This window comes from Actinomycetospora corticicola (assembly GCF_013409505.1).
Taxonomy (GTDB): Bacteria; Actinomycetota; Actinomycetes; order Mycobacteriales; family Pseudonocardiaceae; genus Actinomycetospora; species Actinomycetospora corticicola.
The window spans coordinates 4,133,889-4,188,926 of sequence record NZ_JACCBN010000001.1; the positions used below are offsets into that span (position 1 = coordinate 4,133,889).

A 55,038-nucleotide genomic window follows, 5' to 3' on the forward strand; every position below is an offset into this window, starting at 1 on the left:
ACTACAACCAGACGACCGGCGCGGTCATCAGCAAGTACACCCACCAGGGCTACAGCAACGACTCCACCTGGTCGCGCGGCGAGGCCTGGGCCGTGCACGGCTTCACCATGGCCTACCGGTTCACCAAGGACGCCCAGTTCCTGACGACGGCCCGCTCGTCCGCCGACTACTTCCTCTCGCGCCTGCCCGCCGACAAGGTGCCCTACTGGGACTTCAACCTGCCCTCGACGTCGGGCCAGCCGCGGGACTCGTCGGCCGCCGCGATCGCCGCGTCCGGCCTCGTCGAGCTCTCCACCCTCGAGCCGGACGCCACCCGCAAGCAGCGCTACCTCGAGGGTGCGCGGGACATCATCGCGTCGCTGTCCACGGCGGCCTACCTCGCGGACGGCACGACCAACCAGGCGGTGCTGCTGCACGGCACGCAGAACAAGCCGTCGGGCAGCTACGACACGGGCATCATGTTCGGTGACTACTACTTCATGGAGGCCCTGCGCCGGTACGCGGGCGCGACGGGGATCGACCTGGGCACCACTCCGCCGGCCACGACGACCACCGCTCCTCCGGCCACGACCACGGCGCCACCGACGACCACGACGAAGCCGCCGGCGACCACGACCACCGCTCCAGCCACCGATCCGGTGACCGCGTACTACCAGAAGCTGGGTGGAGCGTCGTCGTACCTCGGCGCGCCGAAGGCGGCGGTCTACACCGTGGCCGGCGGGCGCGCGCAGGACTACGCGGGCGGGTCGATCTACTGGTCCACCGCGACCGGAGCGCACGCGGTTCGGGGCGCGATCCTCACGCGGTACAAGGCGCTCGGTGGCCCCTCCAGCGCCCTGGGCTTCCCCACGACCGACCAGTACGCCATCTCCGGCGGCCAACGCAGCGACTTCGCGAAGGGCACGATCGTCTGGTACCAGTCGAACGGCCAGACGTACGTCTTCACCCGCTGAGTCCGCCCGCCGCGAGGTGTACGTGAGGCAGGGTTCCGGAGCTCCGGGCCTGCCTGATGTGCACCTCGCGGCGCGGGTGGCCGGCCCCGGACGCACGAAAGCCCACCGAGCGTCTCCGCTGGGTGGGCTGAGGTGGCCAGGGGCGGGGTCGAACCGCCGACCTATCGCTTTTCAGGCGATCGCTCGTACCGACTGAGCTACCTGGCCGTGTCGGCCGGGCCGTCGTACGGCACCAGCACGACTGTGCGACCCAGACGGGACTCGAACCCGCGACCTTCGCCGTGACAGGGCGACGCGCTAACCAACTGCGCCACTGGGCCTTGCTTGTAGAACTGTACTGCGTACCCCCAACGGGATTCGAACCCGCGTTGCCGCCTTGAAAGGGCGGAGTCCTAGGCCACTGAACGATGGGGGCTCGGTGCGAAGACCTTACCCCCTCCGGTGGTGACCGGTCCGCTCCGTTGGGTGCGAGGGGAACCTTACGGGACGGGGTCCGGGCCCCTCTCAACCACCCCCGGCAACGGGTTCCCGAGCGGCAGCGAGGCCATCCCGCCGGCCGCCTCCCAGCGCTCCAACCAGGCCGCGTCGGCGACGCAGCCGAGCAGGAGCTCCCACGACCGGACCGCCCGGTCGCGCAGGTCGGCCTGACCCGTCGTCGCGGTGGACACCACGCGGTGACCGTTCCCGAGCGCGACCACGGTCCGGGCGAGGTCCCCGGCGTCGACGCCCGCGCGGATGAGCCCGGCGTCCCGGGCGCGGCCGAACAGGTCGAGGAAGACGTCGTCCCAGTACTGGTAGGCCCACCGGAAGCGCTCCGGCCCGAGGACGCCCTCCCCGACCGCCCGCATCCCCCCACGGACGTGGACATCGGCCGCGAACACGTCGGCGATGCCGATGGCGATGGCGACCGCGGTGGTCATCGGGTCGTACCCCAGGCCCTCGAAGGCCTCGGTGATCTCCGGGAAGCGCCGCTCCATCACGGCGACGACGGCGTCGGCCATCGCCTCCTTGGAGGTGAAGTGGAAGTAGAGCGCGCCCTTGGTGACGCCGCTGCGGTCGAGGATCTTCGACAGCGAGGCGGCGTGGTAGCCCTCGGCGGCGAACTCGTGCGCGGCCGCGGCCAGGATGGCCTCGCGGGTCGCCACCGCGCGGGCCTGGCGCGGGGCGGGCCGCTGGGGCTCACCGGGACCCTGCGTACGGGTGGGCGAGGCTGGGACGTCAACCATGACGGCACCACGCTAATCGGCTGCGGGCCGGACCCGCCCGGGCGACGCGCCGGACGGGACGGACCCTCAGCGGCGGACGGGCGGGGGCTCGCCCGACTCCCCGATCAACCCGAGCATGTCGAGCAGGTCGCGGCAGTCGTCGGAGTCCAGCGCGTTGCGGGCCACCGCCATCCGCGCGCGGTGCACCTGCTCCTCGCTCACCCGGTAGACGTCGGCGGCGGTCCGCTGGGCGGGCACCCCGGCGAGAGCGCCCGGCTCCGATCCGCGTGGGGCGGGAACGGCCGTCGCCTCCGGATGCGGTCCGGCTGGCCGTCGTCGTGGACCCGGCGTCACGTTCATCCGTCTCCTGAACACCCGTTCCCTCGTCCACCGCGAGGCAGGGCTGGACGCTACAGAGCGGGCGGGCCCCGTGCAGCCCTCTCTCAGGGTGACCCAGGGACTCCTCAGGTTCGACACAGCGTGGCGTCGTTGGTCACGAGGAGTCAGTCCACGAGCGCCTGGTAGACCAGCGAGCGCATCTGGCTACGGATCGGATGGGCGCTCGACGGCAGCAGCTGGGTGAGGAACAGTGCCGTGACCTCCTCGACCGGATCGACCCAGAACGCCGTGCTCGCCGCGCCACCCCAGGCCATCTCGCCGACCGAGGAGAGGGTGCGGTAGGCGCTCGGGTCGAGCACCACGGACACCCCGAGGCCGAAGCCGACGCCGTGGAACGGCATCTCCGCGAAGAGCGGGCGGCCGACCTGCTCGAGGTCCTGTCCCCCGGGCAGGTGGTTGCGGCCCATGTAGGCCACGGTGCGCGACCCGAGGAGCCGGACCCCGTCGAGCTCCCCGCCGCGGGCGAGCATCTGGACGAAGCGGTGGTAGTCCGCGGCCGTCGAGACCATGCCGCCGCCGCCCGAGAGCCACGTCGGGGGCCGCAGGAACGGCTCGCCCATCGCGTCGGCCCGCACGCGCTTCCGGCCGGGTCCGAGGGCGTAGAGGGCGGCCGTGCGCGACGGGTCGTCGGAGACGAAGCCGGTCGAGGTCATGCCCAGCGGGTCGAGGATCTCGGTCTGCAGGAACGTGTCGAGCGACTGCCCGGAGACCACCTCGACGAGGCGGCCCAGCACGTCGGTGGCGTGGCTGTAGTTCCACTCGGTGCCGGGGGTGTGCACCAGCGGCATCTCCGCCCACGCGTCCACGCACGCCGCGAGGTCGAAGCCCGCGGGCACGCCCCACTCGAACCCGCGCGCCCGGTAGAGCTCGTCGACGGGGTGGGCGTGGTGGAACCCGTAGGTGAGGCCCGCCGTGTGCGTGAGCAGGTGCCACACCCGGATCGGCTCCGGGCTGGGCATCGTCAGCGGCGCCGTGGAGCTGCCCTTGAGGTAGACCCGGGGCTCGGCGAAGGCCGGCAGCCAGCGGGAGATCGGGTCGGTCAGCTCGAGCGCGCCGCGCTCCCAGAGCATCAGGGCGGCGACCGAGGTGATCGGCTTGGTCATCGAGTAGATCCGCCAGCGCGTGTCCGCCTCCACCGGGAGACCGGCCTCCTCGTCGGCCATCCCGTACTCGGAGGCGTGCACGATCTGCCCGCGCCGGGCGACCACGGTCTGCCACCCGGCGAGCCGCCCGTCGTCGACGTACCGGCGGAAGTGCTCGTCCACCCGGGCCAGCCGGGTGGGATCGAAGCCGAGGGCGGCGGGGTCGGCCTCGACCGAGATCGGGCGACCGGGGGCGTTCGCTGCGGTGCTCACGCGGCCATCCTGCGCCAGCGGACTACAGCTCGCCCACGATCTCGGCGACCTCGTCGACGGCCTCGCGGGCCCACAGCCGGTCGCGCAGCCGCCGGGTGAGTCCCTCCGCGTGCGCGAGGGCGGCGAACTCCGCGACCTTCGCCGCGCATGCCGCCCGGGCGGTCGCGCGCAGCGCCTCGTAGCCCTCCAGGCCGGGCAGGATCCGGCCGTCCGACCGGTCGAAGGCGGCACCCAGCGCGTGCGCGTCGAGCAGCGCCTGGTTCTCCTCCTCGCCGGCGTGCGGCAGGAGCGGTTGGGCCGCCGCCCCGACGACGGTGAGCCGGTGCCGCGTCCAGCGCGGCAGCGGGCGCTGGTGGGCGACGACCTGGTCGGGCTCGCGGGTGGCGACCCCGGAGACGGTCCTCCGGACGTCCGGGTCGAGCCGGGACACGATCCACTCGCGCTCCGCGGGCGGCAGGTCCGCACGCGTCACGAACATGACGTCCGCGCCGCCGACCGGGGACGGTGTCCGCACGACCTGCAGGGCCGGTGCCGACCACACCCGCAGCTCCGGGTGGGCCGACTCGCCCGCCGTGGCGGCCACGGAGCCACGGCGCACGACGAAGGTCGGCGACAGGGCCCCGGCCCCGCCGTCGAGCAGGGCCCGGACGCGGCTGGACGCGCCGTCGGCGCCGACCAGCGCCTCCGCCCGCCACTCCTCGCCGCCCTCGAGCGTGACGAGCGCGGCGTCGCCGATGTCCTCGACACCGGTGAGGCGGCTGTCGTACCGCACCGAGATCATCTCGTCGCGGGCGCACGCGCCGGCCAGCGCCCGGCGCAGCTCCTCGCGGGCGACGATGAGCACGGGGTAGCCGAACCGGGCGCGGACCTGCTCCCCCAGCTCGACCTTGCGCAGCGGCTGCCCGGTCCCGGCGTCGAGATGGGTGAACCGCTGCAGCTCGAGGGTGCGGGCCAGCAGCGGGTCGAGCAGACCGAGCCCGTGCAGCACCCGCGTCGCCGCGGGGCGCAGGAGCGTCGAGCCCGTGACCACCGGGTCGTCCTCCACCGCCGGGTCGGGACCCCGGTCGAGCACCTGGACGGGGAAGCCCTGGTGCGCGAGACAGAGCGCTGCCGCCAGGCCGTCCACGCCGGTCCCGAGCACCAGGAGCGGCACCTGCTCCATGGTGGGACCCCCGATCGGAAATGCCACGGAACGCGCAGGCAGCACGTGCCGGAAAGGCTATTCGGCGCATTCGAGTGACGCCATGCGTCGTCTGTTCGAGGGATCGACGTCTCAGCGTCAGGCTACCGGTGCGTCAACTGACCCTTTCAGGGGATGGATCTCCACGGGCCGGCTCTCGAGGACCGCGGCGAGGGCCACCGCCAGGGCCAGGAGGGCGCCACCCAGCATCCAGCCCGCCGCGACGTCGGTGGTCCAGTGCACGCCGAGGTAGACCCGGCTGGCCCCGATCACGAGGACGACGACGGCCCCGACCAGCACGATTGCGACGCGCACAACCGGTCCGGACCGTCCCGCGTCCCGCAGCAGGAGGAGCACGGCCACCACGGTGAGCCCGACCCCGAGCGCACTCATCAGGGCGTGCCCGGAGGGCAGGGACGCCGACGTCTCGACGGCGAGCCGGGTGTCCAGCGGCGGCCGCGCCCGCTCCACGGCGGTCTTCAGCAGACGGATGGTGAGAGATCCCACAACGACCGCGCCGACCCACACGGCGGCCCGCGGACGCCGCCCGCGCAGGGCGAGCACGAGCGCCGCGAGGACGGCCAGCCCGCCCGTGAAGAACGTCCCGCCGACGAGCGAGGCCGTCTCGGCGAGGTCCGTGCGACCCGCCGTGCGCTCGGCGACCATCCAGGCCAGCACGGGAGCGTCGGTGTCGGCCAGGGTCTCGTCGGCGGCCACCAGCGCGAACACCGTCGCCGCCCCGGCGACCAGCACACCGGCCACCACCAGGCAGGCCGGGACCGGACGCGGGGTCCGTCGTCGGGCGAGGACCGCTCCGACCAGGAGCACCACCGCCGCCACCGCCAGGCCGACCGCCGTCGTCACCGTCCCGAGCCTCCTGCCCACGTCCCCCGACCCGGCGTCGGGAAGGCGGAGTACCCCGTTCCGGGGGCGACGCGCAGGGGAGATGACCGCGTCCCGCGGACGTGCGACGGGCAGACTCGCGGCGGACGGGGTCGACGGGCGGAGGTGGCGGTGCTGGTCGTCGGGCTCCTCGCCGCCCTCGTCGCCGCCGGTGCGAACGCCGGCGCGGCGATGCTCGAGGCGTTGGCGACGCGGCGGGCGACCCGTGCGGCGGGCGTCGTCACCAGCCCCGTCTACCTCGCCGGGCTCCTGCTCGACATCGTCGGCTGGGTCCTCACCGTCCTCGCGCTGCGGTACATGCCGATCGTGGCCGTGCAGGCGATCGTGGCGGGACAGGTCGTGATCACGGTGATCGCGTCGCACTGGGTCTTCGACACCCCGCTGCGGCGCATCGACCTCGCCGCCGCCGCGTGCAACGTGCTGGGCCTCGCGCTGCTGGTGGGCAGCGCGAGCACGGGGGAGCTGCCGCACATCGGGATCGGCGGCACGATCGCGGTGCTCGCCGTCCTGGTGGTGCTCGCCGTCGGCGGCATCACGCTGGCGCTGCGCAGCCGGCGGGCGGTGCCGACGGCGTTCGTCGCCGGACTCGCGTTCGGCGGGACCGCGGTGGCCGTCCGCCTGATCGACCTCGACACCGACGGCGCGCTCGGAGACATCGTGCGGTCGGCGGTCACCGACCCCGTCGTCTGGGCGCTCCTGGGCTACGCCGTCCTCGGGCTCGCGCTCTACACCGTGGCGCTCGCCCGTGGCTCCGTCGGGCCGGTGGTGGCCGTCCTCGCGGTCACCGAGACGCTCGCCCCCGGCCTGCTGGGCCTGCTCCTGCTCGGCGACGGCATCCGGGAGGGGTGGACCCCGTGGTTCGTCCTGGGGCTGCTGCTGGCCCTGGGCGGGGTCGTGGTGCTCGCCCGCTCGCCCGCCCAGGCCTCGCTCGCCGGGGACGACGGCGTGGCGCGGCCGCCGCTCAAGAGGGCCTGATCGTCCCGGCGTTCCGGTGGCAGGAGAGCGTCGTTGCTGTCATTGGGTGACAGCAACGACGCTTTCCTGCCGTGAGGGCGCCCCGTCAGTGGAACGAGCGGACCACGTGGGCCTCGGCGGCAGGCCCGAGTACCACGTCGTAGGCGTTCGCGTGCGAGCTCACCGCCACCCGGCCGACGTCGGGTGCGCGCCCGTGGGCCCGGACCACGAGCTGGTAGGTCCCGGCGTGGTCCGGGACCAGTCGGAACGACCCGTCGGACTCCCCGTCGGCCCGGGCGGCCTGGTGGCCGGTCTCGTCGACCAGCGTGAGCACGGCGCCCGGCACCGGCTCGCCGTCCTCGGACCGCACGACCCGGCCGACGACGGCGGGTCCGGACACCTCGGGCTCCTCCCGCGAGGGCTCCGGGGAGGAGTCGGGGGAGGACTCGCGGGAGGGTGCGTCGGAGACCGGCGCCGACCTGTCGTCGGGAACGGGCTCGGCGGTGGGACGGCGGCGGGTGACGCGCCCCGCGACGAGGTCGGCGATGCCCACGAGCAGCGCCAGCACGACCAGGCCGACGGTGATGATGAGCCCGGAGCTGATGGAGCTCGACCAGTCGCCGCGGCTGGACGTGAGCTCCCCGAAGAAGACCGCGCCGACCGCGGAGATGCCGATGGCGGACCCGATCCGCTGCCCGGTCTGCAGCACGCCGGCCGCCGTGCCGCCCTCGCGGGCGGGGACCTCCTCGAGCGCGAGCGTCTGGTTCGGGGCGATCACGAGTCCGCCGCCCACGCCGGCGACGAGCAGCGGCACCGCGATCGCCCAGCCCACGCTCGAGGGGTTGAGCCGCAGCACGATGTCGGTCGCGACGAGGCCGACGACCACGGTCACCAGGCCGCCGACGATCAGCGGCTTGCCCAGCCGGGAGATGAGGCGGCCGCCGACCGCGGACGAGACGGCCGAGCCCACCGCGAACGGGGTGAGGGCGAGCCCCGCCTCGAGCGGGGTGAACTGCCGGCCCTGCTGGAGGAACAGGGTGAGCACGAAGAAGATGGACGTGAAGCCGGCGAAGTAGAGCAGGCCGAGGGCGGTGCCCATCGCGTAGCTGCGGGTGCGCAGCAGCCCGAAGTTCACCAGCGGGTGGCCGTGGGTGCGCTTGGCGCGGCGTTCCCAGGCGACGAAGAGCAGCCCGAGGAGCACGGCGACGCCGACGAGCCACCAGGGCGCACCCGAGAAGTCCTGCTCGGAGAGCACGAGCGGCAGCATCAGCGCGACCACGGCCCCGCCGAGCAGGAGCGCCCCGACGAGGTCGAGCGGCCGACGCTCCCCGGTCCGGGCCTCGTCGCGGGGCAGCCAGCGCAGACCGAGCAGCAGCGCGACGATGCCGATCGGCACGTTGACGTAGAAGACCCAGCGCCAGCCCTCGGCCTCGCCGACCCACTGCAGCAGGAGGCCGCCGGAGAGCGGTCCGACCGCGGTCGACACCCCGATGACCGCGCCGAACAGCCCGAATGCCCGACCCCGCTCCCGGCCGGAGAACAGCTGCTGGATCACCCCGATGACCTGGGGGTTCAGCATGCCGCCCGCCACGCCCTGCAGGAGACGGGCGATGACCAGCATCGTCGGGTCGACCGAGAACCCGGCCACCGCGCTCGTGATGGTGAACAGCGCGAGCGCGATGAGGAACATCTTCTTGCGGCCGCGGTCGTCGCCGAGGCGGCCGGAGGAGACGAGCACGAGCCCGAAGGTCAGCGCGTACCCGGAGACCACCCAGGACAGCTCGGCCGACGAGGCGCCGAGCCCGCGCTGCATGGAGGGCAGGGCGACGTTGACGATGCTGACGTCGAGCAGGGTCATGAAACCGGCGACCAGGCAGACCACGAGGGCGCGCCAGCGGCGGGGATCGGGGGCGGCCTGGCCGGGAGAGCTCACGCCGGTCAGGATGCCCCCGCCCGGCCGACCGAACCACGAAAGGTGGGACCTCACGTGGAGGTGCTGTCCAGCCGCATCCTGATCCGCCCGCGCGACCCCGAGGTCGCCTGGGCCTTCTACGGCGGGACGCTGGGCCTCGCGGTCGCCCGCGAGTTCCCGGGCGGGGTCGTCTACTTCCTGGGCACCGGTCACCTGGAGGTCTCGGGGCGGGTTCCCGACGGCGAGCCGGGGCCGGACGGCCTCTGGCTGCAGGTCCGCGACGTGGAGGCCGCCGAGGCGGAACTGCGGGCGGCCGGGGTGACGATCACCCGCGGGGCCCGGACCGAGCCGTGGGGCCTGCGGGAGTGCTGGATCGCCGACCCCGACGGTCGCGCGCTCGTGCTGGTGGAGGTCCCGCCGGACCATCCGATGCGGCGGGATGTGCGGGGCACGTGAGCACCAACGGTCGCGATAGCGACCGTTAGTGCTCACAGGCCGAGGGCACCCGCGAGCTCCCGCAGCGTCTCCCGCGGATCGTCGAACGGGGAGTCCCCCAGCGGCTGGACCAGCACGTGGTCGGCGCCGGCGTCGAGGTGCGCGGTGATCGAGGCGGCGGCCTGCTCGGCCGAGCCCATGCCGACCAGGGCACGCTTGAGCCGCTCCGACCCACCCCGCACCAGGTCGGACTCCTCGAAGCCCTGCCGCAGCCACGAGTTCCGGTAGTTCGGCAGGCCCGAGTAGATCTCGAGGTGGGCGTGGGCCCGGCGCAGCGCGGTCTCCTCGTCGCCGAGGGCCACGGCCTGCTCGGAGATGACCCACTTGTCGGGGCCGAGGGCCTCGCGGGTGGTGCGGGTCTGCTCCGGCAGCACGAGGTAGGGGTGCGCGCCGTCGGCGTTCGTCCCGGAGAGCTCGATCATCTTCGGCCCGAGCGCCGCGATCACGCGGGTGGGCCGGGCGTCCGGCTCGACCTCGGCCGCGACGGCGTCCATGCGCTGGAGGTAGTCCCGCATCGTCGCGAGCGGCTTCGCGTACGTGCCGCCCCGACCGCGCTCCACCAGCGGGGCGTGCGACACGCCGAGCCCGAGCACGAAGCGCCCGGGGTGCAGCGCCGTCAGCGTCCGCGCGCCGGACTCGGCCGCGATCGGGTCCCGCGCGTGGATGTTCGCGATGCCGGTCCCGACGACGAGGCGCTCGGTCGCGTTCAGGAACGCCCCGGCCTGCGTGAGGGACTCCTTGCCGTAGGCCTCGCCGTACCAGAGCGAGCCGTAGCCCATCCCCTCCAGATCGCGGGCGACCTCGGCGGACTCGGTGATGCGCCACGAGTCGCTGGTCCACCAGACGCCGACGCGGGACGGGAAGTCGATGCGTGCCTGAGCCATGATCGCGACGCTAGACCCGCGGATTCGTCGGCGCTTCCCCGAGGAGCCGCAGCGACTGGTGCTGCTGCGCGAGCCGGCGGACCGCGGCGATGAGGGTGTCCCCGAGGACGGTCCCGACGACGACGCCCTCCACGGTCCGCGCCCGGTCACCTCGATTCACCACGGCCGCCACCTCGCGCTCGGCGACCTCCTCCATGGTGCGCATGTAGAGCCCGAGCTGGTTCGCGAGGTCCCCGTCGCCGAGCCGCACGTACGTGGCGAGGACGCCCACGGCGTTCGCCCACGCCGGGTTCTGCGCCGAGACCTGCCACCCGCGCTCGTCGACGTGCGCGGCGAGCATGCGCTCGGCGGCCTCCCACGCCTCGTCCGGCTCCTCCTCGGGGGCCGGGGCGTCCGTCGTGGTCCCCGACGCACGGCCGAGGGCCTCGAACAGCGGGAGCTCCGGGTCGTCGACCGCGGCGAGCACGTCCCGGGTCGCGACGACGGACAGGCCCCCGACGTCGATCAACGCCCGGATCATGCGCAGCCGCCGGAGGTGCCCGTCGTCGTACGAGGCCTGGTTCGGGCTGCTGCGCTCGCCCGCCGGGAGCAGCCCCTCCCGCAGGTAGTACTTGATCGACGCGACGCTCACGCCACTGCGCCGGCTCAGCTCGCCGACCCGCATCGGGCTCCCCTCGACTGGACAGGAAACATGGATAGCTCTACTGTCCATCGTTGTTCGGACAGCACCGCTATCCAATCACGGGAGCCCCGATGCGTGCCTGGAACCGTCCCCTCGTCGTCTTCACCGGCGCGATCATCCTGCTGGTCCCGGTCTGCCTCGGCGGGCTCCTGCTCGACCCGCGCACCCTCGGCGGGGCGCCGATCTGGGCGAAGCCGCTGAAGTTCTCGATCAGCTTCGCCCTCTACGCGCCGACGCTGGCGTGGATGGTGTCGCTGGCCCGCGCCGACCGGGCGCGCCACGTCGCCTCCGTCGCGGCCACGGTCGTCGCGGTCGCCTCGACGATCGAGATGGTCGCCATCGTCGGCCAGGTGCTGCGGGGGCGGGCCAGCCACTTCGACGTCGCCACGCCGTTCGACACGGCCGTCTGGGCGGTGATGGGGACGTCGATCGCGGTGCTCTGGGTGGCCAACCTGGTCATCGCCGTCGTGCTCCTCCGGGAGCGTTCGCTGACGCCGTCGGTCGCCTGGGGCGTCCGCCTCGGCCTGCTGGTCTCCCTGCTCGGGATGGCCGTGGCCTTCCTGATGACGAGCCCGAGCGGCTTCCAGATCGCGGCGGCGAAGGCCGGTGAGGGGATGCCGACGGCCGGCGCGCACGCGGTCGGAGTTCCCGACGGCGGGCCGGGCCTCGCCCTGCTCGGGTGGTCGACGACGGGCGGCGACCTGCGCATCGGGCACTTCGTCGGGCTCCACGGCCTCCAGGTCGTCCCGCTCGTGGCGCTCGGCCTGCTGCTGCTCGCCCCGCGCCTGCGGGTGCTGCGGTCCGAGACCGTGCGGGTCCGGCTCGTGGTGATCACCGCGGCCACCTGGACCGGCCTCACCCTGCTGCTGACGTGGCAGGCCCTCCGGGCGCAGCCGCTGCTCGCCCCGGACGCGCTCACGCTCGCGGCGCTGGGCGGCCTCGTCGTCGTGACCGCGCTCGCCGTCGGGGCGGTCCTCGCTCGCGCCCCGCGCCCGACGGACCGCGAGGCGGTGGCGGCATGAGGTACGTCTACCTGGCGCTCGCGGTGGTCGGGCTCGTCGGCACGTGGTGGTTCAACCTGGCGTCCTTCGCGGCCGGGGAGGACTACCTCGCCGGGTGGTTCGCGACCGCCGCCTCGTCCTCCGCCGCGGTCGACATCCTCGTCGCGGGGCTGGCGGCCTGCGTGTTCATGGTGGTCGAGGGTCGGCGTCTCGGGTGGCCGACGTGGTCGCTCGTCCTGCTGGTCGTCGGCAGCGCGGCGATCGCCGTCGCCTTCGTGTTCCCGCTCTTCCTCTTCCTGCGCGACCGCGCCCGTTCCGTCCTGGAGGTCTCCTCATGAGTGCCTACGTCCGTCGCAGCGCCGAGATCGAGGGTGACTTCGTCGTCTTCCTCATCGGCACCCACGTCAACCGCTGGACCGACGTCCGGGCCTGGCTCCCGGTGTTCCGGGCCATGCCGCGGATGCTTGCGGAGCTGGCACGCCACCCCGAGATGGGCATGCTGAAGGCCCATTCCGGCTGGATGTTCGGCGGCCCCGCCGTCGTGCAGTACTGGCGCTCCTACGAGCACCTCGAGGCCTACGCCCGCAGCGCACAGGCCGAGCACCTCCCGGCGTGGCGGGCGTTCAACCGGGCCGCCCGGACGCGCCCCGACTCCGTCGGCATCTTCCACGAGACCTACCGCGTCTCCGCCGGGCAGTGGGAGACGATCTACGGCGCGATGCCGGAGATCGGTCTCCTCGCCGCGAGCCGCGCGGTGGACCTGTCGTCGGGAAGCACCTCGGCCACCCGCATCGGCGCGCGGACCACCGACGCGGCGCCGGTGGAGCCGGTCCGCGAATGAACGAGCGGCACTTTCGCGCACATAGATGCTGCGGAAGTGCCGCTCGTTCGCAGCGCTACAGCCCCAGACGCTTCGCGATCAGCATCTTCTGCACCTCGGACGTGCCCTCGCCGATCTCGAGGATCTTCGAGTCCCGGTAGTGGCGGGCGACCGGGTACTCGTTCATGAAGCCGTACCCGCCGAAGATCTGCGTCGCGTCGCGGGCGTTGTCCATCGCCGCGTTCGACGACAGCAGCTTCGCGATCGAGGCCTCCTTGGTGAACGGCTTCCCCGCGGCCATCTTCTCGGCGGCGTCGTGCCACGCCAGGCGGGCCGCGACGGTGCGGGTCTCCATCTCGGCGATCTTGAACTGGATCGACTGGTAGGTGCCGATCGCGGCGCCGAACGCCTGGCGCTCGCGGGCGTAGCGGACCGACTCGTCGACGCACCCCTGGGCGGCGCCGACCGACAGTGCCGCGATCGCGACCCGGCCCTCGTCGAGGATCGACAGGAACTGCCCGTAGCCCTTGCCGCGCTGCCCGACGAGGTTCTCCTCGGGCACGCGGCAGTCGTCGAACGCCAGCTCGTGGGTGTCGGAGGCGTTCCAGCCGACCTTCGAGTAGCTCGGCGCGACGGTGAAGCCCTTGGTGCCGCTCGGCACGAGGATCGCCGAGATCTCGCGCTTGCCGCTGGCCTCGTCCCGCCCGGTCACCGCGGTGACCGTGACGTGCGAGGTGATGCGGGTGCCGGAGTTCGTGATGAAGGCCTTGGAGCCGTTGATGACCCAGTCGCCGTCGTCCTGCTTCGCGGTCGTCCGGGTGGCCCCGGCGTCGGACCCGCCGCCGGCCTCGGTCAGGCCGAACCCGCCCAGGGCCCTGCCGGCCGCGAGGTCGGGCAGCCACCGCTGCTTCTGCTCGTCGGAGCCGAACCGCACCAGCGGCATGATCCCGAGCGAGACCCCGGCCTCGAGGGTGATCGCGACCGACTGGTCGACCCGGCCGAGCTCCTCGAGCGCGACGCACAGCGCGACGTAGTCGCCGCCCATGCCGCCGTACTCCTCGGGCACCGGCAGGCCGAACAGGCCCATCTCGCCCATCGTCGCGACCAGGTCGTAGGGGAACTCCTCGCGGATGTAGTAGTCCGCGATGACCGGCGCGACCTCCTTCTGTGCGAACTCCTCGACGGTCGCGCGGAGGGCCTCGTGCTCCTCGGACAGCTGCATTGCCTACTCCCCCGATGCGGGTGTGACGGTGACGAGGGGCGCGTCGAGCGCGACGGTCGCCCCGGGTTTCGCGGGGAGCTCGGTGACCGTGCCGGCGACCGGCGCGGTGAGCACGTGCTCCATCTTCATGGCCTCGACGACGACGAGCCGCTGACCGGCCTCGACCTGCTGGTCGAGCTCGACCTCGACGACGGTGACCGTGCCCGGCATGGGGCTGGTGACGGCGCCGTCGGAGGCCTGAGCGGCCCGCGCCGCGGACAGGCGTTCCTGCTCGCGCAGGGCCCACGTGCCGCCGTCCCGGGAGATCCACAGGACGCCGTCGGCGAGGGCGGTCCGGTACCGGCGGGTGACCCCGTCGAGCGTGACGGTGAGCCCCGTCGAGGTGGCGCTGGTGGGTGCGTGACCGTCGGCAGGGGACCCATGAGCGCCATCTCGCTCGAGGGTCCCGACGACGGGTCGCGGGGCTTCCTCGCCGATGGTCACCGTCGCGTCGTCGGCCCGCCCGCGGAGGGCGACGTCGAACGACGTGTCCTTCTCCCCGAGCGGCACGAGCGTCCAGCGCGCGGGCGCGGGCTCGCCGCCGATCCGCCAGCCGCCGAGCGTGGCGAACGGGTCGTCGGACTCGGGCAGGCGCAGGAGGCCGGCGACGGCGGCCGCGACCACCACGTCGTCGGGAACCTGCTGCTCGGGCACCCCGAGGCGGGCGATGAGGCCGGTGTCGAGGCGGCCCGCGCGGACGTCGTCGTCGGCGATGAGCGTGCGCAGCCAGGCGAGGTTCGTGGTGACGCCGAGGACCGTGGTGCGGGCGAGGGCCTCGTCGAGCCGGTCGAGGGCGGCGGCGCGGTCGGGACCCGAGGCGATGATCTTGGCGAGCATCGGGTCGTAGGCGCTGCCGACCTCCTGGCCGACCTGCACGCCCGCGTCGACCCTCGTGTCCGGCCACTCGAGGCCCAGGATCCGCCCGCCGGTGGGGAGGAAGCCCCGCGCCGGGTCCTCGGCGTAGAGGCGGACCTCGACGGCGTGGCCCTCCAGCGTGACGTCGTCCTGGTCGTAGCCCAGCGGCTCCCCGGCGGCGACGCGGAGCTGCTCGGCGACCAGGTCGAGCCGGCCGCCGCGGACGCGGACGACCTCCTCGGTGACCGGGTGCTCGACCTGCAGCCGCGTGTTCATCTCGAGGAAGAAGAACTCGCTCGCGTCGGCGTTCGTCACGAACTCGACGGTCCCGGCGCCGACGTACCCGCAGGCCCTGGCCGCATCGACGGCGGCGCGACCCATGGCGTCCCGCTGCTTCTCGTCGAGGACCGCCGACGGCGCCTCCTCGACGACCTTCTGGTGACGGCGCTGCAGGGAGCACTCGCGTTCGCCGAGGTGGACCACGGCGCCGTGGGTGTCGGCGAGGACCTGGATCTCGACGTGCCGCGGGTTGGTCACGTAGCGCTCGAGCAGCAGGGTGTCGTCGCCGAACGACCCGCGCGCCTCGCGGCGCGCGGCCGCGATCGCGTCGGCGAGGTCCTCGTCGCGCTCGACGACGTGCATGCCCTTGCCGCCCCCGCCGGCGCTCGGCTTGAGCAGGACCGGGAAGCCGGTGGTGCGGGCGACGTCGGCGAGCTCGGTGTCGGTGAGCCCCTTCGCGGAGCTGCCCGGTACGAGCGGCACCCCGGCCGGCTCGACGGCGGCCTTCGCCGAGATCTTGTCGCCCATCATCTCGATCGCGGCGGGCGGCGGCCCGATCCACGTCATCCCGGCGTCGGCGACCGTGCGCGCGAACGCCGCGTTCTCGGCCAGGAAGCCGTAGCCGGGGTGGACGGCCTGGGCGCCGACCTGACGGCCGGCCGCGACGATCGCCTCGCCGTCGAGGTAGTTCCCGACGCGGACGGCCACGTCGGCCGCCGCGACGTGCGGCGACGACGCGTCGGCTTCGGTGTAGACGGCGACGCTGCGCAGCCCGCGGGCGCGCACGGTGGCGGCGATGCGGACGGCGATCTCGCCACGGTTGGCGATCAGCACGCTGGCGAACATCGGGTCCTTCCCAGTGGTGGCAGGAAAGCGTCGTTGCTGTCACCGGGTGGCGGCAACGACGCTTTCCTGCCACCCGGGGACGGGCTACATCCGGAAGACCCCGAAGCGCGGGTCGTCGAGCGGGGCGTGGGCGCACGCGGACAGGGCGAGGCCGAGCACGGTGCGGGTGTCGAGCGGGTCGATGACGCCGTCGTCCCAGAGTCGGGCGGTCGAGTAGTACGGGTGGCCCTGGTGCTCGTACTGCTCGCGGACCGAGTCGGCGCTCGACGACCCGACGGTGCCGAGCACGGTCGCCGCCTGCTCGGCGCCCATGACGGAGATGCGCGCGTTCGGCCACATGAACAGGAACCGCGGCGAGTAGGCGCGGCCGCTCATGGCGTAGTTGCCGGCGCCGTAGGACCCACCGATCACGACCGTCAGCTTCGGCACCCGCGTCGTGGCGACCGCGGTGACCATCTTCGCGCCGTCCTTCGCGATGCCGCCCGCCTCGTACTCGCGGCCGACCATGAACCCGGTGATGTTCTGCAGGAACACCAGCGGGATGCCGCGCTGGTCGCACAGCTCGACGAAGTGCGCGCCCTTGAGCGCGGACTCGCGGAAGAGCACGCCGTTGTTCGCGACGATGCCGACCGGGTGGCCGTGGATGCGGGCGAACCCGGTGACCAGCGTCGTCCCGTACTCGGCCTTGAACTCGGTGAATCCCCTGCTCGGACCGGCAGCGCCGTCCACGACCCGCGAGATCACCTCGCGCACGTCGTAGGCGCTGCGGCCGTCGACCGGCACCACGTCGTAGAGCTCGGCCGGGTCCTTCGCCGGCGCCACCGAGGCCCGCTTCTCCCACGGCGGGGCCGGGTCGGCGGGCAGGGTGTCGACGATGTCGCGGACGATCGCCAGCGCGTGGGCGTCGTCGTCGGCGAGGTGGTCGACCACCCCGGAGGTGCGGGCGTGCAGGTCGCCGCCGCCGAGCTCCTCGGCGGTGACCTCCTCGCCGGTCGCGGCCTTCACCAGCGGCGGGCCACCGAGGAAGATCGTCCCCTGGTTCCGGACGATCACCGCCTCGTCGCTCATCGCCGGCACGTAGGCCCCGCCGGCGGTGCACGAGCCGAGGACCGCGGCGATCTGCGGGATGCCGAGCCCGGACATCGTCGCCTGGTTGTAGAAGATGCGTCCGAAGTGCTCCCGGTCGGGGAACACGTTGTCCTGCTCGGGCAGGAACGCGCCGCCGGAGTCGACGAGGTACACGCAGGGCAGCCGGTTCTGCAGCGCCACCTCCTGGGCGCGCAGGTGCTTCTTCACCGTCATCGGGTAGTACGTGCCGCCCTTGACGGTCGCGTCGTTCGCCACGACCACGCACGTCCGCCCGGCGATGCGCCCGACGCCGGTGATGATCCCGGCGCCCGGCGCGGCGTCGTCGTACATCCCGTGCGCCGCGAGCGGGGAGAGCTCCAGGAACGGCGACGACGGGTCGAGCAGCGCGTCCACCCGGTCGCGCGGGAGCAGCTTGCCGCGCTCGACGTGGCGCTGCCGACTGCGCTCGGGGCCGCCGAGCCGCACCGCGGCGAGCTTCGCCCGCAGGTCGTCGACCAGCTCGGCGTGTCCGGAACCCGTGGTCGAGCTCCGCTGCGCTGCGTCCCCTGACCCGACCGTCGCGGTCACCGCGTCCTCCTCGGCGTGAACGTTGACTAACACGAGACGTTAGCGACCGTTCACATCGCGGCGCAAGGGTCGTAGTGTCGTAGCCGTGGAGCTGATGACCGGCGCCCCGACCCGCCGTCGGGACCAGATCCTGGTCGAGGCCGCGCGGCTGTTCGCCCAGCACGGCTTCCACGGCACCTCGATCGACGTCATCGGCTCGGCCGCCGGCGTGAGCGGGCCCGCGATCTACCGGCACTTCCCGTCGAAGGAGGGCCTGCTCGCCGAGATGCTCGTCGGCATCAGCGAGTACCTGCTCGACGGGGCCCGCACGATCGTCGCCGCCCACCCCGATCCGGAGGGCCGCCTCGCCGCGCTGATCGCCTTCCAGGTCGAGTTCGCGCTGCACCGGCCCGAACTCATCACGGTGCAGGACCGGGACCTCGCCTCGCTGCCCGAGGATTCCCGACGACGGGTGCGCGCGCTGCAACGCGCCTATGTCGAGGTGTGGGAGGACGTCATCTCCCGGGTCGGCCCGGCCCGGAGTCCTGAGGAGATCCGGACGGCCGCGCACGCCGCGTTCGGGCTGATGAACTCCACGCCGCGCAGCGCGGCGCACACCTCGGCCGCGGTGGCCGGTCCGGTCCTCGCGACGATGGTGCGGGCCGCCGTCGCCGCGTGATTCCCCGCGCCGCGCGGAGAGGATCCGAGCGCTCCGATGGCGTGCGGGCTCCCCGCACGCGGGCCGGGACCTACAGGCCGGCGTCCGTCGCCGCGCGCGACCGCCGCACGCGCATCTCCTCGAGGCGGGCGCGCACCGAGATCCGCCTTTGCACGAGTTCGCGGACGTAGTCGTCCCGGCCCTGCTCCTGCTTCTCGTGGATCTGCCGGGTGAGCCGACGCTCGAAGTTCTCGAGCACCGTGACCTCGCCGTTCAGCCTGCGGTGCAGGGCGCGGGCCTGTTCGAGCCGGGCCCGCTCGGCCTCGTCGGGCGACCCGATGATCTGCTCGGGCACCATCGGTCTGGTCATGGCGCACCGTCCTTCCGTCGTTCGGACTCCCAGCGTGCCCTGCGTCACGCCCGGGGAGAAGTCCCTGACAGGAGTTATGCGCCCTGCGTCCGAGGCGGACCTGACCTGACCGCCTCGCTCGGAACCCTGACCGGCATGACCGAGCTCACGCCCTTCACCGTCGACGTCCCCGAAGCCGACCTCGACGACCTGCGACGACGGCTCGCCGCCACCCGGCTGCCCGACGCGCCGAGGGGCATCGACTGGTCGTCCGGCGTCGAGCGCGGGTACCTCGCGGAGCTGCTGCGGGTGTGGCGCGACGAGTTCGACTGGCGGGCGGTCGAGAAGCGGCTCAACGCCTGGCCCCAGGTGACGACGACGATCGATGGCCAGCCGGTCCACGCCGTGCACGCCCGGTCCGACCACGCGGACGCCGTGCCGCTCCTGCTGCTCCACGGCTGGCCGTCGACCCCCGCGGACTTCCTGCTCGTGCTGCCGGCACTGGTCGAGCGCTTCCACGTGGTGGCGCCGTCGTTACCGGGGTCCGGGTTATCGGGCCCCACCCTGGAGGTGGGCTGGGACCTGGACCGGTATGCCCGCACGCTGCTGGAGCTGATGAGTCGGGCCGGCCATGAGCGGTTCGTGGTCCAGGGCGGGGACTGGGGTGCCCTGATCGGGCCGCACCTCGCCCGACTCGCGCCCGAGCGGGTCGCGCTGGTGCACGTCAACGCGCTGGCGACGCCCGCCGACTGGCGGTCGGGCGACCCCACGACCGGGTTGTCCGAGGAGGACGCCGCGCAGGTGTTCGCCCTCGGCGCGCTGTGGGAGGTGCGCTCCGGCTACGCCACGATCATGGGCACGCGGCCGCAGACCCTCGCGTACGCGCTCGCCGACTCCCCCGTGGGCCTGCTGGCGTGGCACCTCGAGTGGTTCGTCGACTACGACCCCGGAACCACGGCGCAGACCCCCGTCGACCCCGTCGCCATCCTCACCGACGTCACCACCACGTGGCTCACCGGCACCGCGGCGTCGTCGGGACGTATCTACCGGGAGTGTCACGACGCCTTCGTCCCGCACGAGCCCTCGGGCGTCCCGACGGCCGTCGCGTGCTTCACCGGCGATCACACGGTCCGGGGCCTCGCCGAGCGCTCACACCGGATCGTGCGCTGGCGCCGGTACGACACGGGCGGCCACTTCGCGTCGCTGCAGGCGCCGGAGTTGCTGGTCGCCGACCTCGTCGAGGCGTGCGAGGAGCACGTCTCTGCACGTTGACGGGTCCGGCCGGGCGTGCGGGATGCACGCCCGGCCGGTCGTCCGGTCAGCCGAAGTCGAACTCCCCGGCCTTCACCCCTCGCACGAAGTCGGACCATTCTTGAGCCGTGAACGTGTGCGGTGGACGTGAACGATCCTTCGTGTCTCGCACGTGGACGTCACCGCTGGGGAGAACGGCGACCTCCACACAACTACTGGTTCCACAGTAGCTCGATGTTCGGTACATCACGACCCTTCTTCTGCTCGGTACTTCCGAGTGAGCCCCGGGGATGGACTCACCTGATCAGCTGCCTAATCAGCTCAACACTTCTCTCGTTGTCCAGAGAGTCGCTCAAGAGTCCCGCGAAAGCGCTGCGAAATTCGTCGACCTGACCCGACTCCTCGACGTAGTGATCACGACCGGCGGCCTCCACGCAGACGATCACGGGGTCGTAGGAGGCCTGCCGCGGGAAGAAGATCGTCCACGGGCTGAGACCGTAGCGCCGAACCGGAGCCGAGAGAGGCCGTATCCGCAGGTCGACGTTGTGACGCAACGCCAGGAGGTGCCTGAGTTGGGCGGTCATCACGCCGTCGTCGCCGATCCGGTGGAGCAGCGCCCCCTCGTCGAGAACAACTCGCAGCGCCAGCGGGTCGTCCTCACGAGCCAGGACCTCCTGCCGCTTCACGCGGACGTTGACCAGCCCGTCGATCGCGGAGTCCGAAAGCCCGTGCCGCTCGGTGAGCATGTCCGTCAGGATTGCACGGGCGTACCCTTCGGTCTGCAGCAGACCCGGAATGACCGAGCAGAAATGGTGAATAGACGACGCTTCGGCCTCGAGCGAGATGAAATAATCGAGGTCGCCCGGATCCGCATCGGAGAACGGCTGCCACCAGGCGACCGCTCGGGCCTCCTCGACCCAGCGCAGGATATCGGCGCGCAGGTCACCCGACTCCATCCCGTAAACGGTGAGCAGGTTCCGGACGTCCCACGTCTTGGCGATCGAGTGGCCGGTCTCGAGTCGACTGATCTTCGACGCCGACCACTCGAGTTCGGCGGCCACCTGATCGAGCCGCAGGCCGGCCTCTTCACGCAGGCGGCGCAGGGCCGCGCCGAGTCGTCTGCGCACGACCACAGGCCCGAAGGCGCCCGTGGACCCGGTGCTCACACGAACCCCCAAGATCGATGCAAGTTGCACGCTGCAAAGAGGGCGTTGTGCACGACTAGTTCGATACAGCTCCCGCGCTGCAAGCGCGGAGATTAGCATCACAGCAGTCGGCATCTTGAACGAACCCGCCACCACGATCGGGGACGTCACGCCGATCCGAGGGGGTGTCATCGAGATGACCGCCGAGAACGGGTCCCAAGGACCGGCCACGCAGGGTAGAACCGTCGAGGGCTCCGACGTCATGGGCTGCTATCTCGAGCTGCTCGACCACGCCTATCAGTGGGGCGTTCGACAGGCGCTCCTGCGCCGCCGCCTGGACCTGCTGTGCGACCGGGCCGGCGGGGAGGGTGCAGGGGCCGAGGACGTCGACGAGCTCCTCGCCACGTGGCAGATGCTGCGCGCCTTTCCCGCGGATCGACCCCCTTCGCTCACCGCCTGATCGAGGAGCGCGAGGTCCTGGCACGTAGGGCGGATGCGTATTACGCTGCGGTGCCACAATGCGCTCGTCGTAGCTGTGAGGGGTTCGTTCATGCCGGATTCAGCGTCGCCCACGACGATCCGGTTCGATCCCAGAGACAGGGCACTGATCGAGGCCGTCGCCCACGCGTGCGACATGACCTTGTCGGAGTACATCCGAGAGGCCTCTCTCGCAGCTGCTCGCGGGTACCGGGACACGATGGGCATGGACACGGTGCTCGAGCGCGACCAGGCCTACCTCGAGGAGCGGGCCCGGCGTTCGAGTCGGAGCGCCGACCGCCGACGCGCTCTCCTCGAAGACGTTGCCACCGAGGACCCCGGTCGTCCTCGCGGCTGACTCGCTGCTTCTACTGCATGAATTTGGCGTCGTCGCGCCGAGATACCTGGGCCAGCGTCACGGCCGTGGCTGCGGCACCGACCCTCTCGCGCGCCCGCAGCATCCGATCGTCCTGTGAAGCAGTGCCGCAGTCCTGACCCTCGAGGCTCTGCAAGACCTGGTGGAGACACGCCGTCGTGTTGACGATGCTCGTGATCCGCACACGGACCTCGGGCTTGGCCAGGACTCGGAGCGACTGGATGTAATAGAGCGCCAGCGCAGCGGTCGCCGTGAGGTCCTCGTCCTCGGAGCGGGCGCGGTCGACCCTGGAGAGGTCGAACGTGTGCCGTGCGGGAACGCCGAACGCGTCCCTGACCGCCTCGAACATCCACGTCGCGTCGTCGTACAGAGCTATCAGCTCGGGCGGCTTCGCCAGACACATGTCCACGCCCCCTCGCCGGCCCCTCGGGCCCAGCTCCCGCCCCACGATCGGGTGACCAACCTAACCGACCGGTGAGCCAGGTCCGACCAACCTGTTGCACCTTGACTACCCGCCGGGCGCGACTCGTATGCTGTAGTTGTATTACACATACACGGGGGCCACCATGCACAGCACCGTCCAGCTCGCCTCGACGTCGACCACGACGACACTCGATCAACCCGGTCTGATGGTGCTCGGCGTCGTGGCCGCCATCGTGCTCATCGCCATGTGGCGCCCGCTGCTGCGTCTCCTGCTCATCGCCGTCGTCGCCCTCGTGTTCATTGGCCTCGGCGTCGTCGTCAGCGCGACATCGACGCCTGCCGGCTCATCGCCGCCGGCGATCGATGCGCCGGCGACGCCCGGGACAGACCTGCGCGCGCGGGCGGGCACCCAGGGTAGGTCCCGAGCCGGGCGCTCGTGGCCGCCGTCATAGAGGTGGGCGTGTAGTCGATCGGCGGGGTCGGGCATCTCGACCCACCGATCCCGACACCGCTGCACGCACCTCCCGGAGAGCTACCTCATGGCCGACCGCCACGTCCGCCCGTCCGACGACGGCTGGATCGTCGTCAAGCCCGCCGCCACCCGACCCAGCGCCCACGCCCCCACCCAGGCCGAGGCGATCACCCGCGCCGTCGAGATCGTCCGCAACGACGGCGGCGGCGCCGTGATGGTCCACGACCTGCAGGGGGAGCTCGTCGAGGCCGCCGACGTCCCGGTGAACACCCAGGACTCCGACCGCATCGCCACGGAGCTGTCGGCCGCCGCGGAGGCCGCGACGCCGGCGGTCGCCGACGGTGCCCCCGCCACCGCCCAGGCCGCCCAGGCCGGGGTGGAGGTCGCCGACCTCGACCAGGCCCGCCTCGAGGCGTCCGGCCAGAGCAGCGCCGCCGAGCGCGACGCCGCCCGGAAGAAGGCGAAGTCCGGCTCGAAGGCGTCGTCGACCTCCTCGTCCACCTCCTCGTCGAACGGCGCCGACGGTGGTCCCCGCGAGGTCGCCGACGACGCCGCGCAGCGCGCCGGCACGGTGGCCGACCAGGCCGCCGAGTCCGCCCGCACGGTCGGGGACGAGGCCGCCGAGACCGCCGACGAGGTCTCCGACGACGTCGCGACCACCGCCAAGAAGGTCCGCGGGCACGCCGCGGGCTCCGCCGAGCGCGTCGGCCGGACCGTCTCCGCCGGCGCCGAGCAGATCGCCGACGACGCCTCCGCCGCGGGCCAGTCCGTCGAGGCGGCCGCCAAGGACGCGGCCGACGTCGCCCGGGCCACCGGCCAGGAGGCGGCCGAGGAGGTCCGGGGCACCGCGCGTGAGGTCGCGGGCGAGGCCCGGGCCGCCGCTCGCCGGACCGCCGCCTCCGTGGAGGCCACAGCTGCCGACGCGACCGACGAGCTCCGCAACACGACCCGCCGGGCCGCCCAGCAGGGCGCCCAGCTCGACGAGGAGCTCACCGACGCCGCCGACCGCGCGGGCCAGACGATCCACGCCTACACCGAGGCCGCGGCCGCCCCGCTCGACCAGCTCGCCGCAGCGCTGAACCCGGTCCGCATCACCGGTCGGCTGATCAACGTCGTCACCGTCGTCGGGCTCCGCATCGTCGGGTCGGCCACCGGCATCGGCACCCAGAAGGCGGACGAGGGCGCGCGTCGCCTGCAGTACGCCACCAGGTGACCTCCGGTCAGGTGAGCATTAACGGTCGCTATCGAGGCTGTCGGATTTTGTAGACGGCTGCCACCGGTCCTGATTGGATCTTGTGGTGGCTCGTGGGTTCCGTCCGGTCGATCGTGACACCGGGTTCTTGCTGCCCCCGGACATGCGGGACTGGCTTCCGGAAGGCCATCTGGCATGGACGGTGCTCGACGCGGTCGACGCGCTGGACCTCAGCGCGTTGACCGGGTCCTACCGGCTCGGTGGGCGGGGCCGGCGGGCCTACGACCCGGCGATGATGCTGGCGCTGTTGATCTACGCCTATGCGGTCGGGGAGTCCTCGTCGCGCCGCATCGAGGCCCGCTGCGAGCACGACGTGGCGTTCCGGGTGATCGCCGCCGGGGACGCACCGGATCACAGCAGCATCGCCGGGTTCCGGGTCCGGCACCGGGACACCTTCGCGGACCTGTTCGTCCAGGTCCTGCGGCTGTGTCGGGAAGCGGGGCTGGTCAAGGTCGGCACCATCGCCCTCGACGGCACCAAGATGCGCGCCAACGCCTCCTCCGGGGCCAACCGCACCGCCGCCGGCATCAAGGCCGCGCTCGACGCCGAGACCGCCCCTGACGCCGAGACCGCCCCTGGGGCTGGGGGTGACGCGGCGGTGGTCGCCGAGCAGCTGCGGCGCGCGGAGGCGACCGACGCGGCCGAGGATGCCGAGTTCGGCTCCGATCGCGGCGACGAACCGCCGCCGGGGATGCGGGACCGGTCGGGGCAGCGGTCCCGGTTCGCGGCGGCCGCGGCGCGGATCGCGGCCCGCGAGGCGGCCGAAGCCGCCCAGCAGCAGGGGGCGCAGGCCCGCTACGAGCAGAAGGTCGCGGCGCGGGAGGCCTACCGGGCCGAACACGGCCGCAACCCGCGCGGGCGGCCCCCGAAGCCACCGGCCGCTCCCGATCCCGACCGCAAGCCGGGCCGGGCGAACACCACCGACCCGGACTCGGTGGTGATGGCGACCCGCCAGGGCTTCGTGCAGGGCTACAACACCCAGGTCGTGGCCAGCGAGGACCAGGTCATCCTGGACGCCGAGGTCGTCACCGACACCAACGACACCCAGCAGCTCGCGCCGATGACCCGCGCCGCGCTGATCATGCTGCGGCTGCTCGGGCTCGAGGTCCCGCACACCGTGCTCGCCGACGCCGGCTACTGGAACACCACCGCCATCACCGAGATGGACACCGCCCACGACCGAGGTCTCGGCCCGGAGCCGGTGGTGCCGCCCGACCGGGCGGCGCTGCGACCCGAGCCCGGCGGGCACGACCCGCAACGCCAGTCCACCCGCGCCCGGCGCATGCGTGAACGGCTCCGCGAACCCGACCGACGCGCCCACTACCAGCGCCGCTCCGGGATCATCGAACCCGTCTTCGGGCAGATCAAGCAACGCACCGGCGACCGGTTCCGGCTCCGCGGACTGGCCGCGGTCAACGCCGAGTTCAAGCTGATCGCGATGACCCACAACCTGCTCAAACTCCACGTCGCCAGCCCCTGAACCGCTGGGTGGCGGCGCCCTCCGGGCGCCGCCACCCCGCCATCAGCAACCCGCCGTCAGGAATCACCTACCGCGGGGCAGTCATCGAACTACAAAGTTCGACAGGCTCTATCGCGACCGTTAATGCTCACCTGACGGAGCCACACCCGGCCCCTCACCGGGCGCGGGCGCTGACCTCGGGACTGCGCGGCCCGACGGCGCCCCGGTCGTTCATCGCCGCGACCTGGAAGTACGCCGTAATGCCGGCCGCGACCGACGTGTCGCGCCACGCGCACGTCGCCGTCCGGCAGACCAGGACGCCGAGCACCGTCTCCCGCCCCGGCGCGGTGCCCCGCAGGATCACGTACCGGTTCACCGGGCTACCGCCCGTCTGTGCCGGGGCCGTCCAGCGCAGGACGATGCCGCGGGTCGGGTCGGTCGTCGCGGTCACCGCGGTCGGTGCGCCGGGCACCGTGGGCGCCGGCGTGGTGGTGGTCGGGCGGGTCGTGGTCGTCGGAGCCACCGTGCTCGTCGGAGCCACCGTGCTCGTCGGAGCCACCGTGCTCGTCGGAGCCACCGTGCTCGTCGGAGCCACCGTGCTCGTCGGAGCCACCGTGCTCGTCGGAGCCACCGTGGTCGTCGAGACCGGAGTGGTCGTCGGCGCCACGCTGCTCGTCGGCGCCACGCTGCTCGTCGGCGCCACGCTGCTCGTCGGCGCCACGCTGCTCGTCGGCGCGACCGTCGTCGGCTTCGTCGTCGGAGCGACCGTCGTCGTCGGCACCGGGGTCGTTGTCGGCGCCGCGCCGCACACGAGGTCGCCGTCGAGGTTCCCGTCCGAGTACTGGGCGAGAGCCGCCTTCGCGCCCGTGAAGCTCGTGCCGCAGTTCTTCGACGCCGCGTCGACGGTGGAGAGCCCGGCGATCCACAGCGGCGCCGACTCGAGCGCCCGCTTCGGGGTGAACGCCTTGGCCCAGCCGCTCCGGTAGGTCGCCGCATTCGACGTCGAGTAGCCGCCGGTGATCTGCCCCCACTGGTAGCTCGTGGAGTAGATGCCGACGGTGCCGATCCCGCCGCCGACCAGCGCGTCGAGCGCGCCCTGCAGCGAGGCCGCGTTGGCCGCCGGGGTGCCGTTCCAGCTGTTCGCGAGCTCGACGTCGAGCCACCAGGTCCGACCGGTCACCCCGCTGCCGAGGGCGTTCCGGGCGATGCGCAGCGAGTCCTGCCCGCCGTGCCAGCCGTAGTTGTAGGCGCACCCCGCGTCGGAGGAGGAGTTCCGGTCGGTGCACAGCGCCGGGTCGCGCGTGCCGCTCTGCGACCAGTAGAAGGTCGAGATCGCGCCCGGGTTGCCGGTGTTGACGTAGAGGTCGGCGCCGTTCGCGGTGCCCGACGCCCACGCGTACTGCGCGGACAGACAGGGGTTGGCGGTCGACACCTTCCCGCCGTTGACTCCCACGATGCCGAACCGCCCCGTCGTCGGGAGGGCCGTACCGCACTGCGGGTAGGAGACGTCGTGCCCGACCGTGCCGCTCGGCGCGGAGACCGCCCAGGCCGTGGCCCCGCCGGCGACGACGACGGCCACGGCGAGCACCAGGGCGAGCCACACACGGCGAGACACGCCCCGATGTCGATCCCGCCGTCGGAACGGTTACGGGCGACCTCCGATCAGGTGAGCAGTAAGTGGGGCTATAGCCCCACTTACTGCTCACCTGGCGAAGCCACCTCCCGCTCCCGCAACACGTTCTTCTGGATCTTGCCGGTCGAGGTCTTGGGCAGCTCGCCGAACACGATCCGTCTGGGCGCCTTGAAGCGGGCGAGATGGGTGCGGACGTGCTCGACGAGCTCGTCCGGGTCGACCTCCTCGGTGGTGGTCACGTACGCCACCGGGATCTCGCCCCACCGCTCGTCGGGCACCCCGACCACGGCGGACTCGATCACCGCCGGATGGCTGTCGAGCACCCGCTCGACCTCGACGGACGCGATGTTCTCGCCCCCCGAGATGATCACGTCCTTGGACCGGTCGCGGATCTCGACGTAGCCGTCGGGGTGGACCACGCCGAGGTCGCCGGTGCGGAACCAGCCGGCCGCGTCGACGGCCGCGGTGGCGGCGACGTCGCGGTAGTAGCCGAGCATGACGTCGTTGCCGCGGACCACCAGCTCGCCGAGGGTCTCGCCGTCGGCGGGCACGTCGTGGCCGTCCTCGGCGATCACGCGCAGCCGCGCGGCGACCACGTTGCCGACGCCCTGGCGCGCCTGCAGGCGGGCCCGCTCGTCGGCGTCGAGGTCGTCCCACTCGGGGTGCCAGTCGTTCACGACGGCGGGTCCGTAGGTCTCGGTCAGCCCGTAGAGGTGGGTGATGTCCATGCCGAGCTTCGTCATGCGCGACAGCAGGGTCGGCGACGGCGGGGCGCCACCGGTCGCGACCGTGACACGCTGGTCCAGGGGCGCGGCGCTCGACCCGCCCGCGATCATCCTCAGGACCGTCGGGGCGGCGCAGAAGTGCGTGACGCCCTCCTCGCGCAGCAGCCGCCAGATCTCGTCGGCGTCGATGGCCCGCAGGCAGACGTGGGTGCCGCCGGCGGCGGTGACGCCCCACGGGAAGCACCAGCCGTCGCAGTGGAACATCGGCAGCGTCCACAGGTAGTGCGACGCCGGGGTGAGGCGCAGGTGGAACGCCATCGCCAGCGCCTGCAGGTAGGCACCGCGGTGGTGGTACATCACGCCCTTGGGCAGGCCGGTGGTGCCCGAGGTGTAGTTGATCGCGAGCAGGCCGCGCTCGTCGGCCACCGGCACCACGCTCGGGGCCGCCCGCCCGAGGCGCTCCTCGTACTCCTCGCCCTCGACCAGCAGGGCCGCCCCGGTCCGACCGGCGACCGTCTCCGCGATGTCCTCGAGCTCGCGGGTCGCGAGCAGCACCCGGGCGCCGGAGTGGCTGACGATGTGGGTCAGTTCGTCGGCCGAGAGCCGGGTGTTGAGCGGCACCAGCACGCCGCCCGCGAAGGGCACGCCGTGGTGCGCCTCGAGCATGACGTGGCTGTTGGTGGCCAGGGCAGCCACGCGGTCCCCGGGCTGGACGCCGAGCGCCCCGAGCGCCCCCGCCAGGCGTCGGGAACGCTCCGCGAACTGCGCGTAGGTGAACCGCAGGTCGCCGTCGACGATCGCCGTCCGCTCCGCGAACGCGTGCTCGGAGCGTTCCAGGAACGCGGTGGGCGTCAGCTCGGCGAAGGTGAACGCCGCGGGTGGCGGGGTGTTCGACCTGAACGGTCCGGTGGTCACGGTGGTCCTCCCCGCGGGCGACGTGGTCGGGACGCGAGCGTAGGTGGTTCACGCCTGTTCGGCGCTGCACCACCAGGTCGTCCGACTTCCCACGGTTCCCTTCTCCATGGGTGCCCCACACCGGGGACAGGTCTCGTCCTTCTTCCGGAACGGGATGACCTCGCCCGTGTGCACGCCGCCGTGCTTGATCGCCTCCCGCGTGGCGTGGCGCAGGACCCGTCGGAGCTCGTCGAGCTCGTCGGTCGAGAGCTCTCCCGACGGCCGGTGCGGGTCGAGCTTCGCCTCCCACAGGGTCTCGTCGGCGAGGAGGTTCCCGACGCCGGCGATGGCGCTCTGGTCGAGCAGCCTCGCCTTGATGGGGGCGGTGCCCTTGCCGATCCGCTCGCGGAACTCGTCGCGGGTGATCTCGTAGGCGTCCGGGCCGAGCGCCTCGAGGTCGGGCTCGAGCCGCACCCGCCCGAGCCGCCGCTTGTCGAAGAGCTTGAAGGTCCCGCCGTCGTCGAAGAAGAAGGTGACGCGGTCCCACTCCGGCTTCTGCTTCTCCTCGGTGGACTTCTTCGGCAGGCCGCCGGCGTACTCGGAGTCGCGGTCGCCGTCGGGTCCGGTGATGCGGATGCGGCCGCCCATGCCGAGGTGCACGCCGAGGTTCGGGCCCGGCTCGCCGTCGGCGGTGACCGTCTCGCACCACATCGTCTTGCCGAGCCGCTTCGCCGCCGTCAGCTTCCCGCCGACCAGCGCCTTCGCGATCTCGCCGGGCTTGTGCGGACGGCACACGTACTCGTCGGTGTCGTCGACGTCGGTGATGGTGCGGTCCAGCGCCTTCTCCAGGACCTGGCGGGCGCTCTCCACCTCGGGCAGCTCGGGCACCCCGTCGTGATACCCCCGTTCCCCCGGCTCACGCCCGGGCACCGTCCCGGGCGGCTCCTCCGGCCCCATCAGTCGAACGGGTGACACTCGATCCGCTCGGCGGACACTTAACGTCCATGTCACCTCCGGGAAGATCGGAAGGATGACGCTGCACCCCGTGCCCTCCCCCTCCGAGATGCTCGCCGTCGCGCTGCGTGAGGCGCGCACCGGCTACGACGAGGGCGGGGTCCCGGTGGGCGCCGCCCTCTTCGGTCCCGACGGCGAGCTCCTCGGGGCCGGGCAGAACCGGCGCGTCCAGGACGGCGACCCCGCGACGCACGGCGAGACGGCCGCCTTCCGGGCCGCCGGGCGCCGCCCCGACTACGCGGGCACCACGATGGTCACCACCCTCTCCCCCTGCTTCTTCTGCGCCGGCCTCATCCGGCAGTTCCGCATCCCGCGACTGGTGGTCGGGGAGGCCCGCACCTTCGGCGGGCAGCACGCCTGGCTCGCGGAGCACGGCGTCGAGGTCACGGTGCTCGACGACCCGGAGTGCGCCGAGCTGATGAGTCGCTTCGCCGCCGAGCAGCCGGACACCTGGCTCGAGGACATCGGGGGGCCCGAATGACCGGGATTCCGCTGGTCGACATCGCGGACGGGGCCACCCCCGCCGTCGGGAAGGCCGTCGACGAGGCGCTGCGGACCTCCGGGTTCCTGCTGGTCACGGGCCACGGCGTTCCCGACGACGGGCGTCGCGCGGCCCGGGCGGCCGCCCGCGAGTTCTTCGCCCTGCCCACCGCGGTGAAGCAGCGCTACGCCGTCGCGGTCGGCGGGCACGGCTACCTCGGGCCGGGCGCGGAGGCGAACGCGGCCGCCGAGGGGACGACCGGGCCGCCCGACCTCAAGGAGTCGTGGACGGTCGGTGCCGACGACCCGACCGGCGACGCGGAGATCGACGCGGTCTGGTTCGCCGCCAACGTGTGGCCGGTGGAGGTGCCGGCGCTGCAACGCGAGCTCGAGGCGCACATGGCCCGGATGCGGGCGGTCGCGGACACCCTGCTGGAGATCGGCGCTGTCGGACTGGGCCTGCCGGCCGACCACTTCACCCGGCACACCGGGCACCCGAGCTACACCCTCAACGTCAACCGGTACCCGCCGCTGACCGAGGTCGGACCGCCCGGCGAGGACCAGTTCCGGATCGGGCCGCACACCGACTTCGGCACGTTCACCGTCCTCGACCGTGAGCCAGGTGCCGGCGGCCTGCAGGTCGACATGAGCGGGGCGAGCGGAGCGACGGGGGACGACGGGGCCGTCTGGGTCGACGCCCCGTACGTCGAGGGCGCCTTCACGATCAACGTCGGGGACCTGCTCTCCCGCTGGACCGGCGAGCGGTGGCGCTCGACCCGCCACCGCGTCCTGCCGCCGCAGGCCACGGCGCCGGACGAGGACCTCGTCAGCCTCGTCTACTTCTACGAACTGAACCCGCACACCGTCGTCGAGTCCCTCGGCCCGCCCGTCGGGCACACCGCCGCGCCGCCCGTCCGGGCCGCGGACTACCTGGCGGACAAGCTCGCCGCCATCACCGTCGCGTGAGGAGCCAGCCATGACGGTCACCGAGGAACCGGCGGACGTCGTCGTCCGGGAAGGCGTGTACGGCGACAAGGTCGTCGCCGTCGAGCCCGGCGGCGCGGAGTTCATCCCGCTCGCCGAGCGCCACGGGCGCCCACGGCAGTTGTTCTGGACGTGGTGCTCGCCCAACCTCGAGTTCGCGACGATCTTCGTCGGGGTGCTCGCGGTCGGCGCGTTCTCGCTGGGGTTCTGGGGGGCCTTCCTCGGCATCCTCGTCGGGACCGCGCTGGGGTCGCTCACGCACGGGCTGCTGTCGGCGCGCGGCCCGGCGGCCGGGGTGCCGATGATGGTGCTCTCGCGGCTGGGCTTCGGGTTCACCGGCAACGCGCTGCCGGCGGGCCTGAACGCCGTGGTCGGGGGCATCGGCTGGTTCGCGGTCAACAGCGTGTCCGGGGCGCTCGCCCTGTCGACGCTGACCGGGATGCCCGGCTGGGTGGCGCTGCTGATCGTGGCCGCGGTGCAGATCGGGGTGGCCCTGCTCGGGCACAACCTGATCCACGGGTTCGAGAAGCTCGTGCTGCCGGTCCTCGCGGTGGTCTTCGCGATCACGTCGGTCGTCATCCTGACGCAGGTCGACACCACCTTCGTGCCCACGGGCGGGCAGCCCGCGGGGACGGTCGCGGGCTTCCTCCTCACGGTCGGCGCGACGTTCGGCTACGCCGCCGGCTGGAACCCCTACGCCACCGACTACACCCGCTACCTGCCCGCCGACGCGAGCCCGCGGGCGGTCGGCTGGGCGGCCGGACTGGGCGTGTTCGTGCCCTGCCTGGTGCTGGAGACGGTCGGGGCGGCGTCGGCCACCATCGGCGGGATCGGCGGCGGCGCGCTGGACGACCCGACCGGGGTGTTCACCGGGCACCTGCCCGGCTGGCTCGGGGCGCTGACCCTGCTGTGCATCGCCGTGGGCGCGATCGCCGCGAACGCGATCAACATCTACTCGGGCTCGATGTCGTTCGTCGCACTCGGCATCAAGCTGCCGCTGACGCTGCGGCGGGCGCTGGCCGTGGGCGTGTTCGGCGTGCTCGGCTTCGTCGTCGCCCTGCTCGGCCTCGCCGACGCCGGCCACGCCTACGAGGGCTTCCTGCTGATCATCGCCTACTGGATCGGCCCGTGGCTGGCGGTCGTGTTCGTCGACCGGTGGCTGCGCCGGGGCAGCGGTGAGCAGCTGCTGTTCGACACCTCGTACCGCAACCACGCCGGCCCGATCGCGATGCTCGCCGGGATCGTCGTGTCGATCGTGCTGTTCGCCAACCAGACCTCGTTCACCGGGATCGTCGCCTCGGCGGTGCCGCAGGTCGGGGACATCGCCTTCGAGGTCGGGTTCCTCGTGTCGGCGGCGGTCTACTGGGCGCTGCGGCGGGGGGCGACGACGGAAGCATGATCATCGAGCACCCTCGGTGCCCGTCCGGGTCGCCGGACCACCGAGGGTGCTCGCTCGTCGTCGACCCTCTTGGCAACCACCGGCGCGTCCGGGCAGGTTGTACCGGGGTCGCGGCGACGAGGGAGTCGGATGGACGAGAGCATCGGGGCGTGGGTGGCCCGGCGGGCGGAGCGTTCGCCGGACGCGGTGGCCCTGGTCGACGGACCGAGCGGTGCCCGCACGACGTACGCCGAGCTCGACGACCGGGTGTCCGCCCGCGCAGCCGACCTCGCGGGGCTCGGCGTCGGGCCCGGTGACCGCGTCGCCCTGCTCGGCGAGAACTCGTGCGCCTCCCTCGAGTGGCTGTTCGCCGTCGCCCGGATCGGCGCGATCACGGTGCCGGTGAACGTGCGGCTCGCCCCCGCCGAGGTGGCGTTCGTGCTCGCCGACGCCGGCGCCACGCTGCTGATCCGCTCGACGGCCTTCGAGGCGCTCGGCGACGCGGCGGCCGCGGAGCTCGACGCGGCCCCCACGCTGGTGGACCTGGCCACCGAGCCCGGCCCGATCCGTCGTCGGGAGGGGGATCCCGCGCCCGGACGGGGCGACGAGCCCTGCGTGATCATGTACACCTCGGGGACCACCGGCCGCCCGAAGGGCGCGGTGCTGACGCACGACAACATGCTGTGGAACGCCGTCAACCTGTGCGTGGCGGGCCCCGGCATCGCCTCGACCGACGTGACGATCGCGGCGGCGCCGCTGTTCCACATCGGTGCGCTCGGGCTGTCGGCGCTCCCGCTGCTCTACGCGGGCGGGACGGTCGTGGTGGTGCCGTCGTTCGACCCGGTCGGCTTCCTCGACCTGATGGCCTCCGAGGGCGTGACGACGCAGTTCCTCGTGCCCGCGATGTGGGCCGCGCTGACCCGGGTCCCCGACCTCGCCGAGCGCTCCTTCCTCGCCCTGCGCTGGGCGATCTCGGGTGGGGCGCCGTGCCCCGTCGTCGTGATCGAGCGGTTCCTCGCGCTCGGCTGGACGTTCACCGAGGGCTTCGGGATGACCGAGCTGTCGCCCGCCGCGCTGTTCCTCGACGCGGCGGACGTGGTGTCCCGCGCCGGCTCGGTGGGGCGGCCGTTCCTCCACGTCGACGCGCGGCTGGTCGGTCCCGACGACGAGCTCGTGGACGCGGGTGAGGTCGGCGAACTGGTGCTGCGCGGACCGACGGTCTTCGCGGGCTACTGGAACCGGCCGGAGGAGACCGCCGAGGCGATGCGCGGCGGCTGGTTCCACTCCGGGGACCTCGGCGTGCGCGACGAGGACGGGTTCGTCACCCTGGTCGACCGCAAGAAGGACATGATCATCACAGGTGGGGAGAACGTGTACCCGGTCGAGGTCGAGCAGGTGCTGCACCGCCATCCCGCGGTGTCCGACGTGGCCGTCGTCGGGGTCGGCGACCCGCAGTGGGGCGAGTCGGTGCTCGCGGTGGTGGTCGCCGAGGGCGCCACCGCCGAGGAGCTGATCGCCTTCGCCCGGGACCGGATCGCGCACTTCAAGGCCCCGAGCCGGGTCGAGTTCGTCCCCGAGCTGCCGCGCAACGCGACGGGCAAGCTGCTCAAGCGGGTGCTGCGGGAGCAGTTCGCCGGCTCGGCCGCGGCGGTGTCGCGGTGACGGCGACCGTGGAGCGGGCCGAGCGGTCCCCCTGGGACACCGAGGAGCGCCGCGAGCTGCGGGCCCTGGTGCGGCGCTTCACCGAGCGGGAGATCGTCCCGTCGCTGCCGGACTGGGAGGACGCCGGCGCGATGCCGCGGGAGCTGCACCGGCGGGCCGGGGAGCTGGGCCTGCTGGCGCTCGGCTTCCCGGAGAGCGCGGGCGGGGAGGGCGGGCACCTCGACTCGGCGATCGCCACCGAGGAGCTGATCCTCGCGGGCGGGTCGAGCGGGGTGGTCGCGGGCCTGTTCACGCACGGCATCGCCGCACCGCACATCGCGCTGCACGGCTCGCCGGAACTGGTCGACCGCTTCGTGCGCCCGACCCTGCGCGGCGAGCTCATCGGGTCGCTCGGCATCACCGAGCCGGGCACCGGCTCCGACGTCGCCGCCGTCACCACCCGCGCCGCGCGCGACGGCGACGACTACGTGGTGACCGGCGCGAAGACCTTCATCACCTCCGGCACCCGCGCGGACTTCGTGACGACGGCCGTGCGCACCGGCGGCCCCGGCCACCGCGGTATCTCGCTGCTGGTCATCGAGACCGCCCGGCCCGGCGTGCACCGCACCGCGCTGCGCAAGATGGGCTGGCACTGCTCCGACACCGCCACGATCTCGCTCGACGAGGTCCGCGTCCCGGCGTCGAACCTGGTCGGGGCCGAAGGCAGCGGGTTCCGGCAGATCATGGAGCGGTTCGGGTCCGAGCGGCTCTCGCTCGCCGTCCAGGCGACCGCCACCGCCCAACGTTGCGTCGACCTGACGATCGCCTGGGCGCGGCAGCGCGAGACGTTCGGGGCGCCGCTCGCGACCCGGCAGGTCGTCCGGCACAGGATCGCGCAGATGGCGCGCCGGGCGACGGTCGCCCGGGTCTACGTGCGTGACGTGTTCCTGCGGTGGGAGGCCGGCGACGACGTCGTCACCGAGCTCGCGATGGCCAAGAACCAGGCCGTCGAGGCGTGCGACTGGGTGGTCGACCAGGCGGTCCAGCTGCACGGCGGCGCCGGGTACCTGCACGGGGTCGAGGTGGAGCGGCACTACCGCGACGCCCGCATCCTGGGCATCGGTGGCGGGACGAACGAGATCATGGACGAGGTGATCGCGGCCCGGCTGGGGCTCGACGGCTGAACCGATCGGGCCACGGAGGTGCGAGCGGCGGGCGATCGGGTATGCCTGGCCCCATGACCGAGCCGCAGGACGACACCGTCCGGAGCCTCATCGCCCAGGCCCGCGAGGAAATCCTCGACGAGCAGACCGAATCCAGCGAGAAGGCCGCCCAGGAAGCCGCCGAGTGACATAGCTTACGTCGTGTGAACGCACCGTTCGGTTCTGCCGAGCCCCAGCAGCCCGGACACGGGGTCCCGCCTCCCGGGTACGGGACCCCCGCGCCCGAGCCCGCGTCCGTCCGGACCGCGTTCCTGCTCTGGTGCGTGGCGCTCGCCCTCTACGTCATCGCACAACTGCTCGGCGTGCTCTTCCCGCCGTCGGCCGCGGACTACGCCGCGTACTTCGAGAGCCTCGGCCTGCCGCCTGCGGCACAGCAGCAGGCCATGGCGAACATCGGCTCGGCGACGACCATCGCCTCCGTCGTCGGACTGGTGGTCACCGTGGTGGTGGCGGCGGTCTTCCTCTGGTTCGGGCTCCGGGTGCGCGCGGGCGCGAACTGGGCCCGCATCACCACCGCGATCCTCGCCGGCGTCGGCATCCTGTTCTCCCTGGGTGGCGCCGTCACCTCCCTCGTCGCCCCGGTGCCCGTGGCGGCCGGGGGCGTGCCGTCGGTGCTCCAGCTCGTCACCGCCGTCCTCCTCGTCGGGTACCTGGTCCTGTTGTTCCGGAAGCCGTCGAGCGAGTACTTCGCGTCCCGCGCCGTGCCGCGTTGACCGAGATCGATCCGCGCTGACGCGGGTCGTCCGGGCGTGTAGAACGGCGGACGTGGAGAACGCGGAACGACCCTGGGGCTTCGCCACGCGCGCGGTCCACGCCGGCGCGGTGCCCGATTCCTCGGTCGGCGCCCGGGCGGTCCCGATCTACCAGTCGACGAGCTTCGTCTTCGAGGACACCGCAGACGCGGCGAACCTGTTCGCGCTGCAGAAGTACGGGAACATCTACAGCCGCATCGCGAACCCCACCGTGGCGGCGTTCGAGGAGCGGGTCGCGAGCCTCGAGGGCGCCCTCGGGGCCGTCGCCACGGCCTCCGGCCAGGCTGCGGAGTTCCTCACCTTCGCCTGTCTGGCGGGCGCGGGCGACCACGTCGTGAGCGCCGCCAGCCTCTACGGCGGCACCGTCACCCAGCTCGACGTCACGCTGCGCCGCTTCGGGGTCGACACCACGTTCGTCGCGGGGGATGACCCGGAGGCCTTCCGCGCGGCGATCCGGCCGGAGACCCGGTTCGTGTTCGCCGAGATGGTCACCAACCCCTCCGGCGAGGTCACCGACGTCGAGGCCCTGGCGGCGGTCGCGCACGAGGCGCGGATCCCGCTGATCATCGACGCCACCACGGCCACGCCCTACCTGTGCCGTCCGATGGAGCACGGCGCGGACATCGTCATCCACTCGGCCACGAAGTTCATCGGGGGCCACGGCACCACGCTCGGTGGTGTGGTCTGCGAGTCCGGCCGCTTCGACTGGGGCAACGGCAACTTCCCGCAGATGACGGAGTCGATCCCCTCCTACGGCGGGCTCTCCTGGTGGGGCAACTTCCAGGAGTACGGCTTCCTGACGAAGCTGCGGTCCGAGCAGCTGCGCGACATCGGCGCCTCGCTGTCCCCCCACTCGGCGTTCCTGCTGCTGCAGGGCGTGGAGACGCTGCCGCAGCGGATGGCCGCGCACGTCGCGAACGCCCAGCGGGTCGCGGAGTGGCTCGAGGCCGACGACCGGGTCGACTGGGTCCGCTACTCGGGGCTCCCCAGCCACCCCCACTACGAGCGTGCCCGCCACTACCTGCCGCAGGGCCCCGGCGCGGTGTTCGCCTTCGGGGTGAAGGGCGGCCGCGACGCCGGCCGACGCTTCATCGAGTCGGTGCAGCTCTGCAGCCACCTCGCCAACATCGGGGACGCCCGCACGCTGGTGCTGCACCCGGCGTCGACCACCCACCAGCAGCTCTCCGAGGACCAGCTGCGGGAGGGCGGGGTGCGCCCCGACCTGATCCGCATCAGCGTCGGCATCGAGGACGTCGACGACATCCTCTGGGACCTCGACCAGGCCCTCACCGTGGCCACGAAGGACGCCTGATGAGCTGGGACGGCCCCACCGCACTGGACCGGCAGCAGATCCTGCGGGACACGAGGAGCGTGGCGATGGTGGGCGCGTCGGCGAACCCGGCGCGCGCGTCGAACTTCGTCGCCACCTACCTGCTGTCGAGCACCGACTTCGACGTCTACTTCGTCAACCCGAACGCCACCGAGATCCTCGGGAAGCCGGTCTACCCGTCGCTGGCGGAGCTCCCCGTGGTGCCCGACCTCGTCGACGTCTTCCGCCGCCCCGAGGACCTGCCCTCGGTGCTCGACGCGACCATCGAGGCCGGCGCCAGGACGTTCTGGCTGCAGTTCGGGCTCTACGACGAGGAGCTCGCGCGGCGCGGCGAGGAGGCCGGGCTGACGGTCGTGATGGACCGGTGCCTCAAGGTCGAGCACGCCCGCTTCCACGGCGGGCTGCACCTCGCCGGCTTCAACACCGGGGTCATCAGCGCGAAGCGGAGGTGACTGCGAGTGCGGCGGAGTGCGTCAGCCGTGACGCACTCCGCCGCACTCGCGTCGGGGCTACGCCCGGGCGCGAGCCGAGGGCAGGAACGCCCACACGGCGACGGCCACGGCGCCGATCGTGAGGATCATGGCGCCGGGGACGTGGATCCACAGCGTCGACCGGCCGCCGTAGTAGGCCTGCACGAACGACAGCACGAACACGAGCAGGGCGGTGACGGCGGGCCAGAGGGCGGCGCCGCGGAGCCGCCAGAACGCGAAGGCGGCGATCATGGCGATGCCGGACAGGACGTGGAGCACGATCGCCCCGGCCGCGTGGGACGCCTCGAAGGCGTCGTTCACCGGACGGTTGACCAGCTCGCCGGCCGACAGGAACTGCCAGAGCAGGTTGACGACGGTGAGCACCGCGAACACGCGCACCGTCGTCAGGATCGGATCGGACGTCCGCTGCGCCGGCACCGTGTCCGTCGTGTGAGCCATCAGTGGGTTCCCCTTCGTCGCCTGGATGAGTTCGCATACCCGGAGATCGGCGAACAGAACACTTGAAAGGACAATATGCCGGGCGGCGAGCTGGCGCGGTATGAGTTCGGTAAGCATCGGGTGTCCCTGCGTCGGGCGGAGGTGTCCGACGTCCCCGCCCTCGCGGCGCTGTTCGGGGCCGATCCGGTCTCGGCGGCGCGCGGCGACTCCGGCGAGGGTGACCTGACCGACTACGAGCGGGCGTTCGCGGCGGTCGACGCCGACCCCCGGCACCTGCTGGTGGTCGCCGTCGAGGACGAGGGACCGGTCGTCGGGACCCTGCAGCTCTCGTTCCTCCCCGGGCTCGCCCGTCGCGGGGCCTGGCGCGGGCAGATCGAGGCGGTCCAGGTCGCGGCCTCCCAGCAGGGCCGCGGGGTCGGCGCCTGGATGGTCGGATGGGCCGTGGACGAGTCCCGACGACGGGGGTGCGGGCTGGTGCAGCTGACCAGCGCGACCGAGCGGGTCGACGCGCACCGGTTCTACGAGCGGCTCGGCTTCACGGCGAGCCACGTGGGGTTCAAGCTCACGTTCTGACCCGTCGTCGGGAAAGCACTCGCGCGGCGGGGGACAATGGGGAGTCGGCAGTCTCCTCCATCGACCCCGGGACCGGAGTGACCACAGCGACCACCCCCACCGCCGACCTCTCCGACCTGCAGCGACGCGTGCGCGCACTCGGCGGCGCCGACTCCCACCGGCTCGCCCGCCGGCTCGACGGGGCGCGGCGGATCGACGACGAGGAGAAGCGGGCCGGGACGCTCGGGAAGATCGCGGGCGACGTCGAGCGGGCCGAGCAGCGCCTGGAGCGCCGACGGGCCTCGGTCCCGGTCGTCTCCTACCCCGAGCAGCTGCCGATCTCGGCGCGCGTCGACGACATCAAGGCTGCGCTCGAGCACCACCAGGTCGTGGTGGTCGCCGGGGAGACCGGGTCGGGCAAGACGACGCAGCTGCCGAAGATCGCCCTCGAGCTCGGGCGTGGTGTCACCGGCACCATCGGGCACACCCAGCCGCGCCGGATCGCGGCGCGGACGGTGGCCGAGCGGGTCGCCGACGAGCTGGGCACCTCCGACTCCGACGTCGTCGGCTACCAGGTCCGCTTCACCAGCCGCGCGAGCGAGGACACGCTGGTCAAGCTCATGACCGACGGCATCCTGCTCGCCGAGATCCAGCAGGACCGGCTGCTGCGCCGCTACGACACGCTCATCATCGACGAGGCGCACGAGCGCAGCCTCAACATCGACTTCCTGCTCGGCTACCTCGCGCAGCTGCTGCCGCGTCGCCCCGACCTCAAGGTGATCATCACCTCGGCGACGATCGACCCGGAACGGTTCTCCGCGCACTTCGGCGACGCCCCGATCATCGAGGTCTCCGGGCGCACCTTCCCCGTCGAGATCCGTTACGAGCCGCTGGTCGACCCGGACGACCCCGCCGCCGAGGAGCGCGACCAGCTCGACGGCATCGTCGACGCCGTCACCGAGCTGCGTCGCGAGGGCCCGGGCGACGTCCTCGTGTTCCTCGCGGGCGAGCGGGAGATCCGCGACACCGCCGACGCCCTGAACGCGCTGCCCGAGAGTCCCACCGACCCGCTCGACGTGCTGCCCCTCTACGCCCGGCTCTCCGCCGCCGAGCAGCACCGGGTGTTCGAGCCGGGCCGCTCGAGCCGACGCCGCGTCGTCCTCGCCACCAACGTCGCCGAGACCTCGCTGACGGTGCCGGGCATCCGCTATGTCATCGACCCGGGCTACGCCCGCATCTCGCGCTACAGCCAGCGCACGAAGGTGCAGCGGCTGCCGATCGAGAAGATCTCGCAGGCGTCCGCCACGCAGCGCGCGGGTCGCTGCGGCCGCGTCGCGGACGGCATCTGCATCCGGCTCTACGCCGAGGACGACTTCGACGCGCGGCCCGAGTTCACCGACCCCGAGATCCAGCGCACCAACCTCGCCTCGGTGATCCTGCAGATGGCCGGGGCCAAGCTCGGGCCGGTCGAGGAGTTCCCGTTCGTCGACCCGCCGGAGCGCGCGGCGGTCCGCGACGGCGTCCGGCTGCTGACCGAGCTCGGCGCGATCGTCGACGGGGACGCCACCCGGCTCTCCGACGTCGGGCGCGACCTCGCGCGGCTGCCCGTCGACCCCCGCATCGGCCGCATGATCCTGGCCGCCGACCGGCTCGGCTGTCTGCACGAGGTCACGGTCATCGCCGCCGGCCTGTCCGCCCAGGACCCGCGCGAGCGCCCGACCGAGAAGACCGCGGAGGCCGACGCCGCGCACGCCCGCTTCACCGACCCGCGCTCGGACTTCCTGTCGTGGCTGAACCTCTGGGAACACATCCGCACCCAGCGCAAGGAGCTGACCGGGAACCGGTTCCGCAGGCAGTGCGCCGCCGAGTACCTCAACTTCCTGCGCATCCGGGAGTGGCAGGACCTCGCGGCGCAGCTGCGGCAGCTGACCGACGAGCTGGGGCTCACCCGCAACCAGCCGTCCGAGGAGATCACGAAGGACCTCGCCGACCGCGTGCACCAGGCGCTGCTCACCGGGCTGCTCTCCCAGCTCGGGCTCGCGCTCGAGCCACCGAAGCCCAAGCAGGGGCAGCCGAAGCCCAAGCGGCGCCCCATCACCGAGTACGAGGGCAGCCGGGGCGCGCGGTTCACGATCTGGCCCGGGTCGTCGCTCGCGAAGCGGCCCCCGACGTTCGTCATGGCCGCCGAGCTGGTCGAGACCTCCCGGCTCTGGGGCCGAACCGTCGCCGGGATCGACCCGCGTTGGGCCGAGGAGGCGGCGGGCGATCTGGTCACCCGCACGTACTCCGAGCCGCGCTGGTCGAAGCGGCGCGGGTCCGCCGTCGCCACGGAGCGGGTGACGCTGTTCGGGGTCCCGCTCGCGATGGACCGCAGCGTCGACTTCGGCCGGATCGACCCGGAGCTCTCCCGCGAGCTGTTCCTCCGGCACGCGCTGGTGGAGGGCGACTGGAGCACGCGGCACGAGTTCGTGCGCCGCAACGCCGCCGAGATCGAGCGGGTCGCGGAACTCGAGCGGCGGGCGCGTCGCGAGCTGCTCGTCGACGAGGAGACCCTCTACCGCTTCTACGACGAGCGGGTCCCCGCGTCGGTCGTCTCGGTGCGCCACTTCGACCGGTGGTGGCAGAAGGAGGCGCGGCGGAACCCGCGGCTGCTCGACCTGGACCCCGCGACGCTGCTCGCCCACGAGGCTCCCGACGCCGGGTCGTTCCCCGACTCCTGGCAGGCCGGGGGTCTCACCCTCCCGCTGTCCTACGCCTTCGAGCCCGGCACCGACACCGACGGCGTCACGGTCACCGTCCCGCTCGCGGTGCTGGGCCAGGTCCGCGCGGAGGACCTGGCGTGGCAGGTGCCGGGGCTGCGCGAGGAACTGCTGACCTCGCTCATCCGCACGCTGCCCAAGCCGCTGCGCCGCTCGCTCGTCCCGGCCCCCGACACCGCGCGGGCCCTGCTCGCGCGCCTGACCGCCGGCCGTCGCCCCGCGGAGGGCGAGTCGCTGCTGCGCGCTCTCACCGAGACCGTCAAGCGACTCTCCGGCGTCGACGTCCCCACCGACACGTGGAACGTCGCGGGCCTGCCGTCGCACCTGCGGCTGACGTTCGCGGTGGTGCGCGACGACGGGTCACCGGTCGCCTCGGGCGGGGACCTCGGCGCCCTGCGACGCCGCTACGCCCAGGAGACGAAGGCCGCCGTCGCGAAGGTCGCCGACGGTCTCGAGCGGCGCGGGCTGACGTCGTTCGCCGAGATCGGGGACCTGCCGCGGACCCGCGAGCAGTCCCGGGCCGGCGGCACCGTCACCGCGCACCTCGCGCTGGTCGACGAGGGTTCGACGGTGGGCGTGGGCGTGTTCGACTCCGCGCTGGAGGCCCGCGACGCGATGCGGGCCGGCACCCGGCGGCTGCTGCTGCGCTCGATCTCGTCGCCCGCGAGGTCGCTGGTGCGCTCCCTCGACAACCGCGCGACCCTGCGGCTCAAGAGCGCCATGGCCGAGTCGGACTACGCGGGGGTGGCCGACCTCGCCGACGACTGCGTCGCCGCCGCCGTCGACGGGCTCGTCGTCGCGCTCAAGGGCCCGGTCTGGCAGGCGGCGGCGTTCGAGAAGCTCCGCGGCGACGTGGCCGCCCGTCTGCCCGCCGGTGCGGCCGAGGTGCTGACGCGCGCCGAGACCGTGCTCGCCGAGGCGGGCGTCGTGCGGGGTGCCCTGGACCGGCTCCGGGCCCGACCGGGCAGCGGACTGCTCGACCCGGCGCTCGAGGACGTCCGCGACCAGCTGTCGACGCTGGTCGGGGGCCGGTTCGTCACGCGCTGGGGCGTGACCCGGCTCCCCGACGTCGCCCGCTGGCTGCGCGCGGCGGCCCGGCGTCTCGACAAGCTCGCCGAGGCCCCCCGTCGGGACGCCGAGCTCATGGCCGAGGTCCACGCCGTGGAGACGACCTACCGCACCCGACGTCGGGCCGCGGCGCAGGAACCGCGCACGTTCGACCGCGACGGCTGGGACGCGGTGGCGGTGATGCTGCAGGAGCTCCGGGTGAGCCGGTTCGCGCAGGAGGTGGGCACGGCGGGCCCGATCTCCGAGCAGCGGATCACGAAGGCGCTGACCGCCCTGGGCTGACCCGGTCGGTCAGCGCGTCCGACCGGAGTCCGGGTCGACGTGGCCCTGGCGCATCGCCCACACCACGAGTCCGGTGGGCACGACGACGAGCAGCGCCACCGCCGCGACGGCCAGGACGTAGGCGGACGGGAGCACGAGCGGCGCGACCGCCACGGCGGTCACGCCCGCGAGCGCCAGCCCCGCCGTCCGCCGCGGCCGGCGCCGGGCGGGCGGCACCCCGTCCGAGAGCGCCTCGGCGAAGCGCGCGTCGGTGCGGTGCTCGTGGTCCGAGATGGACGCGAGGACGGCCTGCTCCTCGCCGGTGAGCGGCGTGGGGTCGGACGGGGTGTGCATGGCGCGCTCCGGGACGTCGTTGTCCTCCTGATCGACCCACTGTGCACGCGTCGTGCCCCTCACACAACGGCACCGGGCGCCAGCTCCACCGCCGCCCGGAACGAGCCGTCCATGTGGAAGGGCACCGACTCGTGCCGGTGCACCACGAGCCACCGCCCGTCGAGGCGTCGCAGCCCGATCGTCGACCGGAACCAGAGGGTGAACTCCCCGCCCTTGTCCCCGGTCATCGAGGTGAGCGCGTGGACGAGGGCGACGTCGCCGTCCGCGTGCACGACGGGGTCGTGGTGGGCCAGCACGGGCGGCGCGCCGAACGACGCGATCCAGTCGGCCAGCTCGGCGACCCCGGTGTGCTGCACGAGCGGCGGGGCGAGGTCGAAGACGACGGCGTCGGGCGCGGCGGTGGCCATCGCCCGCTCGGCGTCGCCGGCGGCGATCGCGGCGTGCTGCTCGGTCAGGACGGCGAGAATCTCGTGGGTGCTCATGCCCTCGTGTCGAGACCGGCCCCCGCGGCCTCGACACCGGGGCGGAAGCGATCCGGAGGACCGGGAGGACCCGTCGTCGTGAAGTTCATGATCCTGCTGCACTCGAACCCGCACTTCGCGCAGCGCTGGGAGGCCCTCACCCCCGAGCAGCGGGCGCGGTTCGGCGTCGACCACCTGGCGCTGACCCGCGAGCTGGCCGGCTCGGGTGAGCTCGTCGTCTCCGAGGGACTGGCCGACCCCGCCCTCGCCCGGTGGGTGTCGACGGCGGACGGGAGCCCCGTGGTGGCCGACGCGCCCTTCGCGGAGACCAAGGAGCACCTCGCGGGCTTCTACCTGGTCGACGTGGCGGACGCCGCGCGTGCCGAGGAGATCGCGGCGCGGGTGCCGGACGCGGTGTGGGGCCTGGTCGAGGTCCGTCCGGTGCTGGACATGAGCGGGTGGGACATGTGATCGAGGCGCTCCGCGAGGCCGCACCGGTCGCCCTCGCCGTGCTCGTGCGGCGGCACCGGGACTTCGACGCCTGCGAGGACGCGCTGCAGGAGGCGTTGCTCGCGGCGTCGCGGATCTGGGCGGCCGACGGGGTGCCGGACAACCCGACCGGGTGGCTGGTCACCACCGCCACCCGACGACTGGTGGAGGGCGTCCGGCGGGACACCGCCCGTCGTCGTCGGGAGGAGGCCGACGCCCGGCGCGCGTCGGAGGGCGCGGTCGGCGCGACCGACGACACGCTCGCCCTGCTGCTGCTCTGCTGTCATCCCGCGCTGCGCGTGCCGAGCCAGGTGGCGCTCACCCTGCGGGCCGTCGGCGGACTGACCACCGCCGAGATCGCCCGCGGCCTGCTGCTGCCCGAGCCCACCGTCGCCCAGCGGATCAGCCGCGCCAAGGCGAGGCTCACCGAGCTCGGGCGGGCGTTCGAGGTCCCCGACGCCGGGCAGCGCCGCGACCGGCTCCCGGCCGTGCTCGCCGTGCTGTCGGTCGTGTTCACCGAGGGCCACACCGCCTCCGCCGGCGAGACGTTGCAGCGCACCGACCTGGCCGACGAGGCGATCCGGCTCGCCCGCGTGCTGGCCGCCGCACTGGAGGGGGCCCCGGAACACGGGGAGGCGGCGGGGCTGCTCGCGCTGATGCTGCTCACCGACGCCCGGCGCGCGGCCCGCACCGGTCCCGACGGCGGGCTCGTCCCGCTGGCCGAGCAGGACCGGACCCGGTGGGACCCGGCGCGGATGGCGGAGGGCACGGCGCTGGTCACGGCGGTCCTGCGCGACGGGGTGCCGGGGCCGTACACGGTGCAGGCGGCGATCGCCGCCGTGCACGCGGAGGCCGGCCGGGCGCAGGACACCGACTGGCCGCAGGTCCTCGCCCTGTACGACACCCTCGTCGGGCTGTGGCCGGACCCGATGGCCCGCCTCGGTCGGCTGGTGGCGCTGGGCGAGGTGCACGGCCCCGCGGCGGCCCTCGCGGAGCTCGACGCCCTGGACGAGCCGGGACTGCGCGGCCACCACCGGGTGGCCGCCGTCCGTGCCCACCTCGCCGAGGCGGCCGGGCGGCCCGACGAGGCGGTGGCGGCCTACCGGGAGGCGGCCCGGCGCACCGCGTCGGCGCCGGAGCGGGCCTACCTGCTCGACCGGGCCTCGCGGGTCGGCGGGACCGGGTGATCACCGGGCCCTGATGGGGCTCGAGGACCGACCGCGGGCCCCGTGCGGGTCCGTTGATCACCCGACGCCGGTGCGCCCCGGCAGAATGGGAGCCATGGCCGACGGGGTGCGCGCGTCCGACGTCGAGCGGAACCTGACCGTGGAACGGCTCGACCGGGCGATGGAGCACGGGCGGCTCACGGTGGCCGAGTACGACGAACGGGTCGTCGCGGCGTACGCCGCGACGACCCGTGGTGAGCTCACCGCTCTGACGAAGGACCTACCCGGTCACCTCTGGTGAGCCGCGCCGTTCGGCACCGGCTCGGGCTCCGCGGTGCGGGTCCCCTCCTGCTCGCGCGCGGCCTCGAGCGAGGTGGGCACGGGCCCGATCGCGGTGCGTGCCGCGGCGGCGACGTCCTCCAGCGCGCTCGACCCGCCGTCGGGACGGGCGTCCCGCTCGGCCGCGTGCCGCGCGACGGCCTCCTCCGAGGGGCCGCGGTCGAGGAAGCGCAGCAGCTCCACCGGCAGCGGCATGACCAGCGTCGAGTTCTTGTCCGACGCGACGTCGGTGACCGTCTGCAGGAGCCGCAGCTGCAGCGCACCGGGCGCCGAGCTCATCCGCTCCGAGGCCTGCGTCAGCTTCTCCGAGGCCTCCAGCTCGCCCTCCGCACTGATGACGCGGGCACGGCGGTCCCGCTCGGCCTCCGCCTGCCGCGACATCGACCGGCGCATGCCCTCCGGCAGGGCGATGTCCTTGATCTCGACCCGGTCGATGCTCACGCCCCAGTCCTCGGTGGGAGCGTCGATCACGGCCCGCAGCTCGGCGTTGATCTGCTCGCGGTCGGCGAGCAGCGTGTCGAGGTCGGCCCGGCCGATCACCGAGCGCATCGAGGTCTGCGCGACCTGCGACGTGGCCCGCAGGTAGTCGTCGACGTTCACCACGGCCCGCACCGGGTCGGTCACCTTGAAGTAGACGACCGCGTCGACGCCGATGGTCACGTTGTCGCGGGTGATCGCGTTCTGCGACGGCACGTCGAGCACCGTGGTCTGCACCGGCACCTTCGTCATGCGGTCGACGAACGGGACGATCACCCGCAGCCCCGGCTCGCGGACCGTCGACTGCAGCCGACCGAAGCGCAGCACTACGCCGCGCTGGTACTGCTGCACGGCGTGCACGGCGGCGCCACCGGTCGTCAGCACGACCAGTGCCACCACCACCAACAGGACGACCAGGAACTCCATGGACGTCTCCTCTCCTCGAACCGCCGCCGGTGGACACCCGGCGGCGCAGTCTCACGCCGCCGGTGTCAGGGCCGGTCGGGCCGCGGCGCGGGCGGCTCCAGGCCGCCCTGGCGCAGGGCCCTCGTCACCACGTAGACCGGCCCGACCAGCAGCACCACGGTGAGCACGAGCGCGACCGTCCAGGCGACCGGGAGGACGAGCGCCAGGATCACGCCGACCACCGCCAGCTGCACCACGAGGTCGCGGCGCCGGCCCCGCGCGACGGTCGCCTCGCGGGCCTCCGCCCACGCCGCCCCGGCCGGACCGGAGGGCCCGGGGCGGGCGGGTGCGTTCATCCGGAGCACGTAGCCCGGGTCGGCGGCGTTCTCGTGGGCCGCGAGCTCGTCGAGGACCCGCCGTTGTTCCTCGGACAGGCCGGTGGGGTCGGGAACGGGTGCAGCGGCGCTCACGGGAACCTCCCCGGGGTCGGACGACGACACCCTCCACATTCCGGACGAAACCGGCACGGAAGCTGGTCACAGCCTGATGATCGGCTGAGAATCCGACGCGGCGCCGGAGCCGGTCAGCGCCGCGGCATGATCACCCACAGTGCGAGGTAGATGAGCACCTGCGGCCCCGGCAGCAGGCAGGACAGCACGAACAGCAGGCGCACGACGTTCGCGGAGACGCCGAAGCGCGCCCCGAGGCCGGCGCACACGCCGCCGATCCAGGCGCCCTCGCGGGGTCGGGTCATGACGGCCATGGTGATTCCTCTCGATCGGGGTGGGATGCGTTCCCCACGCTCGTCCAACGTGCGGGGGGCCGCCTCCGTGCCCGACCCCGGGATCACTCGGGGTCGGCCCTGAGACACCCACCGTGTCCCGAACTGAGACAGGCGCCCCGCGGCCGCGTCCCTAGTGTCGAGCGCTGTGAGCGGGGACACGTCGGGTGCACGGTCGTTGAAGACGGCGGCGATGGTCCTGCGGGCGCTGCGGCTGCTCGGGGACCATCCCGAGGGCCTGTCCGCGGCCGAGATCGGGGAACGACTCGGGAAGAGTCCGGCGACCGCCCGCTACATGGTCAACACACTCTGCGAGGCGGGGTTCGCACGCCGGGACGACTCGGGGCGCTGTCGCCTGGGCACGGCGCCGCCGTGGGGGGCGTGGGTCCCCCCGGAGCAGCCCGCCGCCCCGAGCGACCTCGGGCCCGGCGACCCGGCCCCGGGTGCGGTGCTGGCCGAGGCCGTCACCGAGCTCTACCGCCGGACCCGGCAGCGGGCCTACCTGGTCCGCCGCACCGGCACCCTGGTCGCGAGCGTCTCCGACGTGCGTGGACACCAGGGCCTCGCCCGGCTCCCCGGCCTCGACACCCACGTGCCGCCGGAGCGCGCCCACGGTCTGGCCTTCACCAAGGTGCTCCTCGCCGCGTCCCCGACTTACCGCGAGGCCGTCGCCACCGAGCCCCTCGCCGCCCTCACCCCGGCCACCGTGACCTGCCCGGTGCGTCTGGGCGCCGAGCTCGACGCCGTGGCCCGGCAGGGCTGGGCGCGCGACGAGGAGGAGTACGCGCGCGGATTCGGCACGCTCGCCGCGCCGATCACCTCGCCGTCGGGCACCTCGACGGTGGCCCTCGGCCTGTCCTGCTCGTCCCGACGGCTGGTGGCGCACGCCGACGAGCTGCTGGCCGACGTGGTCGCCGTCGCCCGGGACGCGGCCCGGCAGTGGGCCACCGGCACGGACCACGACGACCCCGACGACCCCGACGACGGGCCCGGGGAGGCCCCCGGCGTCGTCGCCCCGCCCGCCCGTCCCGCGGGCGGCCGGGGACCGACCCGGCCGGTCCGCCGCCGGGGCGGGCGCGGGGTCAGCGCCCGACGTCGGTGATGCCGAAGGCGCGCAGCCGGCGGTAGAGCGTCGCCCGACCCATCCCGAGGGCCGCCGCGGCCTGCACCCGGTTGCCGCGGGCCTCGATGAGCGCCGCGACGATGAGGTCCCGCTCGGCGGTCTCCAGCGGCGTCAGCCGACGGCGGGTGCCGTGCACCGCGACCTCCGCCGGGAGGTCGCCCGCCTCGATGTCACCCGCCGGACGCGCGGCCAGCGCCCGGCGCAGGACGTCCGAGAGCTGCGCGACGTTGCCCGGCCACCGGGCCCCGCCGAGCAGGGCGAGCGCCTCCGGGGTGCACCGCACCCGTCGTCCGGGGGCGAGCCGGGCGAGGAGGGACTCCACCAGCGGGGCGACGTCCTCGGGGCGCCGCCGCAACGGTTCCACCACGACCGACCCCTCGAACCCGCCGAGCACGGCCTGCACCGGTCGGCCGGAGGGGACGGCGTCCCCGGTGACGAGTCCGACCACCCACACGTCCGACGGCACGTCCGCGAGCAGCTCGGACAGGGCGTCCGCGCCGTTCTCGTCGAGGCTCTGCGCCCGCCGGACCACCACGGTCGCGGGCTCGCCGAGGTCGTCGGTCGTCGCCGCGATGTCCTCGGCGGCATCCGGGCCGTCCCCGTCGACCACCACCAGGCGGGCGGCCGGCCGGATCTCGCGGTGGGCCGCCCGCACCGCGGCGAGCTTCCCGACCCCGGTCTCGCCGAGCACCAGCGTGCTGCGCACCGCGGTCGCGGAGGTCCGCAGGGCGGCGCTCGTGGAGCGCCACGAGCGGGTGGTCCCGGCCAGCCCGGCGAGCGGCCGCTCCCGGTGCGTCGACGGCCCCGGCAGGGTCGACGTCGTGGACGTGCGCGGGAGGGTGGCGCCGCCGTTCGTGGCGAGGCGCAGCGTGCTCGTGCTGTGCAGCACCTCGACCACCACGCCGGCCGGCCGGTCGGCCGGTGCGGGGGTGATGACCAGGCGGACCGGCCCGTCGTCGAGCAGGGCCCGCTCCTCGTTCGGACCGAGCCGCCGGTACTCCGCCGCGAAGCGGGCGATGAGGTCCCGGTCGGCCACCGAGAGCGAGTCGTCGGCCGCGCGGTTGGCGATGACGAAGTCGTCGGCGAGCGCGATCACCGGGCCCCGCACGCGCGCGCACGCCGCCCGGAAGGCGGCCATCACCGCCCGGGACCCGGCTCCGCCCCGTTCCCGCAGGACCTCCTCGATGTCCCGGGCGGCCTGCTGGGCGAGGAAGCGCATGAGGTCGTTGGCCTCGGCGGCCAGGCAGGTGACGTCGAGGATGCCCGCGAGTCCGCCCTCGGGACGGTGGACCGGGGCGCCCGCACAGGCGAAGGGGCGGAGCAGGTCGGTGTAGTGCTCGGCCCCGATGACCATGGCCGGCCGGTTGCCCTCCAGGGCGGTGCCGACGCCGTTGGTGCCGGCGAACTCCTCGGCGTAGCTGAACCCGGGCGCGAGCGAGATGTCGTCGAGCCGGCGCTGGAGCTCGCCCTCCCCGACCCGGCGGTCGAGGACGTGGCCGTCGGCGTCGGAGAGCACGACGGCGACCGACATGCCGGAGAGCCGTTCGGCGAGGTCGTCGAGGACGGGCCGGGCGCAGTGCACGAGGCTGCCGTCGAAGTCGAGGTCCGGGTCGTAGGGCAGCGACAGTTCCTCGGCGTCGACCCCGGCGCGCAGCGAGCGCTCCCAGGACCGGACGATCTCCGGGCGGAGCCCGGTGTCGAGCGTGCCGTCCCCCAGGAACCGCTCGCGGGCACGGTCGAGGTGGACACCGCCGTGTTCGGTCATCGGCCACCTCGCCCCGCGCAGCACAGCACCGGCGACCGGCCGCCGTCGTTGGATGCGCAACCGGCGATGCTAGAGGTGATCCGGGCCACCGTGAACCGTCCTGGCGTCTCGATCCGAGACACCCGGTGTTCACCCCGCGAAGGTGTCCACGACCAGCACGACGTTGAGCGTGATCACCACGGCGCTGATGAGACCGAGGACGGCCTGCATCGGGCGACCGATCGCCTCGTCGCCGAGCAGCCGCCGGTCCCGCGCCACCCGCAGCAGCGCGTACAGCGCGAACGGGATCCCGAAGCAGAGCACGACCTGGCTCCCGACCAGCGCCGCCGTCGGGCTGACCCCCACGGCGAGGAGCACCAGCGCGGGCAGCATCGTCACGAAGCGGCGCACGAGCAGCGGCAGCCGGACGTCGACGAAGCCCTCCATGACGACCTGGCCCGAGTAGGTGCCGACCGCGGCCGAGGACAGCCCGCTGGCCAGCAGGGTGGCGGCGAACGCGAGGGCGACCGCCCCGCCCGCGAACTGGCCGAGCCCCGCGTGGGCGGCCTCCAACCCGTCGACGCCCGGGGCGGCCGACGTCCCGCTGAACACCCGCGCCGCGATGAGCAGCATCGACAGGTTGACCAGGCTCGCGACCGTCAGGGCCACGACCACCTCGGTGCGCTGGAAGCCGAGGAGCCGGGCGCGGCCCGACCGGCCGACCCCGCGGACCCGGCCCGCGGTCAGGGCGGAGTGGGCGTAGATGGCGTGCGGCATCACGGTGGCGCCGACGATCCCGACGGCGAGCACCAGCTGGGTCGAGTCGGCGAAGCCGGGCACCAGCCCGCCCGCCAGCCCGCCGGGGTCGACCCCCACGGAGAACAGCTGGAACGCCACCCCGGCGACGATGAACGCGAGGAAGGCGATGATCCCGACCTCGAACGGGCGGTGGCCCCGGCGTTGCAGCCCGAGCACCGCGAACGAGATCACGGCGGTGATCAGGCCCGACTCGAGCAGGCCCAACCCGAACAGCAGCTGCAGCCCGACGGCGGCCCCGAGGAACTCGGCCACGTCGGTGGCCATCGCGACGATCTCGGCCTGGAGCCACATGAGGATCCGGGTGGGCCGGCTCATCGTCTCCTTGGCCGCGCGCGGCACGCTGCGCCCGGAGGCGATCCCCACCTTCGCCGCGACGTACTGCACCGGCATCGCCATCAGCCCGGCGCCGACGACCACCCAGGCCAGTGCGTAGCCCGACGTCGCCCCCGCGACCGAGTTCGTCGCCACGTTCCCGGGGTCGACGTACGCGATCGAGGCGATGAACGCGGGGCCCGCGAGGGCCACCCGCGGACGACGGAACATCAGCGGCCGTCGCCGCCGTCGCCATCCTCGGCGCGGAAGTCGTCGGGGGTCACCTGGTCGAGGAACGCGCGCATCTCGTCGACCTCCACGCTCTGGGGATGGGGCTCGTCGCCCTGCAGCTCGCGCCAGGACTGACCGGCCTCCGCCATCACGTGGTCGGCGACCGTGATGGGTAGTGCATCACGGATCGCCACGGCGAGCGCGTCGCTCGGGCGGACCGGGACCTTCGTCCCGTCGTCGAGCCGCAGCTCGGCCCGGAACCGCTCGTCGACCAGGTCGGTGATCTCGGCCCCGGTCAGGAACCGGCCCAGCGCCGCCGCGACGTCGGCCACCACGTCCTGGGTGAGGCGCGCGTCGTCGTCTCGCGTCGGGTGGGGTCCCGCGGCCATGATCTCGGCCTGGGGCCGACGGACCGCCACCACGAGGCAGCGGTCCTCGGCCGCGTCGGCCAGGACCGCCAGCGGCTCGCGGGTCACCCGGTGGACCACCATCGTGACGAGGTGGAGCTCCTCCACGGCTCAGCGCTCGCCGGACGCGGGAGTGCCGTCGCCGCCCGGGACGGGGTCGAACAGGGAGCGGATCTCCGCGAGCCTGTCCTGGATCTGCGTCGCGTCCTGCCCCCGCGCCCACGACGGGTCGCCGGGGACGATGCCCATCGCGCGCAGGAGCTCCGCGGCGGGCTCGGAGGGGTCGCCCACCTCCCCGAGGACGGGGTGCAGACCCTGCCCCGCGAGGTGGTCGAACACCAGGTGCACCACCGACCAGGGGTTGAACTTCTCCTCGCCGGGGGCGCCTGCTCCGGGCGCGCTCACGACCGTCCCTCCGCGTCGTCCTCCGGCCGCGGCGGCGGGGCCCCGTCGCCGGTCACCTCGATCTCGTCGAGCGTCTCCAGCTCCTTCGTCGTGAGCGCCTGCGCGCCCTCGAGGACGGTGGCCTGGTGCTCGGCGATCCGGGCGTCGACCAGCTTCGACAGCGCGAACGCCAGGGCGCCGGTCTGCCGCACGGTCTGCTCGTCGACGGGGTCCTGGCGCGCGGAGGTGATCGCCACGCCGGCGGGGGCCCCGTCGGCGACCGCGACGCCCACCGTGAACGTCTCGCGCGGGTTCGCGGCCGGGTCGGCGAAGTGCTTCTTCAGGCGTCGCAGCATGCGGTGCCAGGCGAGCTTCTCCCCCTTGAGCTCGAGCCCCTCGACGTCGTCCTCGGTGAGGCCCATCCCCCGCTCGCCGCCCGCGAAGCACCGCGAGTAGGAGATCAGGGCCGTGGTCCACAGGGCCTCGGTGAGGACCTCGTCGTGCTGCTTCGCGAGCCCGGGCCGCAGTTCGGCCACGAGACGCTCGCAGCAGAGCAGGACGGTCTGGAGGTCGTCGAAGATGGCGGCGAGGTCGGCGAGAGCGGCGGCCGCGGGCGACCCGATCCGACGGACGGTGCGTGGTGCCACGTCGGTCATGACGCAATCCCTCCTTGACTTCTCGTGGTGGTGGAGGAGGACCGGGCCCGGACGCACGGCACTCCCGCGACCCTTGGTGCGGGAGTGCCGTGCGACCTCCGGTCTAGAGGCCGTAGCGGACCGCGAGCTGACCGCGGCAGATGCTGGTGTTCGCGTCGACGCCGACCTGGTAGCTGCGGGCCTTGCGCAGGTGCAGCGGCAGCGCCTCGACGCCGACAGTGGCACCCGACGGGTCGACGACCAGCGGGTCGGAGTCCTCGGAGGGGATCCCCAGTTCCCGACGACGGGCGCGCAGACGTCGCAGGTCGTCCGAGGACCCGCTGGACTCCACGGCGTCGCCCAGCGTCATCCCGGCGACCTGCTCCGGCGTCGCGCCGGCCCGCATCAGCGGGCGGACGACGAGGTCCGTGCCGGCCATCAACGCCCGCTCGGTGAACGTCCGCCGCAGGTCGTGCAGCTCCGAGACGGCCTCGCCGACCTCGGTGCCGGCCATGGAGGTCACGAACCCGGCCCGGGCGGCCACCCCGGCGTTGATGGCGTCGGAGGCGAAGTGGTCGATGAGCACCACCTCGACGTCGACGAGCCCCTCGACGCCCGACACGGCGTCCCAGGCGTCGGCGACCATGAGGAAGGCGAAGTTCGGGGCGCAGAAGTAGGTGGGCAGGCGCAGCCTCACGTGGGCGACCGGGCCGGAGTCGGCCTCGGCGAGCTCGACCGACGCCACGAAGTCCAGCGAGACGACGTCGGTGTCGAGCTCGGGGTCGCGCACGGTGCGCAGCGCCTCCCACACCCGCCCGACGACCTCCTCGGACGTCGGGCGGGTGAGGAAGGAGATGGTCATGCCTGGGCCACCTCGCGCTCGTCGACGAGCTGGGCGCCCTCACCCGCGGGCAGCTGGAACTCCGCCGGCACGTCGATGCCGTAGAGCTTCGCGGCGTTGAGGCCGAGGATCTTCTTCTTGCCCTCGACGCCCAGGCGCGGGTAGTCGGAGAACTCGTCGGACGGGTAGTCCCAGTCCACGAGGCCCTCGATCTGCCAGCGCGGGGTCCAGATGTTGTAGTCCGAGCCGAAGGTCATCTTGTCCTCGCCGACCCAGAACAGCAGCTCGCCCATGACCTTGGCGAAGAACTTCGGGCGGGCGTGCATGAGGCCGCCGATGACCACCGAGAGGCCGGCGTAGACGTTCGGCTCCTGCGTCGCCATGAAGCAGAAGTCCTCGATCCGCGGCAGACCCACGTGCTCGACGATGAAGTTCAGGCCCTGGAAGTCGGTCGCCGCGTGGTCGACGTCGGAGACGTCGAACGCGTCCTTGTCCAGCGGCCAGATCGTCGGGCCCTTGTGGACGTGGATGTTCTTGACGCCGAGCTCCTGGGCCCGCTCGAGGAAGCGGTAGGCCTCGGGGTCGGTCAGCTTGAAGCCGCGCGAGTCGCCGTTCCACTCCGCGGTGTAGAGCTTCGCGCCGATCGCGTTGAACCGCTTGGTGTTCTCCTCGAACTCGCGCATGCCCTTGTCGCCGTCGCGCGGGTCGAAGCGGGTGTTGACGATGAACTTGTCCGGGTGCTTCTCGAACAGCGACCCGTTGCGCTCGGTCGTGTTGAAGCCGTCCTTGTACCACTCGCGCAGGTAGGTCGACTGGAAGATGGCCTTGTCGACGTACCCCTCCTCGAACACCTCGCGCATCAGCTGGTCCTCGGAGACCCGCTGGAACTCCTCGATCGGCTGGTGCGTCTCGGCCGGGCCGAGGCCCTGGTAGGCGTGGAAGCACTCGATCCAGCCCTTGGCGTAC

The 55,038-nt window shown here is 73.3% G+C and carries 58 protein-coding genes and 3 tRNA genes (2 of these 61 running past the window's edge); 27 read left to right on the forward strand and 34 right to left on the reverse strand.

Annotated elements, in window-relative coordinates; translation table 11 throughout:
* A protein-coding gene (locus BJ983_RS20130) for a glycoside hydrolase family 88 protein (RefSeq protein ID WP_246326402.1) crosses the window boundary here: on the forward strand, positions 1-953 show its 3' portion. It extends 658 nt beyond the left edge of the window; the window shows 953 of its 1,611 coding nt (coding positions 659-1,611); its start codon lies beyond the left edge, outside the window; its stop codon occupies positions 951-953.
* Between the two features lie 133 nt (positions 954-1,086).
* Here BJ983_RS20130 and BJ983_RS20135 read toward each other — a convergent pair.
* From BJ983_RS20135 to BJ983_RS20170, 8 genes are all read right to left on the reverse strand, one after another.
* Positions 1,087-1,160: transfer RNA gene (locus BJ983_RS20135), tRNA-Phe, on the reverse strand.
* Between the two features lie 39 nt (positions 1,161-1,199).
* Positions 1,200-1,273: transfer RNA gene (locus BJ983_RS20140), tRNA-Asp, on the reverse strand.
* Between the two features lie 22 nt (positions 1,274-1,295).
* Positions 1,296-1,368, reverse strand: a tRNA-Glu gene (locus BJ983_RS20145).
* Between the two features lie 64 nt (positions 1,369-1,432).
* Positions 1,433-2,179, reverse strand: coding sequence for a ScbR family autoregulator-binding transcription factor (locus BJ983_RS20150; protein WP_179795444.1), 747 nt, complete (start codon positions 2,177-2,179; stop codon positions 1,433-1,435).
* Between the two features lie 66 nt (positions 2,180-2,245).
* On the reverse strand, positions 2,246-2,416 hold the full coding sequence (locus BJ983_RS20155; RefSeq protein ID WP_179795445.1) for a hypothetical protein: 171 nt from the start codon (positions 2,414-2,416) through the stop codon (positions 2,246-2,248).
* Between the two features lie 245 nt (positions 2,417-2,661).
* Positions 2,662-3,912 carry a serine hydrolase gene (locus BJ983_RS20160; protein WP_179795446.1) on the reverse strand — a complete coding sequence of 417 codons (1,251 nt, stop codon included), beginning with the start codon at positions 3,910-3,912 and terminating at the stop codon, positions 2,662-2,664.
* Between the two features lie 22 nt (positions 3,913-3,934).
* Positions 3,935-5,074, reverse strand: a complete 1,140-nt coding sequence (locus BJ983_RS20165; RefSeq protein WP_179795447.1) for an FAD-dependent monooxygenase — start codon at positions 5,072-5,074, stop codon at positions 3,935-3,937.
* A 117-nt stretch (positions 5,075-5,191) separates the two neighbouring features.
* Positions 5,192-5,956 carry a phosphatase PAP2 family protein gene (locus BJ983_RS20170; protein ID WP_179795448.1) on the reverse strand — a complete coding sequence of 255 codons (765 nt, stop codon included), beginning with the start codon at positions 5,954-5,956 and terminating at the stop codon, positions 5,192-5,194.
* A gap of 144 nt (positions 5,957-6,100) precedes the next feature.
* On the opposite strand from BJ983_RS20170, the gene BJ983_RS20175 reads away from it, so the two are divergent.
* Complete coding sequence (locus BJ983_RS20175; protein WP_179795449.1) at positions 6,101-6,970, forward strand: hypothetical protein; 870 nt, start codon at positions 6,101-6,103, stop codon at positions 6,968-6,970.
* A gap of 85 nt (positions 6,971-7,055) precedes the next feature.
* Here BJ983_RS20175 and BJ983_RS20180 read toward each other — a convergent pair whose 3' ends face one another.
* The gene (locus tag BJ983_RS20180) at positions 7,056-8,882 is read right to left on the reverse strand and encodes an MFS transporter (RefSeq protein ID WP_343054268.1); all 1,827 of its coding nucleotides are present in this window, start codon (positions 8,880-8,882) and stop codon (positions 7,056-7,058) included.
* A gap of 54 nt (positions 8,883-8,936) precedes the next feature.
* Between BJ983_RS20180 and BJ983_RS20185 the strand changes: the two genes are divergently transcribed.
* The gene (locus tag BJ983_RS20185; protein ID WP_179795450.1) at positions 8,937-9,317 is read left to right on the forward strand and encodes a VOC family protein; all 381 of its coding nucleotides are present in this window, start codon (positions 8,937-8,939) and stop codon (positions 9,315-9,317) included.
* Between the two features lie 32 nt (positions 9,318-9,349).
* Here the strand turns inward: BJ983_RS20185 and BJ983_RS20190 are convergent, their stop codons facing one another.
* Together BJ983_RS20190 and BJ983_RS20195 are read right to left on the reverse strand one after the other, a co-directional pair.
* Complete coding sequence (locus BJ983_RS20190; RefSeq protein WP_179795451.1) at positions 9,350-10,240, reverse strand: LLM class F420-dependent oxidoreductase; 891 nt, start codon at positions 10,238-10,240, stop codon at positions 9,350-9,352.
* Positions 10,241-10,250: 10 nt separating this feature from the next.
* The gene (locus tag BJ983_RS20195; RefSeq protein WP_343054269.1) at positions 10,251-10,952 is read right to left on the reverse strand and encodes a MerR family transcriptional regulator; all 702 of its coding nucleotides are present in this window, start codon (positions 10,950-10,952) and stop codon (positions 10,251-10,253) included.
* 41 nt (positions 10,953-10,993) lie between these two features.
* Here BJ983_RS20195 and BJ983_RS20200 point away from each other — a divergent pair, with 41 nt between their 5' ends.
* Genes BJ983_RS20200 through BJ983_RS20210 form a run of 3 tightly spaced genes read left to right on the forward strand, consistent with a single transcriptional unit; the run spans position 10,994 to position 12,764 of the window.
* Entirely contained in the window at positions 10,994-11,944 is a 951-nt protein-coding gene (locus BJ983_RS20200) for a hypothetical protein (RefSeq protein WP_179795453.1), read from the forward strand.
* Positions 11,941-12,261 carry a DUF2834 domain-containing protein gene (locus BJ983_RS20205; RefSeq protein ID WP_179795454.1) on the forward strand — a complete coding sequence of 107 codons (321 nt, stop codon included), beginning with the start codon at positions 11,941-11,943 and terminating at the stop codon, positions 12,259-12,261. The genes BJ983_RS20200 and BJ983_RS20205 overlap by 4 nt, the downstream gene beginning before the upstream one ends.
* Positions 12,258-12,764, forward strand: a complete 507-nt coding sequence (locus tag BJ983_RS20210) for a DUF4188 domain-containing protein (RefSeq protein WP_179795455.1) — start codon at positions 12,258-12,260, stop codon at positions 12,762-12,764. Before BJ983_RS20205 ends, BJ983_RS20210 begins: the two co-directional genes overlap by 4 nt.
* Before the next feature lie 55 nt (positions 12,765-12,819).
* Here the strand turns inward: BJ983_RS20210 and BJ983_RS20215 are convergent, their stop codons facing one another.
* The 3 genes from BJ983_RS20215 to BJ983_RS20225 form a co-directional block, all read right to left on the reverse strand.
* The gene (locus BJ983_RS20215) at positions 12,820-13,965 is read right to left on the reverse strand and encodes an acyl-CoA dehydrogenase family protein (RefSeq protein ID WP_179795456.1); all 1,146 of its coding nucleotides are present in this window, start codon (positions 13,963-13,965) and stop codon (positions 12,820-12,822) included.
* A gap of 3 nt (positions 13,966-13,968) precedes the next feature.
* Entirely contained in the window at positions 13,969-15,984 is a 2,016-nt protein-coding gene (locus tag BJ983_RS20220; protein WP_179795457.1) for an ATP-binding protein, read from the reverse strand.
* Between the two features lie 84 nt (positions 15,985-16,068).
* A complete protein-coding gene (locus BJ983_RS20225) occupies positions 16,069-17,640 on the reverse strand; it encodes a carboxyl transferase domain-containing protein (protein ID WP_343054270.1) in 1,572 nt (523 codons plus the stop codon).
* Between the two features lie 94 nt (positions 17,641-17,734).
* Between BJ983_RS20225 and BJ983_RS20230 the strand changes: the two genes are divergently transcribed.
* Positions 17,735-18,298 (forward strand): TetR/AcrR family transcriptional regulator, encoded by a 564-nt coding sequence (locus BJ983_RS20230; RefSeq protein WP_218891358.1) that lies wholly within the window; start codon positions 17,735-17,737, stop codon positions 18,296-18,298.
* 70 nt (positions 18,299-18,368) lie between these two features.
* On the opposite strand, the gene BJ983_RS20235 is transcribed toward BJ983_RS20230, so the two are convergent.
* Positions 18,369-18,647, reverse strand: coding sequence for a hypothetical protein (locus tag BJ983_RS20235; protein ID WP_179795459.1), 279 nt, complete (start codon positions 18,645-18,647; stop codon positions 18,369-18,371).
* A gap of 135 nt (positions 18,648-18,782) precedes the next feature.
* Here BJ983_RS20235 and BJ983_RS20240 point away from each other — a divergent pair, with 135 nt between their 5' ends.
* Positions 18,783-19,898: an epoxide hydrolase family protein gene (locus BJ983_RS20240; RefSeq protein WP_179795460.1), complete on the forward strand. Its 1,116-nt coding sequence runs from the start codon at positions 18,783-18,785 to the stop codon at positions 19,896-19,898.
* A 46-nt stretch (positions 19,899-19,944) separates the two neighbouring features.
* Here BJ983_RS20240 and BJ983_RS20245 read toward each other — a convergent pair whose 3' ends face one another.
* Both BJ983_RS20245 and BJ983_RS20250 read right to left on the reverse strand, forming a co-directional pair.
* The gene (locus tag BJ983_RS20245) at positions 19,945-20,124 is read right to left on the reverse strand and encodes a DUF397 domain-containing protein (protein WP_179798047.1); all 180 of its coding nucleotides are present in this window, start codon (positions 20,122-20,124) and stop codon (positions 19,945-19,947) included.
* Between the two features lie 49 nt (positions 20,125-20,173).
* Positions 20,174-21,043 carry a Scr1 family TA system antitoxin-like transcriptional regulator gene (locus BJ983_RS20250; RefSeq protein ID WP_179795461.1) on the reverse strand — a complete coding sequence of 290 codons (870 nt, stop codon included), beginning with the start codon at positions 21,041-21,043 and terminating at the stop codon, positions 20,174-20,176.
* Between the two features lie 175 nt (positions 21,044-21,218).
* Here BJ983_RS20250 and BJ983_RS20255 point away from each other — a divergent pair, with 175 nt between their 5' ends.
* Positions 21,219-21,482 (forward strand): hypothetical protein, encoded by a 264-nt coding sequence (locus tag BJ983_RS20255; RefSeq protein ID WP_179795462.1) that lies wholly within the window; start codon positions 21,219-21,221, stop codon positions 21,480-21,482.
* A 33-nt stretch (positions 21,483-21,515) separates the two neighbouring features.
* Positions 21,516-21,857, forward strand: coding sequence for a plasmid mobilization protein (locus tag BJ983_RS20260; RefSeq protein WP_179795463.1), 342 nt, complete (start codon positions 21,516-21,518; stop codon positions 21,855-21,857).
* 10 nt (positions 21,858-21,867) lie between these two features.
* Here the strand turns inward: BJ983_RS20260 and BJ983_RS20265 are convergent, their stop codons facing one another.
* Positions 21,868-22,284, reverse strand: a complete 417-nt coding sequence (locus BJ983_RS20265) for a hypothetical protein (RefSeq protein ID WP_179795464.1) — start codon at positions 22,282-22,284, stop codon at positions 21,868-21,870.
* 157 nt (positions 22,285-22,441) lie between these two features.
* Here BJ983_RS20265 and BJ983_RS20270 point away from each other — a divergent pair, with 157 nt between their 5' ends.
* From BJ983_RS20270 to BJ983_RS20280, 3 genes are all read left to right on the forward strand, one after another.
* Positions 22,442-22,750 (forward strand): hypothetical protein, encoded by a 309-nt coding sequence (locus BJ983_RS20270; RefSeq protein WP_179795465.1) that lies wholly within the window; start codon positions 22,442-22,444, stop codon positions 22,748-22,750.
* An 87-nt stretch (positions 22,751-22,837) separates the two neighbouring features.
* Entirely contained in the window at positions 22,838-23,983 is a 1,146-nt protein-coding gene (locus tag BJ983_RS30235; protein ID WP_218890376.1) for a DUF2188 domain-containing protein, read from the forward strand.
* A 142-nt stretch (positions 23,984-24,125) separates the two neighbouring features.
* Positions 24,126-25,502 carry a transposase gene (locus BJ983_RS20280; protein ID WP_281376260.1) on the forward strand — a complete coding sequence of 459 codons (1,377 nt, stop codon included), beginning with the start codon at positions 24,126-24,128 and terminating at the stop codon, positions 25,500-25,502.
* A gap of 154 nt (positions 25,503-25,656) precedes the next feature.
* Here the strand turns inward: BJ983_RS20280 and BJ983_RS31790 are convergent, their stop codons facing one another.
* From BJ983_RS31790 to BJ983_RS20295, 3 genes are all read right to left on the reverse strand, one after another.
* Positions 25,657-27,096 carry a hypothetical protein gene (locus tag BJ983_RS31790; protein WP_179795466.1) on the reverse strand — a complete coding sequence of 480 codons (1,440 nt, stop codon included), beginning with the start codon at positions 27,094-27,096 and terminating at the stop codon, positions 25,657-25,659.
* Between the two features lie 80 nt (positions 27,097-27,176).
* On the reverse strand, positions 27,177-28,754 hold the full coding sequence (locus BJ983_RS20290) for an AMP-binding protein (protein WP_179795467.1): 1,578 nt from the start codon (positions 28,752-28,754) through the stop codon (positions 27,177-27,179).
* A 48-nt stretch (positions 28,755-28,802) separates the two neighbouring features.
* Positions 28,803-29,621, reverse strand: a complete 819-nt coding sequence (locus tag BJ983_RS20295) for a DNA-formamidopyrimidine glycosylase family protein (protein ID WP_179795468.1) — start codon at positions 29,619-29,621, stop codon at positions 28,803-28,805.
* 142 nt (positions 29,622-29,763) lie between these two features.
* On the opposite strand from BJ983_RS20295, the gene BJ983_RS20300 reads away from it, so the two are divergent.
* From BJ983_RS20300 to BJ983_RS20335, 8 genes are all read left to right on the forward strand, one after another.
* The gene (locus BJ983_RS20300; protein WP_179795469.1) at positions 29,764-30,228 is read left to right on the forward strand and encodes a nucleoside deaminase; all 465 of its coding nucleotides are present in this window, start codon (positions 29,764-29,766) and stop codon (positions 30,226-30,228) included.
* Positions 30,225-31,193: an isopenicillin N synthase family dioxygenase gene (locus tag BJ983_RS20305; RefSeq protein WP_179795470.1), complete on the forward strand. Its 969-nt coding sequence runs from the start codon at positions 30,225-30,227 to the stop codon at positions 31,191-31,193. The genes BJ983_RS20300 and BJ983_RS20305 overlap by 4 nt, the downstream gene beginning before the upstream one ends.
* A 10-nt stretch (positions 31,194-31,203) precedes the next feature.
* On the forward strand, positions 31,204-32,610 hold the full coding sequence (locus BJ983_RS20310) for a purine-cytosine permease family protein (RefSeq protein WP_179795471.1): 1,407 nt from the start codon (positions 31,204-31,206) through the stop codon (positions 32,608-32,610).
* 129 nt (positions 32,611-32,739) lie between these two features.
* Positions 32,740-34,251, forward strand: coding sequence for an acyl-CoA synthetase (locus BJ983_RS20315; RefSeq protein ID WP_179795472.1), 1,512 nt, complete (start codon positions 32,740-32,742; stop codon positions 34,249-34,251).
* A complete protein-coding gene (locus tag BJ983_RS20320) occupies positions 34,248-35,414 on the forward strand; it encodes an acyl-CoA dehydrogenase family protein (RefSeq protein ID WP_343054271.1) in 1,167 nt (388 codons plus the stop codon). The genes BJ983_RS20315 and BJ983_RS20320 overlap by 4 nt, the downstream gene beginning before the upstream one ends.
* 182 nt (positions 35,415-35,596) lie before the next feature.
* A complete protein-coding gene (locus tag BJ983_RS20325) occupies positions 35,597-36,166 on the forward strand; it encodes a hypothetical protein (RefSeq protein ID WP_179795473.1) in 570 nt (189 codons plus the stop codon).
* Between the two features lie 52 nt (positions 36,167-36,218).
* Positions 36,219-37,517, forward strand: a complete 1,299-nt coding sequence (locus BJ983_RS20330; protein ID WP_179795474.1) for an aminotransferase class V-fold PLP-dependent enzyme — start codon at positions 36,219-36,221, stop codon at positions 37,515-37,517.
* A complete protein-coding gene (locus BJ983_RS20335; protein ID WP_179795475.1) occupies positions 37,517-37,987 on the forward strand; it encodes a CoA-binding protein in 471 nt (156 codons plus the stop codon). The genes BJ983_RS20330 and BJ983_RS20335 overlap by 1 nt, the downstream gene beginning before the upstream one ends.
* A 57-nt stretch (positions 37,988-38,044) precedes the next feature.
* Here BJ983_RS20335 and BJ983_RS20340 read toward each other — a convergent pair whose 3' ends face one another.
* Positions 38,045-38,464: a hypothetical protein gene (locus BJ983_RS20340; protein WP_179795476.1), complete on the reverse strand. Its 420-nt coding sequence runs from the start codon at positions 38,462-38,464 to the stop codon at positions 38,045-38,047.
* Between the two features lie 120 nt (positions 38,465-38,584).
* Between BJ983_RS20340 and BJ983_RS20345 the strand changes: the two genes are divergently transcribed.
* Both BJ983_RS20345 and hrpA read left to right on the forward strand, forming a co-directional pair.
* Positions 38,585-39,037, forward strand: coding sequence for a GNAT family N-acetyltransferase (locus BJ983_RS20345; RefSeq protein WP_179795477.1), 453 nt, complete (start codon positions 38,585-38,587; stop codon positions 39,035-39,037).
* Between the two features lie 77 nt (positions 39,038-39,114).
* On the forward strand, positions 39,115-43,125 hold the full coding sequence (gene hrpA / locus BJ983_RS20350; RefSeq protein WP_179795478.1) for an ATP-dependent RNA helicase HrpA: 4,011 nt from the start codon (positions 39,115-39,117) through the stop codon (positions 43,123-43,125).
* A gap of 9 nt (positions 43,126-43,134) precedes the next feature.
* On the opposite strand, the gene BJ983_RS20355 is transcribed toward hrpA, so the two are convergent.
* Complete coding sequence (locus BJ983_RS20355; RefSeq protein WP_179795479.1) at positions 43,135-43,458, reverse strand: DUF3040 domain-containing protein; 324 nt, start codon at positions 43,456-43,458, stop codon at positions 43,135-43,137.
* A 59-nt stretch (positions 43,459-43,517) separates the two neighbouring features.
* Positions 43,518-43,940 (reverse strand): YybH family protein, encoded by a 423-nt coding sequence (locus BJ983_RS20360; protein WP_179795480.1) that lies wholly within the window; start codon positions 43,938-43,940, stop codon positions 43,518-43,520.
* A gap of 87 nt (positions 43,941-44,027) precedes the next feature.
* Here BJ983_RS20360 and BJ983_RS20365 point away from each other — a divergent pair, with 87 nt between their 5' ends.
* The 3 genes from BJ983_RS20365 to BJ983_RS20375 all read left to right on the forward strand — a co-directional run bounded on the left by BJ983_RS20365 (position 44,028) and on the right by BJ983_RS20375 (position 45,875).
* Positions 44,028-44,390 (forward strand): YciI family protein, encoded by a 363-nt coding sequence (locus BJ983_RS20365; protein ID WP_218891364.1) that lies wholly within the window; start codon positions 44,028-44,030, stop codon positions 44,388-44,390.
* A complete protein-coding gene (locus tag BJ983_RS20370; RefSeq protein ID WP_179795482.1) occupies positions 44,387-45,595 on the forward strand; it encodes a DUF6596 domain-containing protein in 1,209 nt (402 codons plus the stop codon). Before BJ983_RS20365 ends, BJ983_RS20370 begins: the two co-directional genes overlap by 4 nt.
* Positions 45,596-45,689: 94 nt before the next feature.
* Positions 45,690-45,875 (forward strand): DUF1707 SHOCT-like domain-containing protein, encoded by a 186-nt coding sequence (locus BJ983_RS20375; protein WP_218890380.1) that lies wholly within the window; start codon positions 45,690-45,692, stop codon positions 45,873-45,875.
* Here BJ983_RS20375 and BJ983_RS20380 read toward each other — a convergent pair.
* From BJ983_RS20380 to BJ983_RS20390, 3 genes are all read right to left on the reverse strand, one after another.
* Positions 45,863-46,816 carry a slipin family protein gene (locus tag BJ983_RS20380; RefSeq protein ID WP_179795484.1) on the reverse strand — a complete coding sequence of 318 codons (954 nt, stop codon included), beginning with the start codon at positions 46,814-46,816 and terminating at the stop codon, positions 45,863-45,865. The two genes, BJ983_RS20375 and BJ983_RS20380, sit on opposite strands and share 13 nt — an antisense overlap.
* 65 nt (positions 46,817-46,881) lie before the next feature.
* Positions 46,882-47,265, reverse strand: coding sequence for a hypothetical protein (locus BJ983_RS20385; protein WP_179795485.1), 384 nt, complete (start codon positions 47,263-47,265; stop codon positions 46,882-46,884).
* 113 nt (positions 47,266-47,378) lie between these two features.
* Positions 47,379-47,558: a PspC domain-containing protein gene (locus tag BJ983_RS20390; RefSeq protein ID WP_179795486.1), complete on the reverse strand. Its 180-nt coding sequence runs from the start codon at positions 47,556-47,558 to the stop codon at positions 47,379-47,381.
* A gap of 166 nt (positions 47,559-47,724) precedes the next feature.
* Here BJ983_RS20390 and BJ983_RS20395 point away from each other — a divergent pair, with 166 nt between their 5' ends.
* Positions 47,725-48,678: an IclR family transcriptional regulator domain-containing protein gene (locus BJ983_RS20395; RefSeq protein WP_179795487.1), complete on the forward strand. Its 954-nt coding sequence runs from the start codon at positions 47,725-47,727 to the stop codon at positions 48,676-48,678.
* Here the strand turns inward: BJ983_RS20395 and BJ983_RS20400 are convergent.
* From BJ983_RS20400 to BJ983_RS20430, 7 genes are all read right to left on the reverse strand, one after another.
* The gene (locus BJ983_RS20400) at positions 48,659-50,464 is read right to left on the reverse strand and encodes a sigma-54-dependent Fis family transcriptional regulator (protein WP_179795488.1); all 1,806 of its coding nucleotides are present in this window, start codon (positions 50,462-50,464) and stop codon (positions 48,659-48,661) included. The genes BJ983_RS20395 and BJ983_RS20400 overlap by 20 nt on opposite strands.
* Positions 50,465-50,593: 129 nt before the next feature.
* The gene (locus tag BJ983_RS20405; protein ID WP_246325624.1) at positions 50,594-51,805 is read right to left on the reverse strand and encodes an Nramp family divalent metal transporter; all 1,212 of its coding nucleotides are present in this window, start codon (positions 51,803-51,805) and stop codon (positions 50,594-50,596) included.
* The gene (locus BJ983_RS20410; protein WP_179795489.1) at positions 51,805-52,320 is read right to left on the reverse strand and encodes a bifunctional nuclease domain-containing protein; all 516 of its coding nucleotides are present in this window, start codon (positions 52,318-52,320) and stop codon (positions 51,805-51,807) included. The genes BJ983_RS20405 and BJ983_RS20410 overlap by 1 nt, the downstream gene beginning before the upstream one ends.
* Positions 52,321-52,323: 3 nt before the next feature.
* Positions 52,324-52,617, reverse strand: coding sequence for a hypothetical protein (locus BJ983_RS20415; RefSeq protein ID WP_179795490.1), 294 nt, complete (start codon positions 52,615-52,617; stop codon positions 52,324-52,326).
* Positions 52,614-53,252 (reverse strand): hypothetical protein, encoded by a 639-nt coding sequence (locus tag BJ983_RS20420; protein ID WP_179795491.1) that lies wholly within the window; start codon positions 53,250-53,252, stop codon positions 52,614-52,616. Before BJ983_RS20420 ends, BJ983_RS20415 begins: the two co-directional genes overlap by 4 nt.
* A gap of 103 nt (positions 53,253-53,355) precedes the next feature.
* Complete coding sequence (locus BJ983_RS20425) at positions 53,356-54,093, reverse strand: iron-sulfur cluster assembly protein (protein ID WP_179795492.1); 738 nt, start codon at positions 54,091-54,093, stop codon at positions 53,356-53,358.
* On the reverse strand, positions 54,090-55,038 hold the 3' portion of the coding sequence (locus BJ983_RS20430; RefSeq protein WP_179795493.1) for an amidohydrolase family protein. It continues 95 nt past the right edge of the window; 949 of the gene's 1,044 nt are visible here — the last part of the coding sequence; its start codon lies off the right edge, out of view — the gene reads right to left on this strand; it ends in the stop codon at positions 54,090-54,092. The genes BJ983_RS20425 and BJ983_RS20430 overlap by 4 nt, the downstream gene beginning before the upstream one ends.

What these genes read in the sequence shown, in the direction of transcription:
- BJ983_RS20220 (WP_179795457.1), bottom strand. Translation starts at nt 15,984, where the DNA reads ATGTTCGCCAGCGTGCTGATCGCCAACCGTGGCGAGATCGCCGTCCGC.
- BJ983_RS20375 (WP_218890380.1), top strand. Translation starts at nt 45,690, where the DNA reads ATGGCCGACGGGGTGCGCGCGTCCGACGTCGAGCGGAACCTGACCGTG.
- BJ983_RS20280 (WP_281376260.1), top strand. Translation starts at nt 24,126, where the DNA reads ATGCGGGACTGGCTTCCGGAAGGCCATCTGGCATGGACGGTGCTCGAC.
- BJ983_RS20340 (WP_179795476.1), bottom strand. Translation starts at nt 38,464, where the DNA reads ATGGCTCACACGACGGACACGGTGCCGGCGCAGCGGACGTCCGATCCG.
- BJ983_RS20315 (WP_179795472.1), top strand. Translation starts at nt 32,740, where the DNA reads ATGGACGAGAGCATCGGGGCGTGGGTGGCCCGGCGGGCGGAGCGTTCG.
- BJ983_RS20405 (WP_246325624.1), bottom strand. Translation starts at nt 51,805, where the DNA reads ATGTTCCGTCGTCCGCGGGTGGCCCTCGCGGGCCCCGCGTTCATCGCC.
- BJ983_RS20210 (WP_179795455.1), top strand. Translation starts at nt 12,258, where the DNA reads ATGAGTGCCTACGTCCGTCGCAGCGCCGAGATCGAGGGTGACTTCGTC.
- BJ983_RS20355 (WP_179795479.1), bottom strand. Translation starts at nt 43,458, where the DNA reads ATGCACACCCCGTCCGACCCCACGCCGCTCACCGGCGAGGAGCAGGCC.
- BJ983_RS20195 (WP_343054269.1), bottom strand. Translation starts at nt 10,952, where the DNA reads ATGGACAGTAGAGCTATCCATGTTTCCTGTCCAGTCGAGGGGAGCCCG.
- BJ983_RS20365 (WP_218891364.1), top strand. Translation starts at nt 44,028, where the DNA reads ATGATCCTGCTGCACTCGAACCCGCACTTCGCGCAGCGCTGGGAGGCC.
- BJ983_RS20300 (WP_179795469.1), top strand. Translation starts at nt 29,764, where the DNA reads ATGACGCTGCACCCCGTGCCCTCCCCCTCCGAGATGCTCGCCGTCGCG.
- BJ983_RS20390 (WP_179795486.1), bottom strand. Translation starts at nt 47,558, where the DNA reads ATGGCCGTCATGACCCGACCCCGCGAGGGCGCCTGGATCGGCGGCGTG.
- BJ983_RS20260 (WP_179795463.1), top strand. Translation starts at nt 21,516, where the DNA reads ATGCGTATTACGCTGCGGTGCCACAATGCGCTCGTCGTAGCTGTGAGG.
- BJ983_RS20165 (WP_179795447.1), bottom strand. Translation starts at nt 5,074, where the DNA reads ATGGAGCAGGTGCCGCTCCTGGTGCTCGGGACCGGCGTGGACGGCCTG.
- BJ983_RS20425 (WP_179795492.1), bottom strand. Translation starts at nt 54,093, where the DNA reads ATGACCATCTCCTTCCTCACCCGCCCGACGTCCGAGGAGGTCGTCGGG.
- BJ983_RS20240 (WP_179795460.1), top strand. Translation starts at nt 18,783, where the DNA reads ATGACCGAGCTCACGCCCTTCACCGTCGACGTCCCCGAAGCCGACCTC.
- BJ983_RS20305 (WP_179795470.1), top strand. Translation starts at nt 30,225, where the DNA reads ATGACCGGGATTCCGCTGGTCGACATCGCGGACGGGGCCACCCCCGCC.
- BJ983_RS20335 (WP_179795475.1), top strand. Translation starts at nt 37,517, where the DNA reads ATGAGCTGGGACGGCCCCACCGCACTGGACCGGCAGCAGATCCTGCGG.
- BJ983_RS20400 (WP_179795488.1), bottom strand. Translation starts at nt 50,464, where the DNA reads ATGACCGAACACGGCGGTGTCCACCTCGACCGTGCCCGCGAGCGGTTC.
- BJ983_RS20200 (WP_179795453.1), top strand. Translation starts at nt 10,994, where the DNA reads ATGCGTGCCTGGAACCGTCCCCTCGTCGTCTTCACCGGCGCGATCATC.
- BJ983_RS20230 (WP_218891358.1), top strand. Translation starts at nt 17,735, where the DNA reads ATGACCGGCGCCCCGACCCGCCGTCGGGACCAGATCCTGGTCGAGGCC.
- BJ983_RS20190 (WP_179795451.1), bottom strand. Translation starts at nt 10,240, where the DNA reads ATGGCTCAGGCACGCATCGACTTCCCGTCCCGCGTCGGCGTCTGGTGG.
- BJ983_RS20150 (WP_179795444.1), bottom strand. Translation starts at nt 2,179, where the DNA reads ATGGTTGACGTCCCAGCCTCGCCCACCCGTACGCAGGGTCCCGGTGAG.
- BJ983_RS20360 (WP_179795480.1), bottom strand. Translation starts at nt 43,940, where the DNA reads ATGAGCACCCACGAGATTCTCGCCGTCCTGACCGAGCAGCACGCCGCG.
- BJ983_RS20215 (WP_179795456.1), bottom strand. Translation starts at nt 13,965, where the DNA reads ATGCAGCTGTCCGAGGAGCACGAGGCCCTCCGCGCGACCGTCGAGGAG.
- BJ983_RS20235 (WP_179795459.1), bottom strand. Translation starts at nt 18,647, where the DNA reads ATGACCAGACCGATGGTGCCCGAGCAGATCATCGGGTCGCCCGACGAG.
- BJ983_RS20380 (WP_179795484.1), bottom strand. Translation starts at nt 46,816, where the DNA reads ATGGAGTTCCTGGTCGTCCTGTTGGTGGTGGTGGCACTGGTCGTGCTG.
- BJ983_RS20270 (WP_179795465.1), top strand. Translation starts at nt 22,442, where the DNA reads ATGCACAGCACCGTCCAGCTCGCCTCGACGTCGACCACGACGACACTC.
- BJ983_RS20420 (WP_179795491.1), bottom strand. Translation starts at nt 53,252, where the DNA reads ATGACCGACGTGGCACCACGCACCGTCCGTCGGATCGGGTCGCCCGCG.
- BJ983_RS20205 (WP_179795454.1), top strand. Translation starts at nt 11,941, where the DNA reads ATGAGGTACGTCTACCTGGCGCTCGCGGTGGTCGGGCTCGTCGGCACG.
- BJ983_RS20310 (WP_179795471.1), top strand. Translation starts at nt 31,204, where the DNA reads ATGACGGTCACCGAGGAACCGGCGGACGTCGTCGTCCGGGAAGGCGTG.
- BJ983_RS30235 (WP_218890376.1), top strand. Translation starts at nt 22,838, where the DNA reads ATGGCCGACCGCCACGTCCGCCCGTCCGACGACGGCTGGATCGTCGTC.
- BJ983_RS20245 (WP_179798047.1), bottom strand. Translation starts at nt 20,124, where the DNA reads ATGTACCGAACATCGAGCTACTGTGGAACCAGTAGTTGTGTGGAGGTC.
- BJ983_RS20255 (WP_179795462.1), top strand. Translation starts at nt 21,219, where the DNA reads ATGACCGCCGAGAACGGGTCCCAAGGACCGGCCACGCAGGGTAGAACC.